This is a genomic window from Kocuria salina (genome assembly GCF_013368965.1).
GTDB classification, from domain to species: Bacteria; Actinomycetota; Actinomycetes; order Actinomycetales; family Micrococcaceae; genus Kocuria; species Kocuria rosea.
In genome coordinates this window covers 1-57671 of record NZ_SSSF01000006.1, presented here as the reverse complement: position 1 = coordinate 57671, position 57671 = coordinate 1, and the positions used below count along the sequence as shown (strand labels likewise).

Sequence of the window (57671 nt, the reverse complement as noted above, 5' to 3'; positions counted from 1 at the left end):
GCTCGCGGAGGGGCTGGACCGGCTCGGAGGGCGCCCGGTGCTGCTGGTCGACGACCTCGTGGACAGCCGCTGGACGCTCGCCGTGGCCGCCCGCGCGCTGCGCCGGGCCGGCTCCGGGCCCGTGCTGCCGTTCGTCCTGGCCTCCCAGGGCTGAGCCGCGGACCGCGCCGGGCGGGCCGCCCCGGCGCGGTCTTGTACGCTGGCCTGCGTGTCCTCTGCCCCCACGCCGCTCGTCGACGTCATCATCCCGGTGCACACCCCCGCCCGGCCCGTGGACCGGGCCGTCGGCTCCGTGCTGGCCGGGGGGCTCCCGGTCGGCGACCACGGCGGGGTGCACATCACGGTGGTGTGCCACAACGTCGAGGCGGCACTGATCCGCGACCGCCTCGCGGCGGAGCACCGGCCGCTCGTGGAGCTGGTGGAGTGCTTCGACGGCACCGGCAACCCGGCCGGGCCCCGCAACCTGGCCCTCGAGCGCTCCCGCGCCCGGTACGTGTCCTTCGTGGACAGTGACGACACCCTCGCCCCCGGGGCCCTCGCGGCCTGGACGGCGACCGCCGAACGCCACGGCTCGGCGGCGGTGCTCCCGCGGCTGGTCAAGGACTCCGGCCGGCCGGTGCGCACCCCCGTGCCGCGGCCCTTCCGCCGCGCGGACCTCGACCCGGTCAAGGACCGGCTCGCCTACCGGACCCACGTCTTCGGGCTGCTCCGCCGGGAGCTCCTGGTGGACCGCGGGGTCCGCTTCAACGGCCGGTACGCCACCGGGGAGGACCAGGAGCTGGTGGCCCGGGCCTGGTTCGGCGACGGGCGGGTCGACCTCGCGCCCCGCGGCGCCGGCTACCTCCTGCGGGAGGGGGCCGCCGACCGGATCAGTGCCGCGCCCCGGCCCCTGACGGACGACCTCGCCGCGGCGACCGACCTGCTCGGCGGCTCCTGGTACGCCGGGCTGTCCGTGGAGCAGCGGACGGCGATCGCCGCCAAGATCCTCCGGGTCCAGGTCTTCGGCGCCGTGCGCGCCCGGACGGCGGCCGGGCGCTGGACCCCGGAGGACGCGGACCAGGTGCGCGGCCTGCTCGCACTGGTCGGCACGCGCGCCCCCCGCGCGCTCACCGTGCTCTCCCGCGCGGACCGGGAGGTCCTGGACCTCGTCGTCCGGCGGGGGGCGACGGCGGAGGCCATCCTCCGGGTGGACAACGCCCGTCGCCGCTTCGGCTGGCCCAGCACCCTGCTCACCCGGGACCCGCGCAGGGTCCTGCACCGCGAGGCCCCCCTGCGGTTCATGGCCGCGTCCCTGCTGGTGTGACCGGGAGACGCCACCGTCCAGTGTGACAATGGTGCCGAGCCAGTCGTCCGACCCCCCGCCCGACGAGAGAACTCCATGAGCCGCCTCCTCCCCGCCGACCCTTCCCCCGGGGTCGCGAACAGCACCGCGCCCCCGGCGGGCGCCTCCGCCCCCGCCCACCGCTTCCGCCCCGAGGTCCAGGGGCTGCGCACCGTGGCCGTCCTCCTGGTCGCCGTCTACCACGTGTGGATCGGCGGGGTCTCGGGCGGGGTGGACGTCTTCCTGTTCATCTCGGCGTTCCTCATGACGCTCTCCTTCGTCCGGCGGCTCGAGGCCGGGAAGGGGCCTCAGCTGGGCCGCTACTGGACCAGGACGTTCTCGCGGCTGCTGCCCCCCGTCGTCGTCACGGTCCTGGGCACTCTCGTCGTGGTGCGGCTCCTGTTCCCGTCCGACCGCTGGTACGCCGCGATCGAGGAGGCGGCGGCCACGGTGCTGTACTCCCAGAACTGGGTGCTCGCCCTCAACGCGGTCGACTACTACGCCGCGGACACCTCCGGGGCCAGCCCGTTCCAGCACTTCTGGTCCCTGTCCGTGCAGGGCCAGGTGTTCCTGCTGTGGCCACTGCTCCTCGCGCTGTGCGGGCTGATCGCCGAGCGCACCCGGTGGACCGTCACCACGGTGGCCACCGGCGTGTTCAGCGCCGTCTTCCTCGCCTCCTTCGCCTTCTCGGTGGTCTCCACGAGCAGCGAGCAGGCCTTCGCCTACTTCGACACCCGCGCCCGGCTGTGGGAGTTCGCCCTCGGCTCCCTGCTGGCCCTGGCCGTGCTGCGCGGCGTCACCCTGCCGGGCGCGCTGCGCCTCCTCCTGGGCTGGACCGGGCTCGTGGCCATCGCCGTGTGCGGACTCGTCCTCGACGTCCAGGGCTCCTTCCCGGGCTGGGCGGCGCTCTGGCCGCTGACCGGGGCGGCCCTGGTGATCCTGGCCGGGCACACCGGCGACCCCCGCGGGGCCGACGCCCTGCTCAGCCGCCGGCCCCTGCTGGTCCTGGGCGAGGCGTCCTACGCCGTCTACCTGGTGCACTGGCCGGTGCTCGTCACCTACCTGGTGGTCACGGACCGCGCCAAGGCCACGCTGGGGCACGGGCTGCTCATCCTCCTGGGGAGCATCGTGCTGGGCGTGCTGGTGCACCGGCTCGTCGAGCGGCCCCTCCGGCCCCGCACCGGACCCCGCGCGAGCCTGCACCAGCTCGGCCTCGTGGTGCTGTGCGTGGCCCTCGTGCTGGTCCCCGCCTCCGGGGCGCGGCTGGTCCTCGACCGGCACGCCCAGGAGGCCGCGGAGCAGGCCGCGCTCGAGAACCCGGGGGCCGCGGTGCTGACCGGGGACCTCGCCTGGGAGCAGGACCCGCAGGTGCCCACGATCCCGAACCCGCTGGTCCGCGAGGGGCAGTGGTCCGAGCTGCCGGAGTCCTGCGACGCCGCGACGGAGGAGTGGTTCGACGGCTACAAGGTGGCCTGCTCGACCCTGCCGGTCGACCCGGACGCCGAGGTCGACGCCATGGTGATCGGCAACTCCCACGCCGAGCAGTGGCTGCCGGCGTTCCAGCGCGTCGCCGAGGACCGCGGCTGGAACCTGGTCTCCGTCATCCGCGGCGCCTGCCGGTTCCAGCCCGTGGAGACCACCGACAACACCGAGTGCCAGGAGCTGATCGGGCTCACCGACCGGTACATCGAGGACCACGGGATCGACGTCGTGCTCACCACGTCCACCGTGACCGCCGACGAGGGGCCCGGCGAGCAGATCGCCCCCGGGCTCGCCCAGGTCCTGGCGGACCTCGGCGAGCGGGGCATCACGGTGGTCGGGATCCGGGACAACCCGCGGTTCCCCTTCAACATGGTCACCTGCATCGACCAGGACGGCCCGGACGCCGAGCGGTGCAACCCGCCGCGGGCGCAGAAGCTGGCCCCGCAGAACCCGGCCGACGCGCTGACGGGGCGGCACGGGAACTTCGTCAGCCTCGACATGAGCGACTGGATCTGCCCCGACGGCACGTGCCCGTCCCGGATCGGCAACCGCTGGGTCTACATGGACGACAACCACATGCCCCGCGACTACGTGGTCACGATGGTCCCGGCCTTCGCGGAGCAGTTCGACCGGCAGTTCGGGCAGCGGGCCCGGCCCGCCGGGTGAGCGGGGGCCGGGTGGGCGGGGGCGTGCTCAGCGGCGGAGCCGGGCGCCCGCGGCGCGCAGGGCCGGCCGCAGGTCCCGGGCGCTGAGCCCGGCCCAGACCGCGAGGAACACGGCGGTCGCCCCGAGCGCCGGCAGCACCCGGAAGTCGGGGCCGAGCACCTGCAGCGCGACCAGGATCATCGCGTAGCCGGCCACGATCCGCAGCAGGACCGTGCCCCACCGCATCCGGTCGAGCCGCCAGACCACCAGCAGCGGCAGCACCGCGCTCAGCAGCGAGCCCACGAGGTATCCCACCGCGGAGGCGGTGATGCCGAGCTCCGGGCCCAGCAGGAGCATCGTCACCACGCCCACGACCAGACCCAGGCCGTTGGCGGCGGCGAGCACCTTGACCCCCCAGGGCTCGGTGCCGTTGAGCCGGGCGTTCGCGGCGTTGAAGCTGGTCGCCGAGACGGCCAGGAACAGCAGGACCAGCAGCGGCTCGGCCTCCGCGAACTCGGGGTCCCCGAAATAGACCACCCGGAGCACCGGCTCCGCCCACAGGGCGCCCACGCCGAAGACCGGCAGGAACACCGTGACCATCGTCCGCAGGATCGTGTCCACCTGCCGGGTCAGGCCCGCGGTGTCCCCGGCGGCGTACATCCGGGCCACGCTGGGGGACAGCGCGGTGAGCATCGCCCCGGACAGCATGCTGGCGGGGGTGGCCAGGGACACCGCGGCGGCGTAGAGGCCGACCTCCGCCTTCGTGGCGAAGCTGTCGCCGATCACCAGGGACAGCTGCATCAGACCGCTCGCCGCCAGCAGGTGGGCCGATCCCCACGCGGTGAAGACCAGGATCTCCCGGCGCACCGCCGGGTCGAGGCGCGCCCCGGTGCGGCGGGGCCAGGAGGGCAGCGCGTAGACCGTGTAGCCGAGGATCAGGGGCAGCAGCAGGACCCAGTGCCAGCCGGCGAGCAGGACCAGCAGCAGCAGGGTGAGGGTGAGGAACGAGCTGATGGTGTCCCACGCCGTCGTGGTCACGAACTGGTTGTTGCCCGTGCGGACACCGCGCACGAAGTTGTAGGCCGACAGGGAGAGCACGAGCAGGCCCGCCGAGACCGCGAAGCCCCAGGAGAGCTCGAGCGCGAACGCGGCGTAGAGCACCGCCGAGACGGACAGCAGCGCCATGCCCGCGGACGCGCTGCTCGCGGTGAAGGAGGCCGTCGCCGCCTGCCCCTCGGGGTCCTGGCGGCCCCGGGCCATCGCGATGAACTTGGCGGCCCCCGTGCCCGAGGCCTGGGGCCACAGCAGGACGAGGAACAGGGCCAGCGAGATCGTCAGGTTGACCTCGGCGAGCGCCTCCTGGCCCAGCAGGTTGCCCACCAGGACGCTGTAGCCGAAGCGGGACAGCCCCTGGACGAACACGGCCACCACGGTCAGCGCGAACGCCGACCCCAGGGGGTTGTCGGTGTTCGCGTGGTTGGGCGGCGGGAAGAGGATCGAGCGCAGCCGGGACATCAGGCGGCCGACCCGGGGGCTGGGCTGGTCATCGCGCCCGAGTCTACTCGCGCCCCGGCGCGGTGCCCGGAGCACCCCGGCCGTGGCCCCGCCGATAGGGTGGCACCATGATCGCCGCCCCCACCCCGTCCAGCACCGTGCCCGGCACCGCGTCCGGCCCCCCGTCCTGCACCGCGTCCGGCACCGCGTCCGACACCGTCCCCGGCCGCACCGGCGCGGGGAGGGGCTGAGCGCCGTGCGCGTGCTCGTCGTCAGCACCTGGTACCCGTCGGCGGAGCGGCCCGGGGAGACGCCGTTCGTCCCCCGGCACGTGCGCGCCGCCGCCCGCCACCACGACGTCCGGGTGCTGCACCTGCGGCTGCTGCGCACCGGGCCGGCCGTCCCGGAGGAGTGGGACGGGGTGCCGGTGCTCCGGCTGCCCTTCCACCCCCTGCGCCCGCTCACGCTGCTGCGGGCTTACGCCGCGCTCCGCCGCCACCTGACCGGGGCGGACGTCCTGCACACCATGCCTTTCTCGGCGGCGCTCGTCTGCCTGCCGCTCGCAGGACGCCGCCCGTGGGTGCACACGGAGCACTGGAACGGCGTGCTCACCCCCGAGCAGAACGGGCCCGTGTGGCGGCTCCTCGCCGGGAGCCGCCGGATCCTGCGCGTCCCGGACCGCGTCACCGGCGTGAGCACCATGATGTGCGACGTGCTGCGCCGCTTCGCGCCGGCCGAGCGGGTGGAGCGGATCGGCAACGTGGTCGACCACGCCGCGCACGTCACGGACCCGCCGCGGGGGCACACCCTGGAGCTCGTCGCGGTCGGCGCCCTGCGCGAGATCAAGGACCCTCTCCTGGCCGTGGACACCGTGGCGTGGCTGCGCGCCGCCGGCCACGACGTCCGCCTCACCTGGTGCGGCTCCGGCGGCCTCGAGCAGGAGGTCCGGGAGCGGGCGCGCCGGCTCGGGGTGGGGGAGCGCGTGCAGCTCCTCGGCAGCGTGGGGGCGGACGAGGTGCAGCGGCGCCTGGCCGCCGCCGACGTGTTCCTGCTGCCCAGCCGGTCCGAGACGTTCTGCGTGGCGGCGGCCGAGGCCCTCGCCGCGGGCCGGCCGGTGGTCATGGGCGCCCTCGGCGGGCAGGGTGACTTCGTGCACCCGGGCAACGGGCGCCTCGTGGCCGAGCGCACCCCTGAGGCCTTCGGCGGCGCCGTGCTCGACGTCGTGGCGGATCCCGGCCTGCTGGGCCCGGAGGCCATGGCGGCGGAGATCCGCTCCGTCTACGGGTCCGAGCGGATCGGGGCGGACCTCGACCGGCTCTACCGCTCGGTGCTCGCCGGGCGGCACGGACGCCGTCGGCTTTGACCCCGTGCCCGGTCCTCCCTTAAGCTGGCCCGTGTTGTCCACCCGCGTGGTGGGCCACGGATGGAGACGTGCCAGAGCGGCCGAATGGACTTCACTGCTAATGAAGGGTCGGGGTTAAACTCGACCGGGGGTTCAAATCCCCCCGTCTCCGCGCTCGTGACGTCCCAGGACGTCGGAAACACCCCGGACCCGCGGTCCGGGGTGTTTCGCGTTCCGAGCCCGCGCCCGGGCCCGTCATCTGCGGCCGCCCCGTGACCGGGGGCCGGCGGCTTCCTAGACTGGGGCTCAGCGCGCCGCCGGCGCCCGAGCCCAGGAGGCCACCATGCCGGAGCAGGACCGTCCGCAGACCACGCCCGCCGCACCCGGTGCGCCCCGCCCCGCCCCCGCCTGGCGCGCCGGGCTCACGGACCGCTCCGTCCTCGAGGAGGCCGTCGACGCCGTGACGGTGCGCCGGGTCTTCGGGGAGGCGTACGAGGCGTACGGCACCACGGTCGTGCCCGTGGCCCGCGTCAGGGGCTGGGGCGGCGGTGGCGGGGGCTCGGGCGAGGAGAAGGACAGCTCGGGCAGCGGATCGGGCGTGGGCTACGGCGTGCACGCCGAGCCGGCCGGGGTGTACGTGGTCCGGGGGGACAGCGTCACGTGGCGCCCCGCCGTGGACGCGGGGCGGATCGCCCTCACCCTGGGCCTGGCGCTGTGCGGCGCGGCCGCGCTGGTGGGCTGGGCCGCCGTCACCCGCCGTTCCTGACAGGATGGGGCCATGTCCTTCCTGCTCCGTGTCCTCGTCAACGCGCTCGCCATCTGGGTGGCCGCCTGGATCCTGCCCGGGATGGGCATCGCGGCGGACCCGTCCGTCGTCTCGGCCGTCGGGGGCGAGACCACGGCGTCGGTCCTGGCCTACCTGTTCGTCGGCCTGGTCTTCGGCGCCGTGAACGCGGTCGTGCGGCCCGTGCTGACGATCCTGTCCCTGCCGATCACCTGCCTCACGCTGGGCCTGTTCGCCATCGTGGTCAACGCGGCGATGCTGTGGCTGACGTCCTGGCTGAGCTCCTTCACGCCCCTGCGGCTCGAGATCGACTCCTTCCTCTGGACGGCGGTGCTCGCCACCCTGATCATCGGGGTGGTGTCCCTCCTGATGGGCTGGGCCGTCCCGGACCGCGAGCGCCGCTGACCCGCGCCGGGGCTCAGCCCCGGTGCAGCGCCGTCCAGAGGAACTCGTGGGACAGCGCGTGCAGGCGGGCGGCCTGCTTGTTGTCGCCCGCGCCCGCGTGCCCGCCCTCGGTGGCCTCGTAGAACCACACGTTCTCGTAGCCCATGCCGAGCATCCGCGCGGCGGCCTTGCGCGCCTGGACGGGGCCCACGCGGTCGTCGCTCGTGGCGGTCCAGAACAGGACGTCCGGGTAGTCCCGCCCCTCCTCCAGCAGGTGGTACGGCGAGAACGTGCGGACGGACTCCCACTGCTCCGGGTCGTCCGGGTCGCCGTACTCCGCGATCCAGGAGTAGCCCGCGGACAGCTTCGTGTAGCGGCGCATGTCCAGCAGCGGCACCCCGCAGGAGATCGCCCCGAACAATTCGGGGTGCCCGGTGAGCATGTTGCCCACGAGCAGCCCGCCGTTGGAGCCGCCCGAGCACGCGAGCGTTCCCCGGGTGCACACCCCGCGGTTCTGCAGGTCCGCGGCGACGGCCGCGAAGTCCTCGTACGCCCGGTGCCGGTTCCCCTGCAGGGCGGCCCGGTGCCACGCGGGGCCGTACTCGCCGCCGCCGCGGATGTTGGCGAGGACGTAGACCCCGGACCGCCCGGCGTCGTCGGTGCGGGTCAGCCAGGACCGCCCGAGGGCCCCGGAGTAGGCGGGGGTCCGGGAGACCTCGAAGCCGCCGTAGCCGGAGAGCAGCGTCGGGTTCCGCCCGTCGAGGACCGGGTCGGCGGGGCCCACCTGGAAGTAGGGCACCCGGGTGCCGTCCGCCGAGACCGCGAAGTGCTGCTCGACCGAGAGCCCGGTCGTGTCGAAGAACGCGGGGGCGGTCCTCGCCACCCGCGGCGGGGCCGTCACCCCGCCGCGGGCCGGGAGGGTGCCGCGGGACACGGTGGTCGGGGTGAGGAAGCCGGTCGCCACGAGCCAGTAGTCGTTGCCCGCCTCCGGGTCCTCGTCGTCGACGGCGTAGGCGTCCACGCTGTGCAGGGCCGGCGCCCCGGGCAGCTCGGACGAGGTCCAGGGGCCCGGCTCGGCGACGCGGACCACCGAGGAGACGTCCCGCAGCAGGTTGAGGATCAGCCGGTCGGCCGTCCAGGACCAGGACTGCAGCGACGTGCGCGCGTCCGGGACGAACACGGCGGTCACGGAGCGGTCCCCGGCCAGGAACGCCTCGAGCTCGGCCACGAGCAGGGACCCGGCCGGGTGCACGGTCCCGTCCAGCTCGAGCTCCTCCTGCGGGCGCAGCAGCAGCCACTGACGGTGCAGGTCCACCGTCACCGAGTCGGGGACGTCGACGTGCACGAGCTCCTCCTCCCGCACCAGGTAGGTCCGGGAGGCGAAGAAGTCGACCACGTCCACGGCCACGTCCCGGACGAAGCCCGGGGTGTGGTCCCGCACGAGCACCGCCTGCACGTGGTCCTCGGCCACCTCGAACACCTGCCGGGCCTCGGCGAGGTCCTGCCCGCGGCGCAGGACGCGCACGGTGCGGGGGTAGGAGGAGGTGGTCATCGAGCCGGGGCCGAAGTCGGTGCCCACGTGCAGGGTGTCGGCGTCCACCCACGTCACGGTGGACTTCGCCGTGGGGACGTCGAAGCCGCCGGGCACGAACCGGCGCTCGTCGAGGTCGAACTCGCGCACCCGCTTCGCGTCGCCGCCGTCGGGGGAGAGGCTGAGCAGCGCCCGCCGGTGCCGCCCGCCGGTGTACTGCGGGCGCAGCAGCCGGGCCCCGCCCCAGACCCAGTCGACGCCCTCCACGGCGGCCAGCGCGTCGACGTCGAGCAGGACCTCCCACTCGGTGTCCCCGCCGAGCCAGGACTCCCACGTGGTGCGGCGGAAGACGCCGCGGGGGTGCTCGGCGTCGCGCCAGAAGTTGTAGTAGTGCGGCCCGTGCTTGGCGACCATGGGGATCCGCTCGGTCGAGTCCATGACCGCGAGCACGTCGGCCTCGAGGCGGCGCAGCCGCGGGCTCTCGAGCGCCGCCAGGGTGCGGGCGTTCTGCCCGGCGACCCACTCCAGGGGCGCGTCCCCCGTGATCTCCTCCAGCCACAGGTTCTCGTCGTGCGGCTGCTCGGCGGTCGGGCGGGCGGCGGTCTGCGCGGTCTCGGTCATGTCCGCCATCGTAGGCGCAGCCCCGTGCCCGTGGCCCGGCGGGCGGGTCGATATCCTGAGGGCCATGAGCGCAACGGGCAGGCCAGGTTCCGAACGACGGGTCACGGTGATCGGGGCGGGCCCGCGCGGGCTCTCGGCCGTGGAGCGGCTCGCGGCCCGCGCCGCGGCCTCGGGCGCCCGGGTGCGCATCGACGTCGTCGACCCCTTCCCGCCCGGTCCGGGGCACGTGTGGCGGACGAACCAGTCCCCGCTGTACCTCATGAACACGCCCTCGGTGTTCCCCACGGTGATCGCCGACGACGGCGTGCTGCCCGTGGACCCGCTCGAGCCGCTGCGGAACATGAGCTTCGAGCACTGGCGGCTCGCCGCCGTGGCGGGGACCATCGCCGTGGACCCCGACGACGCCGCGCACCTGACCCGGATGACGCCCCAGTCCTATCCGTCCCGGCGGATGTACGGGGTCTACCTCTCCTGGATCTTCCGCACGCTGCAGGACGCCCTCCCCGCCACCGTGCAGCTCGCCGTGCACCGGGCCGAGGCCGTGGGCGTGCACGTGCGGGAGCACGCCCGGCACCGCTACGACGTGGAGATCAGCGGCGGGCAGAACCTCCCGGCGGACGCCGTGGTGCTCGCCCTGGGCCACCTCGACGCCGACCTGCGCCCCGACCAGCGGGAGCTCGTGGACGGCGCCGCCGAGCTCGGGCTGACCTACTGGCCGCCCGCCGTGCCCGCCGACGTGCACTGGGACGACCTGCCCGCCGGGCGCACCGTGCTGGTGCGCGGCATGGGCCTGAACTTCTGCGACGTCCTGGCCCAGGTCACCGAGGGCCGCGGCGGGATCTACACCCAGGACGGGGAGCGCTACGTCTACCACCCCTCGGGGCGGGAGCCCGTGATCGTGGCCGGCTCCCGCCGCGGCGCCCCGTACCGCTCCAAGGCGGTGCTCGAGGGCTACTACGCCGGCTCCCTCGTCACCCGGTTCTTCACCCTCGACGCCGTGCGGGCGCTCGCGGCGCGGGCGGAGGGACCGCTGTCCTTCGAGACGGACCTCTATCCGCTGATCCGCAAGGACGCCCAGTGGAACTACTACTCCGTCCTGGCGCGGACCGCCCCGGACGCCTTCGAGACCGACCCGCAGGAGTTCCTGGCGCGCTTCGACGCCGTGCTCGGCACCGGCGACGACCACCCCGAGGGGCCCTGGACCTCCCGGGCCGAGCGGCTCATCGCGTCCGCGGTGGTCCCGGGACGGCAGCTCAACGCCCTCCGGCTGGCCCGCCCCTTCGAGGGGCTCAGCTTCGGCTCCCACGACGAGTACGCGGCGGCCCTGGTCCACCACCTGGACCGGGACGTGCACGGCGCGCTGGCCGGCGAGGACGACCCGCTGCAGATGGCCGTCGCCTCGCTCAACGCCGCGCGCACCGTGCTCAAGGCCGTGCTGGCGGACCTCGGGATCAGCGACGCCTCCTGGACCGACGAGCTGCGGCGCACGTTCGAGCCCTTCGTGGAGGGGCTCGCCTCCGGGCCGCCGGTGCTGCGGAACCAGCAGCTGGCGGCGCTGGCCCGTGCCGGCGTGGTGCGCTTCCTGGGCCCGGACCCGCAGTTCCTCGTGGACGAGGAGGAGGGCCGGTTCGTGGCGAGCTCCCCCTGGGTCAAGGACGAGCCCTTCCGCGCCGAGCACCTCGTGGAGGCCATGTCCCCGCCCAACGACGTCCGGCGCAACATCTCCCCGCTGCTGTCCGCGATGCACCGGGAGGGCCTGGTGCGGGTCCGGGCCATGGAGACCCGGGACGGCGTCGCGACCGTGCCCGGCACCGGGCTGGACGTCACCCGGCCCCCGTACCGGGCCGTGCGCGTCGACGGCGGCGTGGAGCCCGGCGTCCTCGTGCTCGGCCTGCAGCTCTCGGCCGTCCAGTGGGGCGTGGCGATCGCCGCGGAGGCCGGGGCGTCCGCGGAGCTGGGTGCCCGGACCCTGGCGGACGCCGACCGCATCGCCGCGGCGGTGCTGGGCCCGGCCCCGGCACGCGACTGACCCCGGGGGCACCGGGGCCGGCCGGCGCGCCGCGGCCGGGTCAGCCGAGGCGGCGGTGCAGGACCTCGCGGGCCCGGTCGTCGGCGTGCTCCCGGAGGCCCTTGCCGGGGTGCTCACCGGAGTTGCCCCTGCCCGGCTTCTGCGGGCCGGCGGGCTCGGCGCCGGCGGGGGCCAGGCCGACGATCTCCGGGTTGTGGTCGGAGGCCCGGTACGGGTCGGCCGCGTAGAGGTCGACCACGTTGTGGTTGTGCCGGCTGTACTCCAGGCCCACCGACTCGTGGGCGTTGATCTCCCAGATGTCCGAGCCCGTGACGATCCCGGCCGCGGCCGGAGAGGCCAGGACGTGGTCGAGGGAGCCGACCATCCCGCCGAAGGCGTAGGAGTGCTCGCCCGCCGGCGCGAGGTTCGTGTAGCCGGCCTCGTGCAGGACCCGCATCGGGTCCTCCTGGTCGTAGGAGTTGAAGTCACCGGCCAGGAGGACCCGGTCTGTGCCCTGGGTGGACTCCAGCCGCTCGGCGAAGGCCACCAGGGCCCGGGCCTGGGCGGTGCGGTCGGCGTTCCAGGCCCCGGCGCCGTCCCCGGCGTCCGCATTGGGGCCGGTGGAGGGGGCGGAGCCCTTGGACTTGAAGTGGTTGACGACCACCGTGAAGTCGCCGCCCGCGTCCCCGCCGGCGGGGCGGAACGTCTGGGCCAGCGGCTCGCGGGCGTTGTCGAAGTTCTCCTCGTCGTCCAGGATCACGGACTCGCCCACGGTCTCGAGTGCGGCCGGCTGGTAGATGAACGCGGTGCGGATGACGTCCTCGTCCTCGACGGCGGGTCGCTCGGCCGGTGACGGCACGTACGCCCAGACCTCGGAGCCGGCGGCGGTGTTGAGGGCCTCGACCAGGTCGGACAGGGCCTGGTCCCGGTCCTTGCCGAACTTCGCGGAGTTCTCGATCTCCTCCAGGGAGACGACCTCGGCGTCCAGGGCGTTGATCGCGGCGACGATCTTGGCCTGCTGGCGCTGAAGGTCCTCCTGCTCGGCCGCCCCGCGGGCGTCGCAGCCTCCGCGCACCGAGACCGGGTCGCCGGCGCGGTCCGTGTAGTAGGTGCAGCCGGTCAGCTCGTCGCCGGTGGTGGTGAAGTAGTTCAGCACGTTGAACGTGGCCAGCTGCACGTCCCCGCCGACGTCCTCGGGGGCGGCGGTGCGGGTGTTCTCGGCGACCACGGGGGCGTCCTCGGCGTTGTCCCCGGTCAGCCGGGTCGTGGGCTGGAGGCGCCACTCGTCGAACGAGTAGCCGAGCACCACGGGCGCCACGAAGTCCACGGGCGCGCCGATCCGCATCGGGGTCGTGGGAGAGAGGTAGGGGAGGGGGACCGAAGCGTTGGCGAAGTGGCCGTAGTTGGTCGTGGCGCCGTCGTCGAGCAGGAGGCCCCGGGCCTCGTTGTCGGCGGCCTGCGCGGCGGCCTCGGGCGAGCCGGGCGCGCCCACGGCGGTGGGCTGCACGAGCGGGGTGGTGCCGGCCGCCAGGCCGATCTCGCCGTAGCCGTTCAGGGCGTAGTTGTCGGTGATCACGAACTCACCGGCCGGGTTGAGCAGCATGCCCTCGAGGTCCTCGCGCTCCGCCTCGTCCGTGGGCCAGCCGACGGCGGCGGGCTCGACCGCCTCGGCGGCCTCGTCGAGGACCGTGACCCCCTCCGGGTGCACGCTGATCTGGGTCTGTCCGTGGTACTCGGCGACCGTCCCGGTGACCTCGACGTACTGGCCGAGCTCCACGTTCGCCACGGCCGAGGGGGAGTACACGAAGACGCCGTCGGAGGCGTCGTGGGCGGCGGTGTCCAGGTCGCCACCGGTGCCAGGGGTCTGGAGGTACCAGCCGTTGAGCCCGCCGGTGGCGTAGACGGCGGTGACCACGCCGCGGGTGGTCACGGCCTGTCCGGCCCTGGGGGAGACGTCGCCGGTGCCCTGGATGTCCCGGATCGCCAGCTCCACCGGCGGGGCGGCGGGCTCCGGGCTCGGCTCGGGGACCGGTTCGGGGGCGGGCTCGCCCCCGCTGCCACCGGAGTTCTGCGGGGTCACCGCGGTCGTGGCGGTGAAATCGGCGGAGTTGTCGTCGGTGTCCACGCCGTCGGCGCGGGTCATGGACTTCGGGTCCGCATTCGCCGACGGGCCAGTGGCGGGCGCGGTCTCGTAGGTGTTGGAGGTGCCGTAGCCGAGCAGGTCCACGAGCCCGTCGGTACCGGTCACCGAGCCAGTGGGGGCGGCCAGGGGCTGCTCGCCGTCGGAGAGCACGATCGTCCCGGAGACGCCCGCCGGGTTGAACGAGGTGGCGAGGTCGGGGGCGGGCAACGCGGCACCGCTGCCCGCGTTGGACCCGCCCTGGACCAGGAAGTAGCCGCCCGGGGCGATGGTCCCGGACAGCGCCACCGTGCTGGTGACGGTTCCGGTGCCGGACGCGGAGCGGTACTGCAGGGTCCAGCCGGTGAGGTCCACCGGCTGGACCGTGGGGTTGTAGAGCTCGACGAACTTGTGGGTGTAGACGGCGTTGGCCGAGCCGCCGTTGGTGTAGGCCTCGTTGATGACCACGTTCGCCCCGTCCAGGGCGGCGTGCACGGGCACGGTCAGCGGCACGGCGAGCAGGGCCGCGGCCAGAGCCCCGCTCAGGGGCAGGGAGAACAGCTTGTTCACGGTGGGGAGTTCCTTCAGTGGGGGCAGGGGGAGAAGGGGAGAGAACGATCGGGGCTCAGCCGAAGAGACGGCTGAGGACCTGGTGGGCCCGCTCGGAGCCGTGCTTCCAGGCGCCGCGGCCGGGCTCGCCCTGGCCGGGGTGCTCGCCGGAGTGGCCCGTGCCGGGTTTCTGGGGCTGGGTCGGCCTGTCGGTGGGCTCCGGCTCGGTGGCGCAGTCGGTGGGCAGGTCCAGGACAGCCTCCGGCACGCGGACCTGCGTGCCGGACGGCTCGGCGACCAGCCACACGGCGGCGTCGTCGGCCAGGCCGGTCGTGTCGAGGCTGACCGAGGTCGTGCCGTCGGTGACCGGTGCCGTGCCGAGTTCAGTGCCGTCCGGGTCGCCCGCGCGCACGCTCAGCGAGGTGTTCTCCGGTGCGCCCAGGGAGGTCATGTCCAGGGAAGAGACGTCGAAGGTCACGGTGCAGCCGTCCGCGGCGGCCCCGGTCAGCGCCACGGACCGGCGGTCGAACTCGGGGGACAGCGGGCTGTTGGCGGAGAGGTACTCCATCCAGGCGTCGCGGTCGATCCGGCCGGTGTCGGTGACGTCGGTGCCCTCGGTCAGGGCGGTGAAGTTGTCGCCGCCCTCCACCAGGAAGGACACCGAGCCGATCACGTACTCGGCGGCCGGGTCGACGGGCTGCCCGTCGACCGTGATCGAGGTGATCCGGTCCCCGGCCGGGCGGGCGGCGTCGAAGGTGTAGGACACGTTCTCGGACAGCCCCAGCTGCAGGTACGGCCGGGACGATCCCTCGGGCTGCCACTGCTGCTCGAGGACCCGCTCGAACTGCTCGCCGGTGAGGGTCACGGTGGTGAGGTTGTTGGCGAAGGGCAGCACCTGGTTGGCCTCGGACTCCGTCACCACGCCGTCGCGCTCGCCGTCGATGGCCTGGCCGGGGTCGTCCGCCCAGAGGAGGTCGGCGCGCAGGCCGCCGGGGTTGATGAGGCCGATCTGCACGCCGTCCGACTCGTCCAGGCTGTCGCGGATGGACTCGGCGACCAGGTTGCCGAGGCTCGACTCGGCGCCGCGGTCGTCGCGGGCCTGCACGCCGTCCCGCAGACCGTAGGCGGTGGTGATGTCCCCGGTGATCTCGCCGACCGGGGTGCTGCCCCGCTCCAGGGCCACCGCCTCGGCGTCCGCGACGATCCCGGCGACCTCCGCGACGCGCGGATACCGGGCGACCAGCTCCTCCTCGGTCGCGGTGACGACCTCGTCGACGGCCAGCACGCCGGTGGTGAGGTCGACGTCGTCGGCGGCCTCGTCGTAGCTCAGGGAGATCCGCCCGAGGCTGCCGCCGTACGAGCCGGCCTGCAGGACCGCGCGGTCGAGGTCGCCGTCGCCGTCCACGTCGACGCCCTCGTCGTAGACCTGGTGGGTGTGCCCGTTGAGCACCACGTCCACGGTCGCGCTGGTGCCGGTCACCAGCCGGTCGCCGAGGGCGTCGGCCGCGTCGGCGGCGCCCTCGTGGTAGACGGCCACCACGACGTCGGCCCCGTCCGCCTCGAGCCGCTCGGCCTCGGCGTTGACGGCCTCGACGGGGTCGCCGAAGGTGATGCCCTCGATCGCGCCGGGCGAGACGAGCGTGGCGGTCTGCTGGGTGACGGCGCCGACCACGCCCACGCGCACGCCCTCGACGTCGAACGTCGCGGACGCCTCGGTGACGAGCTCGCCGTCCGGGCCGGTGACGTTGGCCGCCAGGTAGGGGAAGCCGGCGCGCTCGGTGATGCGGCCGGTCAGGTCGTCCGCACCCCGGTCGAACTCGTGGTTGCCCACGGCGGAGGCGTCGAGCTCGAGCGCGTCGAGCACGTCGAGCGTGGGGTCGTCCTGCTGCACGGCCGAGACGTATTCGGAGGCGCCCACGTTGTCCCCGCCGGACAGCAGCAGCGTGCCGTCCTCGTTCTCCGCGCGCAGCTGCTCGATCGCGCCCGCGAAGAGGAGGGGGTCGGAGGAGAGCCGGCCGTGGTAGTCGTTGAAGTAGAGCAGCTCGACGGCCGTCTCCCCGGCCGCGGTCGCCCCCGCGCCCGGTGCCGCCGGGGGCGCCGTCCCCTGGGCGGACGCCGCGGGGAGGACCAGACCGGTCGAGGTGACCACGGCGCCGGCGGCGAGCGCGGCGAGCAGGGCAGGACGGTGCTTCTGGGGCGCCATGGGGGTCCTCCGGGGGATGCGGCGGTGCGTTGTCCCCATTTCAGCACGCGGAGGTGAACGGCGGACCACGACACCGCGACATTTCTCCGGCCCCGGGACGGGACGGGGCCCCCACCGGCCGGTTCGCGGTGGGGGCCTCGTGCGGAGGCGGAAGGTAAGGGATTTGAACCCTTGGTACGGGGTCACCGCACACCGGTTTTCAAGACCGGCTCCTTAGGCCGCTCGGACAACCTTCCCCGCGCCCGCCCGGTCCCCGGCGGGGGCGGCGGAGCGCGCAGCCCATTCTTCCACGGCGCCCGGAACGCCGCCAAAGCCCCGGTAGGGTGAGCGCGTGGACGCACCCGAGAGCCCCGACCGCGGGACGACGACGATCGTGTGGTTCCGGGACGATCTGCGCGTCACGGACCACCCCGCCCTCGACGCCGCGTGCCGGCGCGGCGCGGTGGTCGCCCTCTGCGTCCTGGACGAGGAGTCCGAGGGGGTCCGGCCCCTCGGCGCGGCCGCGAAGTGGTGGCTGGACGGGTCGCTGCGGTCCCTGCGGGAGTCGCTCCGGGAGCTGGGCATCCCCCTGGTGCTGCGCCGCGGCCCCGCCGGGACCGTGCTCCCCGAGGTCCTCGAGCGCACGGGGGCGGGCGGCATCACGTGGAACCGCCGCTACGGCGGGCCCGAGCTCGCCGTGGACGCCGGAGTGAAGCAGTGGTGCGCCGAGCACGGGGTGGAGGCGCACTCGTTCCAGGCCGCGCTGCTGCACGAGCCGTGGACCCTGCGCACCGGCGCCGGCGGCCCGTACAAGGTGTTCACCCCCTTCTGGAAGGCGCTCCGGGCGCTGGAGATCCGGCAGCCGCTCCCCGTGCCCGGGCCGGGTCGGGGGGCCGCCGCGGAGGTGGCGGCGGCCGCCGGCACCGAGGACCAGGTCGACTGGGACCTGGTGCCGTCCCCGGAGCGCGCGGCCGGGCTGGCCGCGGTGTGGACGCCCGGGGAGGCGGCCGCGTGGGAGCGGCTGGACGACTTCCTGGACCGCGTCGAGGACTACGCCGAGGGCCACGACCGGCCCGACCGGGACGGCACCAGCCGGCTCTCCCCGCACCTGCGGTGGGGCGAGATCAGCCCGTTCGCGGTCTGGGACGCGGCCGTCCGGCACCGGTCCGAGCAGGGGAGCAGCCCGGGGCTGGAGAAGTTCCTGGCCGAGCTGGGCTGGCGGGAGTTCAACTGGCACCTGCTCCACCAGGTGCCGGACCTGCACGTGCGCCACGTCCGCCCGGCCTTCGACGCGTTCCCGTGGCGGGACGCGGCGGAGGCGGCCGGCGACGTCCGGGCCTGGCAGGAGGGGCGCACCGGCTTCCCGCTCGTGGACGCGGGCATGCGGCAGCTGCGGGCCACGGGGTGGATGCACAACCGGGTCCGGATGGTCGCCGGGTCCCTGCTCACCAAGAACCTGCTGGTCGACTGGCGGGTGGGGGAGCAGTGGTTCTGGGAGACGCTCGTGGACGCCGAACCGGCGAGCGGGCCCGGGAACTGGCAGTGGGTCGCGGGCTCCGGCGCGGACGCGAGCCCGTTCTTCCGGATCTTCAACCCGCTGACCCAGGGCCGGAAGTTCGACCCCGAGGCCCGCTACATCCGCCGCTGGATCCCCGAGCTGGCCGGCGACGAGGGCGTGGACCCGCACGAGCCCGGTCTGCTCGGACCGTCGGTCGGCTACCCGGAGCCGGTCGTGGACCTGCCGGCCAGCCGCGGACGCGCCCTCGACGCCTACGCCTCGATCCGCTGAGGGCGGCGCCGGCGTCCGCCTGTTCGCCACGGGCCGACGCCGGGTGACCGGGTGCCCGCCCCGCGACACAATGGGAGCGACCGTCGCCCCCGACCGGAAGGCCCCACCATGCGCGCAGTGCTCGAGACCACCCCCGGCGGACCGGAGGTCCTCGCCGTCGCCGAGGTCCCCGCCCCGGAGCTCACGCCCGACGGGGTGCGGATCCGGGTCCGGGCCGCCGGGATCAACCGGGCGGACGTCATGCAGCGCCTGGGCCGGTACCCGGTCCCGCCCGGGGCGTCGACCGTCTTCGGCCTCGAGGTCTCGGGCACGGTGCAGGAGCTCGGCCCCGAGGTGCCGGCCGTCTCCGGGTTCGCCCCCGGCGCCGAGGTCGTCGCCCTCCTGGACTCCGGGGGCTACGCCGAGGAGGTCGTCGTCCCGGCCGGCCAGGTCCTGCCCGCGCCCGCCGGGGTGGACCTCGTCGCCGCCGCCGGCCTGCCGGAGGTGTGCGCCACGGTGTTCTCCAACGTCTTCATGGCCGCCGCCGCCCGCGAGGGCGAGACGGTCCTGGTGCACGGCGGCACCGGCGGGATCGGCACCAACGCCCTCCAGATGTGCCGGGCCCTCGGCCTGCGCGTGCTCACCACGGTCGGCAGCCCGGAGAAGGCCGAGGCTGCACGGCGGCTCGGCGCCGAGGCGATCGACTACCGGCAGGAGGACTTCGTGGCGCGCGTGCGGGAGCTCACGGACGGGCACGGCGCCGACATCGTGCTCGACGTCGTGGGCGGCTCCTACCTGGGGCGCAACCTGGACGCGCTGGCCACCAACGGCCGGATCGCGGTCATCGCCACCCAGGGCGGGCGCACGGGGGAGCTGGACCTCGGCAAGCTCATGGCCAAGCGGGCCGCCGTGATCGGCACCACGCTGCGCCCGCGGCCCGTGGCGGAGAAGACCCGCATCATGGCCGCCGTGCGGGAGCACGTGTGGCCCCACGTCGAGTCCGGCGCCGTCCGCCCGGTCGTGGACCGCACCTTCCCCCTGGACGAGGTCGCGCGGGCCCACGAGTACTTCGACTCCGGCACGCACATCGGCAAGGTCCTGCTCGTCCCCTGAGCGCACCCCTCGGCACGGCCGCGGACGGCCCGGTCCCGGCCCGTCGCCGGGCCCGGCCCGCCCTCCGCGCGCACGGAGGGCGGGCCGGGCCGCCGTAGGATGGACTGTCTCCACTCGAAAGGACCGCCCGTGGCATTCCTGCGCGACTACCGCGCCGCTCGCCGTGACGAGGCCGAGCTCGGTCTGGGCGTGTGGCGCCGCGCCCACGACCGGTTCCGCCGGGGTCTGGACCGCTTCCACCAGATCCTCGAGAGCCTCCCGGACAAGACGCTCGCGCAGTCCGTGGTGCCCACCGCCAACGCGCTCGCCGATCTGCTGCCGGAGGTGCGGGCCGTGTGCGCGGCGGCGCAGCGCACGGCGCCGAGCAGCAGCCACGACATCCCTGCCTCCGCGGGCGGCTACCTCAACGACGTCCACCGTGAGCTCTCCCGGGCCGGCAACGCGATGGCCCAGGCGGCGGAGGCCCTCACCATGGCCCGGTTCGTGCGGGCCGACGAGGAGTCGTCCGCCCACCGGCTGGACGCGGTCGTCCGCCGGGCCGAGGCGGTGCGGGAGCACGTGGAGCGCGCCGAGGAGCTGCTGCGCCGCGGCTGAGCCCGTTCCCGGCGGCGACGGGGTGGACCCGACAGCCTGCTGATGGTTTGATGGGCGGCATGAACCCCTCCGGATACGACTACCGCGCGGCCGACGGCGAGTTCGACGCCCGCTGGTCCCGCTCGCCCCTCGGCCGACCCGGCCGCGGAGGCCCCGGCCGTTTCGGCCCGGGCTACGACCTGCCCAGCCGCCGGGGCGGGGGGTACGGTCGCCGTTCCGGCTTCCGCATGCTCCCCTTTCCCGGGTACTCCACCCGGACGCGCCGGGGCACGAACGTCACGGTGGGCGGTTGTTGCCTGCCCCTGCCGATCGGCTGCCTGACCACCACGGTCCTCGCGGGCGCGGCGGCCGTCCTCGTGGGCCGCACCGCCCGCGACTGAGCGTCCCGGCGGGCCGGGCGGCGGATCACGCGGCCGCCGGCTCCGCCCGCAGGATCTCGATCGGGACGGGCACGACGCGCTCGACCGGGGCGGGGACGGCGTGCTCCGCCGGGACGGGCGCGAGGTGCTCGACCGGGACGGGCCCGTCCTCCTCGGCCCCCAGCGGCGGGCTGAGGCGCCAGCCGACGGCCTCCAGGTCGAGGGCGAGACGCGTCTGGCCGGTCACGGCGCCCTCGTCGCAGTAGCGGCCGAACGACCGGTGGACGTCCTCGAGCGCCTGCCAGCGGATCAGCGCGGCCGGGCCGCCGACGGCGGTGGACCGGGCGGAGACGGCGCCCACGTTGCGGTCCCGGAGGGCGGCCAGGGCGCGGGCCAGGAAGCCCGGCGGCAGCTGGACGCCGGGGTCGAGGACCAGCACCAGGTCGTCCGGCTCCATCCGGACGGTGTCCAGGGCCTGGTTGAGCGCCCCGGCACAGTGCTGCCGGTTGTCGACGGTGAGCAGGACCTCGGCGCCGGCGTGCAGGGCGACCTCGACGGTGGCGTCGGTGGAGTCGTCCGACATGACGAGGATGCGCTCCGGCGGACGGGTCTGGCGGTGGAGGGAGACGACCGCGTGCTCGACGCGGGCCGCCTCGTCGTGGGCGGGAATGATCGCGGCGATCATGACGACTTCTCTCGGCGTGCCCGGCGTGCGTCCCGCCGCTGACGTCCCCCTGCGGCGGGGCGCCCGACCGGCCCCTGAACGAGTGTTCTCGGTGACAACGTGAGCCCCCTGACGTGTTGTCCTGGACCAAAGTCTAGGCACCGCGGCGGACACTTTACATCCGCAAATCAGGGGACGTCCGCCCCGGCCGGACGCGGGTCCGGCGCGTCCCCGGGGGGCGCTACACCTCGTCCCGGCCGCACAGCCGGCACAGCTTCCACACGTTCGTGTCCCCGTGCCGCTCGAACACCACCCGGCTGACCAGGGCCTGGATGAGGGCGAGCCCGCGGCCGGACTCGCGGTGCTCCTGCGCCATGGCCCCCGTGAGGTCGACCTGCGCCGGTGCGGCGCCGATCTCGTAGATCCTCGCCTCCAGCCGGTGGGGGTCCGCGACCAGGTCCACGGAGAGCTCGATCGGGTCCTCCGCCGCGGGCACCGCGTGCACCACCACGTTGCCGGCCGCCTCCACGACCGCGAGCGTGAAGGCCATCCGGTCGGTCTCGGGCACGAACGCGGCCTCCCCCCACAGCGCGTCCAGGTCCTCGTGCAGGGCGTCCACCGTCAGGGCGGTGGCCGGGCCCCGGCGCGAGCGGCGGGCCGTGGGCTCAGTCATCGGCGAAGGCCGCGTCGGCGGTGTCGTAGGGGGTCAGGACGCGGTGCATGCTGGTGAGCTCGAGGACCATGCGGACCTGGGGGCGGACGTTCGCGATCCGCAGGTCGCCGCCGGCCTGACGGGCCAGCTTGAGGCACCCGATGAGGGCGCCCAGGCCGGACGAGTCCATGAACTCGGTGCCGCCGAGGTCGACCACCACGTGGTTGCTGCCCTCGTCGACGACCTTCGCCACGACCTCCCGGAGCTTGGGCGCTCCCACCATGTTGAGCCGTCCGGTGCCCGTGATGTGGGCGAACCTCGGCTTCTGCTCAATCGTGAACTGCATCGGCACTCCTCTCCTCGGGCTCGAAGCCCGTGTATCTCGCGGCGGTGACGAGCACGCTCAGCACCACCAGGTCGAAGGCGACCCAGGCCACGTTGACCAGGGTTCCCACCGGTTCGTTCAGCCCCACCGCCAGCCGGGCGGTCCCCACCAGGAGGGCCGCGGCCAGCAGCCCCATCACCACCAGCTGCGGGCGGATGAGGTGCCAGGCCGGGCCGGCGTCCTGCCGCACCTTGGGCGTGACGGCGAAGCCGAGGGGGCGGCCGAACCAGACGTTGCGGGCGGCCGTGGTGCACGCCCTGATCCAGATGGGGAACAGCGCCAGGCTGTACTGCTGGCCGCGCCAGGTGGGGATGCCCCGGCCCACCACGAGGAACAGCAGCTGGTTCACCACCATGAAGGGGATGAAGCGGACGAAGAAGTCCCAGCTGAGGCTCGTGACGGGGAGGATGCCCAGCACCAGGTACACGATGGGCGCGGCGAAGTAGACGACGGCCGCGAAGCCGGACAGGTAGCTCCACATCGTGGCGAAGTACATGAGCCGCTGGCCCCACCCCAGCCGGCGCTGCAGCAGCGGGTTCTCCCGGAGCAGCACCTGCACCGTGCCCTGTGCCCAGCGCAGGCGCTGGGTGAGCATGGTCTTCAGGTCCTCGGGGGCCAGGCCGTGGGCGAGGACCTCGTGGTGGTAGACGCTGCGCCAGCCCAGGCCGTGCAGGCGCATCGCGGTGGCCATGTCCTCGGTGACCGAGATCGTCGCCAGCGGCATCACCGGCTGGGCCTCGCCGGGCCGGTCCACGGAGACCGCCTCGAGCACCTCCCGGACCGGTTCCACGGCGGCCAGCGGGGACAGGTCGCGGCGGGACATCCGGTCCACGGCGGAGGCGAGCTCGTCCGGCCAGACCATGCCGTCCTCGGGGGGCAGGTCCAGGGCGGCGATCGAGGCGAGGTCCGCCTCGATCTGGGAGAAGTCCTGCGTGACGGTGCGCCGGGCCGCCGCGTCCACCTCGCGCTGCAGGCGGTAGGTCAGCTCGGTCAGGGGGGCGCCGGCCTTCAGCTCGGCGCGGGCCCGCTCGGTGGCGGCCTCGACGTCGTCGAGCATGCCTGCGACGACGGGGTTCGCGGCCTCCGGGGACCGTCGCGCCCTCCGCAGGGCGGTCCGGGTGCGGGCGAGGGACTCCTTCACGTCCTGCTCGACCTCCTGGACGTAGCCGGAGAGGCCGAGCTGCATGAGCGCCTCGCGGCGCAGGATCGCGTTGGAGCCGCAGAAGAAGGCGGCGTTCCAGCCGTCCTTGCCCTGCTGGATGGGGCCGTAGAACAGGGGGGCCTGGCTGCCGAGCGGATCGTGGTCCGGCACGTTGACGAACCACTGCGGCGTCTGCACGAGCGCCACCCTGCGGTCGTTGAACCAGCCCAGGGTCCGGTCCAGGATCTCCGGGGCCGGGACCTGGTCGGCGTCGAGGATCAGCAGGAACTCGCCCTGGGTGAGCATCAGGGCGTTGTTGAGGTTGCCGGCCTTGGCGTGGCGCGGCCGGTCGGTCCAGTCCTCGCTGCGCGTCAGGTAGCCCAGCCCGTGCTCGGCGGCGAGCGCCTCGAGCTCGGGGCGGGCCCCGTCGTCGAGGATCCACGTGCTGTGCGGGTGCCGGATCGCCTGCGCCGCCAGGGCGGTGCCCATCACGAGGTCGAGGGGCTCGTCGTAGGTCGTGATGAACACGTCCACGGTGGCGCCCGCGGGCGGGGCGCCGGCCTCCCCGCGCCGCCGGAGCCGCCAGACGGTGAGCCCGAACAGCGAGACGTCGATCAGGCTGTACGTCTCGGCGAGCAACAGGGGAACGGCGATCCACCACGCCGACCAGTTCAGCGACTCGAGCCAGCGCCAGGCGATGTAGTTGACGCCCAGCAGGAGGGTCAGGACGACCAGGAGCCGGACGAGGAAGCGGTTCACGGGGCGGACCGGCGGCGGACGACCACGGCGGTGACGTCGTCGGTGCGGGTCTCCTCGCCGGCGAGGTCGAGGACCGCGGTGCAGGCGGACGCGGCGTCCTCGTGGCGGGAGACCACGTCCGCGACCGCCTGCACGGCGTCGTCGACGTCCTCGTACGCGTCGAGGAGGCCGTCGCTGACGACGACGAGGGCGTCGCCGGGCGCGAGCACTATCCGGCCGGGCACCCACTGCGTCCCGGGCACCGCCCCCACCGGGGGGCCGCCCGGGCGCAGCCGGTCGATCCCGTCCGCGCGCACGTGCAGTCCCAGCCCGTGGCCCGCGTCGACGTACTCCACGACCCCGTCGGCCGTGTCCAGGCGGGCGTGGAAGAGCGTGACGAAGGAGTCGGAGTGGGCGAGGTCGTGCTCGAGGTGCCGGCAGGTGTCGCCGAAGGCCTGCGCCATGTCCGGCTGCCCGGCCGCGGAGCGCAGCACGGCGCGCACGGTGGCGGCGATGAGCGCGGCCCCCATGCCCTTGCCCATGGCGTCGGCCAGCGAGACCTGGAGCCCGCCCTCGGTCGTGTACCAGTCGAAGAAGTCCCCGCCCACGCTGCGGGACGGCCGGCACGCCCCGGCCACGTCGTAGCCGGGCACGGCCGGGGCGGCGGCGGGCAGCAGGCTGCGCTGGACCTCGGCCGCGCGGCGCAGCTCCTCGGCGTCGGCCTGCTCCGCTCGGGCGCGCGGCCGGCGGAACATCGCCTCGATCCTGGCCTGCAGCTCCCGGGGGCTGAACGGCTTGCTGATGTAGTCGTCCGCCCCGCGCTCGAGGCCCTCCAGCCGGTCGATCTCGCCCGGGCGGGCCGTGACCATGAGCAGGTAGGCGTCCGAGAACTGCCGGACCCGCCGGCAGACCTCCAGCCCGTCGAGGTCCGGGAGGCTGAGGTCCAGGGTGATGAGATCGGCGCCGTCGCGGCGCACGGCCTCGATGCCCTCGAGGCCGGTCGCGGCGGTCGTCACGGTGAAGCCGCGCATGCCGATGGTCTGGGCGAGGAGGTTGCGGATGTCGTCGTGGTCTTCGATCACGACGGCACGGCGACCCTGGGGGGAGGGGGTCATGGACCCATTAAGCCGCTATTCTTTGCAATTGTCATCCCGACCCCCCGAGGGTGACGCTCCCTGTCGGAAGAGTTTCCCGTGGACCGCTTGCTCACCGTCCTCTCCCTCGACCGGATCAGCTTCCACGAGCTGTCGATGCGCCGGCGCGTGCTACTCAGCCAGCTGCCGCTGTTCGTCACGACCGTCGCCCTCGTCGCCGGGATCTGGGTGGTCCACGAGCCGCTGCGGGGCGACCTGCGGGTCCAGCTGGCCCTGGCGCTCACGGTGGCGCTGACGGGGCTGTGCGTGCTCGTGCCGTGGGACCGGCTGCCCGACGGGGCGTTCCTGGCCGTCCCGGTCCTGGACTTCGTCCCCATCACCCTGCTGCGGGAGGGCACGCTGAGCACGGTGACGGGGGTGGGCATCATGGCCGCGTTCCCCGTCATCTGGCTCACCGGCTCGGGGCGGCTGCCCCGGGCGTCCGCCCCGCTGGGGTTCGTCCTGACCCTCGCCATGGTGTGGGTCCCGCTCCTGGTCCCGCCCCGGCCGCTGAGCGCGCAGCTGCTGACGGCCCCGCTGCTGATCCCGGTCATGCTGCTGGGCATCGGGATCACCGTCCAGGTGCTGTCGAACAGCATGGAGCGCCAGAACGCCGAGCTGGAGGCCAAGGACGCCGAGCTGCGCCGGCTGCTGGGCGTGACCGCGCGGCGGGAACGGCTGCTGAACGCCGTCCTGGACACGGTGGACGTGGGCGTGCTGGCGATCGACGAGCACGGCCACGACATCCTCATGAACCGCCGCCAGCACCGGATCCACGAGCTCTCGCTGCCCGAGGGGGTGCGGGACGGCGCCGAGGCGGACCTGCGGGTCTACGCTGACGGGGACGGGACGCCGCTGCCCGTGGACCGGCGTCCCGCCCGCCGCGCGATCCGCGGCGAGTCCTTCTCCGACGCCCTGGTCTGGGCGGGGGAGCCGCCCCTGCAGCGGGTGCTCTCCGTGTCCGCCCGCGTGCTCCGGGACGAGGACGGCGGGGTCGAGGGCTCCGTCCTGTCGTTCAACGACGTGACCGAGCTGGTGGCGGCGCTGCAGGCCAAGGACGACTTCGTGGCCGGCGTCTCCCACGAGCTGCGCACGCCCCTGACGTCCATCCGCGGCTACACCGAGCTCCTGGCCATGGACGAGCGGCTCCCCGGGCACGTCCGCTCCGGGCTGGAGGTCGTCGAGCGCAACGCCGACCAGCTGCTCGTCCTGGTCGAGGACCTCCTCCGCACCGCGGGCCCCGTCCTGGCGCTGCAGACGGCGGAGGCCGACCTCGTCCAGGTGGTCCAGCAGTCCGTCGCGGCGGCCGGGCTCCGGGCCGCGGAGGCGGGGGTGGACCTGCGGGTCGACGCCCCGCCCCGCCTCGTGCTGGCCTGCGACCCCGTGCGCCTGGGGCAGGTGCTCGACAACCTGCTCTCGAACGCCATCAAGTACTCCCCGGGCGGCGGGCCGGTGACGGTCCGGGTGGACCGGGCCGGGGCGACCGTGCAGGTGCAGGTGGCGGACCGCGGCATGGGGATGCGCCCGGAGGACGCCGAGCACGTGTTCGGCCGGTTCTTCCGCAGCAGCAACGCCCGGATGAGCGCCATCCCGGGTCTGGGTCTGGGCCTGGCGGTCGTGCACGAGATCGTCGAGCGCCACGGCGGCACCATCCGCTGCGAGAGCGCACCGGGGGAGGGGACGGTCTTCACCCTGACCCTCCCCGCGGCCGGACCGGCGGGTGCGGCGGACCCCGACCAGGCGGAGCAGGACGGATCAGCGGCTGTACTCCAGGCGGACCGAGTCGTCGTCGGGCAGCACCAGGACCGTGCTGCGCTCGACGGTCCAGTCCTCGGGCAGTAGGAAGTACCGGCCACCGCGCACCGTGAGCAGCCGTAGGCCGTCATAGCGGTGGAGGGGGTCGTCCGGCGTGCCCACCTGCTCCGTGCCGACCCCGGGGAGACCCACGTGCAGCGGCTCCGGGCTGTAGACGACCGCCTGTGGCAGATCCTTCCGGTTCTTCTGCAGCGCGTGCGCCATGAGCTGCCCCGTCTCCTCGGCCGCGGCGGTCGTGCCCCAGAAGATCAGGAGGCCGACCACCGACACCAGCGCGGCGGCGCCCAAGAGCTGGCCGCGCGGCGCGGTGGGCGGCTGGTCCCGCGCCGTGACGCGCCGCCGGAGCCCGGCGGCCCACGCGGCGCCCAGGACGCACAGCGCCATGGCGAAGGGGAGGATCCAGGTCTCCCTGCTGTCCCGAACGGTGCGCTCCAAGAGCCACCCGGCGACGGCCAGCCCGATGAAGAGCCACGTCCCTCGGTGCGCCCACCGCGCCACCTGCGCGCTCCCGGACGCCCGGACGCGGGCATCGACGCGCTCGCGGACCAGGCGGTCCGCCCACAGCCCGGCGAGGAGGGCCACGGCGATCCAGAAAAGGATTCCGTACAGGGAGCTGATGCTCAGCAGCAGGTAGTCCTGGGTGGTGTAGCCGAAGAGGTGCACGTCCAGGCCCATGGCCCGGGCCTGGGCGCCGGCGCGGACCCAGCCGTAGTAGACGAGTAGGGCCGTGAGCAGGCCGACCGAGATGCCCAGCTCCGAGACCGCCTGGACCAGGCGCGTCCAGAGCGGGGGCGTGGCCGGACTCTCCTCCGCCACCGTGGCTGCTACGGGGTGGGTGGAGCGGTGGGCGCGGGCGTCGGGGCGGGCACCGGCGGGGGGTCGGGGCAGGCGGTCGCCGGCACCTCGTAGACGAGGTGGGCCAGGCCGCCGACGGGCCAGTCCGCGTCCGTGACGGACACCGGGACGTGGCCGGTCACGTCGGACGGAGGGGCGCGGAAGAACAGGCTCCCGTTGCCCTGCTGCACCGGCACCTCCGTGGCGCCCACCGTCACGGCGCGGATGCCCTCGGGCGGCATCCACTCGAGATTGCCCTGCAGGAAGACCGGGGCGCCCCCGCAGGTGGAGACGGAAATCTCCAGGCCCTCCAGCCCGGGGGCCAGGGGGGAGACGAGGCTCTCCAGGACGAGGGGGCAGGCCGTGCCGTCGGGGACCCGGAGCTCGGGGACCGCCTCCGGCGCCCGGCGGTGGAACTCGACCAGCCTCTGCAGGCCCGCCACGGTCTCCTCCTCCCAGCAGCTGCCGGGTGCGGGAGTGGTGGCCAGGGCCTCCTCGCCCTGCCGCCACAGCTCGGGGTCGTTGGTCGTGGCGGCCTCGCAAAGGAGGGCGCCGGCCCGCGGGATGGGCTGGCCCCGGGACGCGAGCAGCTGCTCGTCGCCGCAGTCCCCGTCCTTCAGGGGGTCGTACCACAGCGGCGTGCCCTCCCCGTTGGGTCCGATCCGCAGCCACGTCAGGATGCGCGAGACCGGGGGGTCGCCGGACTCGCTCGGGGAGGGGACCGCGGAGCCGGACGGAGCCGCAAAGCCCGACGGGTTCGCGGCCCCGGACGGGTCCGAGGCGGGCGGGCTCGGGGACGAGCCGGGAGAGCCACCGCAGGCCGGCGCGGTCAGCGCTGCTCCGGCCAGGACGAGTGCGCAGACCAGCTGTCGGGAACGGAGTTGCATGGTGCACCGCCAAAGTCGTCCGTGGTGGCCGGTCGCCCGGAACAGATTCAGCGTACGGCGGGTCCTACCCGCCGAACACGACTGTGACCAGGGGTGACGTGACTGTGACGGCCGGTCCGCGCCGCCCGCCGCCGTCGCCCGGGGGTGGCTGCCGGCGGGCCCGGGGCGGGACGACGAAGGCTCCGGACCCTGGGGGTCCGGAGCCTGCTCCGCTCGGAGCCTCCTGTCGGAATCGAACCGACGACCTTTTCATTACGAGTGAAACGCTCTACCGACTGAGCTAAGGAGGCGTGCACGCGGCCGTCCGGAACGGCCTCAGTGCAGGTGAAACTGTAGCAGAGAGCGCGGGGGCGCCCCCAATCGGCGGGACCGGGCGCGGTGCGGGCGTTCCCCGGGAGTTCACCGGCTCTTCGACTCCCCGGCCTTACCGGCCCGCGGGGCCGGGGCGAAGCATGGACGGACACGACGACGGGGCCGGCCGCTGCGGTCCGCCCGGAACAGGAGCAGCCCAGTGCGCACACCGGACGGCGGCATCGCGCCGGATCTCGAGCTGGCCTTCCTGGACATGTCCGGGACCGTGTTCCACGACAACGGGATCATGGAGCGGGCCTTCGAGCGCACCGTGACCGGTCTCGGCGTCGACCCCGGCTCGGAGCGGTTCCGGCAGATGCTCCGCCACGTCCGGGACACGCTGGGCCAGTCGAAGGCCGGCGTGCTCGAGCAGCTGTTCGCGAGCGACCCCCACCGGGCGCGGCAGGCCGTCCGGGACTTCGAGCGCCACCTGGACGAGCTGCTGGCCACCGAGGGCGTCACCCCCGTGGAGGGCGCGGAGCAGGCCGTCACGGCGCTGCGCGAGGCGGGCCTGCGGGTCTGCCTGGCCACCGGCTACAACCGGCACAGCCTGAACACGCTCCTCGAGCAGCTCGGCTGGACGGGTCTCGCCGATCTCAGCCTGTGCCCCTCCGACGCGGGGCGCGGACGGCCCTGGCCGGACATGGTGCTCACCGCCGTGCTGGCGCTCGACCTCGGCGACGTCCGCCGGGTCATGGTCGTGGGGGACACGGCGGCGGACGTGCAGGCCGGTCTGCGAGCCGGTTCCGCCGCGGTCGTCGGCGTCCGCACGGGCGCGCACGACACGGCGTCCCTGCGCGCGGCCGGCGCCCACGTGGTGGTCGACTCGGTCCGGGACCTCCCCGGACTCGTCCGCACGCCGGGGCCCGGCGCGCGCTGACGCCCACCGCGCCGGCACCGGGCGCGGAGGGTCAGGAGCAGGTCGTCCCCTCCGCGGGGAGCTCGCCCTCCAGCAGGTAGGCGTCCACGGCGTCCTGCACGCAGCGGTTGCCGGCCGTGTAGGCGGTGTGGCCGTAGCTGTCGTAGGTCAGCAGCCGGGCGCTGTCGAGCTGCTCCACGAGGGCCTCGGACCAGTGGTAGGGGGTCGCGGGGTCGTGGGTGGTGCCCACCACGAGGACGGGGTCGGCGCCGGTGGCGTCGAGCGGCTCCGCGAGGCCCGCGGGGTCGACCGGCCATCCCTGGCACGCGGCGTCGCCGTAGCCGAGGTACGGGCCGAAGGTCGGGGCGACCCGCTCCAGCTCCTCCTGGTGCCGGGCCATCTGCTCCGCCGTGACCGTCCCGTCGGGCCGGTCGAGGCAGTTGACGGCCGTGAACGCCATGGTGGTGTTGCTCGTGTACCGGCCCTCGGCGTCGCGCCCGTGCGTGGCGTCCGACTGGGCGAGCAGCGCGGAGAAGTCGCCGTCGAAGGCGGCGCGCAGGGAGTCGTTGAGCGTCTCGTAGGAGGTGGTCGCGTAGAGGGGGCCCAGGACGCCCTCGACCACGTTGGTGGCGGTGACCCGCCGGCCGTCGGCGGCGGTCACGGTCCCCTCCTCGACCGAGGCGATGAGCTCCTGGATCCGGGTCATGGCCTCGTCCGTGGAGACGCCTGCCACCACGCAGTCCCGGATCTCGGACTGGCACTGCTGCACCCAGTGGCGCAGGTTGTCCTCGAAGCCCTCGGCCTGGTCGGCGGTGGCCTCCATGTCGCTCAGGGTGGGGTCCACGCCGCCGTCCAGCACGAGCCGGCCGACCCGGTCGGGGAACAGGTCGGCGTACACCGCGCCCAGGTGGGTGCCGTAGGAGAAGCCCAGGTAGGTCGTCCGCTCGTCGCCGAGGACGGCCCGGAGCACGTCCATGTCCCGGGCGGCGCTCACGGTGTCCATCTGCGCCACGAGCTCGCCGGAGTCCTGCACGCACGCGGCGCCGAGCTGCTCGTACTCCTCCTGGATCTGCTCGGCCGGCTGCTCCTCGGGGTCGAACATCGGCTCGGCGCGCCACGCGTCCAGCTCCGCGTCGTCGAGGCACTCGATGCCCTCGGAGCGGCTCACCCCGCGCGGGTCGAAGCCCACGACGTCGTAGGCCTCGCGCACGTCGCCGGTGACCGTGTACTGCGCGTAGAGCATCGCGTCCACCCCGGAGGCGCCGGGCCCGCCGGGGTTGAGGAGCAGGCTGCCGCGGGCGTCCCCCTCGGCGGGCAGGCGGGACATCACCACGGTGGTGGTCCCCCCGCCGGGGTCGGCGTAGTCGAGGGGCACCTCGACGTCGGCGCACCGGAGGTCGTCCTGCGCGCCGTTGGTCTCCACCTCGAACGTGCAGTCCTCCCACGCGACGGTCTGCGTGTAGAAGCGCTCGAGCTCCTCGGGGGCGCCTTCGACGACGGCGCCGGTGGCGCCCCCGGAGGTCGGCTCGCCCGTGGCGCCGGCCCCGAGGGACGAGCAGCCGCCCAGGAGCAGGCCGGTCGCGGTCAGGGCGGCCGTGACGGGCAGGAGGGCGCGGCGGGCGGGGGCGGCGCGGCGGGTCATGGGGCTCCTCGAGGGGTGGGGGGATGGGAGTCGGGGGCGGGTCAGAGCAGGGAGACGGCCATGGCCTCGAAGGCCAGCTGCGCGCTGACGTTGGTGCGGATCCGGTCCCGGGTCCGGCTGATCACGTCGATGCGGTGCAGCGTCCGCTCGGGGGTCGAGTTGGACGCGTGGTCCCGCAGCTGCTGGGCCAGGTGCTCGTTGACCAGGGCGGAGCCCGTGCGCAGCTGGAGGGTCAGGACGTCGCGGTAGAAGGTGGTGAGGTCGATGAGGAAGCGGTCGAGGGTGTCCGTCTGGATCCGCCGGGACCGGCGCTTCTGGTCGGCCTCGAGCCGGTTGAGGGCGCCGCGGATGGCCGGCGGCACCCGTCCGGACTCCGGCGCGCCCAGGGCCACGAGCAGCTGCTTGCGCTCCGCCTCGTTGCGGGACTCGGCGTCCGCCTGGGACTCCTCCACGGCGATCTTGTGCAGCCGGTCCGCGGCGCGCACGGCGTCCGGCACCCCGGAGAGCTTCAGCGGCATGGACACGACCTCCTGCCGCCGGGTGCGGGCGTCGTCGTAGAGGGCGAGCCGCTTCGCGATCCCCACGTGGGACTGCGCCAGCCGGGCGCTCTCCTCCGCGCGCTGCCGGGGCACCCCGTGCCGGCGGATCAGCAGCTCGGCCACGTCCGCCACGGCGGGCACCTTCAGCGTGGCCGGGCGGCAGCGGGAGCGGATGGTCACGAGCACGTCCATCGGGCTCGGGGCGCACAGCAGCCAGATGGTGTTGGGCGGGGGCTCCTCGATGGCCTTGAGCATCACGTTCGAGGTGCGCTCCGCCATGCGGTCGGCGTCCTCGACCACCATGACGCGCCAGCGGCCCACCGAGGGCCGGTCCTGGGCGCGGACCACGAGCTCGCGGGCCTCCTCGATGGTGATCTGCGGGTTCTCCGTGACGAAGTGGGTGAGGTCCGCGTGCGAGCTGGCCAGGACCGTGCGGCACGCGTGGCACTGCCCGCACCCGCGCTCGACGGGGTCCTCCTGCTCGCACAGCAGGGCCGCGGCGAACGCGAGCGCCGCGTTGGAGCGCCCCGAGCCGGGCGGACCGGTGAACAGCCAGGCGTGGGTGGGCCGGTCCTCCTGGGCGGCGCGCCGCAGCTGCGCCACCACGGCGTCCTGGCCCAGCAGCTGGTCCCACACGCTCACGCGCTCACCTCCGCGGCCCGGGCGGAGCGGGCGAGCCCGGTGAGGCGCTCGCGCACGGCGGCCGAGAGCTCCCCTGCCGGCCGGGTGGCGTCGAGCACCAGGTAGCGCTCCGGAGCCCGGCCGGCGAGCTCGAGGAACGCCGCCCGGTTCGCGTCGTGGAAGGCGTCGGGCTCTGTCTCCAGGCGGTCGCCCGCGGTGCCGTCCCGGGCCTCCCGGCGGGTCCGTCCCGTGCCGGCCGGGACGTCGAGCAGCACGGTGAGGTCCGGGACGAGCCCGGCCGTGGCCCACGCGTTGAGCTCCGCGACGCGGTCCAGGCCGAGGCCGCGCCCGGCGCCCTGGTAGGCGGCGGAGGAGTCGGCGAAGCGGTCGCAGACCACGGTCCGGCCGGCGGCGAGCGCGGGGCGGATGAGCTGGGCGACGTGGGCGGCGCGGGCCGCGGCGAAGAGCAGGGCCTCGGCGCGGGCGTCGACGGGCCCGTGCGCCGGGTCCAGCACGAGCTCGCGCACCCTCTCGCCCAGCGGGGTCCCCCCGGGCTCCCGGGTGCGCAGGGTGTCGTGCCCCTCGGCGCGCAGGGCGTCCACGAGCAGGCCGACCTGGGTGGACTTCCCGGCGCCGTCCCCGCCCTCGAACACCACGAAGAGCCCGCGCCCGGACGGCGCGGGGGAGGACGCCGCGGCGGAGGCGGGCGGCGGGGCGGGGGTCGGTCGGGAGGTCACGGTCCCAGCCTATCCACCCGCGCGGACAGCGCCGCCGGTGCGCGCGCGGCTGGGGACGCCGCGGGCCGATAGCCTGGGGCCATGACTGCGCGCCCCGAGACCCCGCCCGCCCACGGCTCCGCCGACCTCCGCCCGGACACCGTGCTGGTCGCGGGCGGGCGGCCCGCACCGGAGCACGACGCGCCGGTCGGCCCGTCCATCGTCCTCACCTCCACCTACCGGGGCTCCGCCGGGCTCGACGCCGAGGACCGCACCTACGGGCGGTTCAGCAACCCCACGTGGGAGGACCTCGAGGACGTGCTGGCGCGGCTCGAGCGGGCGGAGCTCCCCGCACTGGCCTACGCCTCGGGACTGGCCGCCGTCGCGTCGGTGCTCTCGCTCGTCCCGGCGGGCGGCCGCCTGGTGCTGCCCCGGCACAGCTACCAGGGCTCCCTGGCCCTGGCCGCGGACCTCGAGGCCCGCGGGCTGCTCACCGTGCGGACCGTGGACGTCACGGACACCGAGGACGTGGTGGCCGCGCTCGACGCCGCCGACCTGCTCTGGCTCGAGAGCCCCACCAACCCCATGCTGGAGGTCGCCGACCTCCCCGCGCTGCTCGCGGCGGCCCGCGAGCGCGGCGTGCTCACGTGCGTGGACAACACCTTCGCCACCCCGCTGCTGCAGCGACCGCTCGAGCACGGCGCCGACATCGTGGTGCACTCCGTGACCAAGTACCTGGCGGGGCACTCCGACGTCGTCCTGGGGGCCGCCGTCACCTCCGACCCTGCCCTGCGGACCCGGCTGAAGGGGCACCGCTCCCTGCACGGCGCGGTCCCGGGCCCGTTCGAGGCGTGGCTCGCGCTGCGGGGGATGCGCACCCTGGCGGTGCGGGTCGAACGCTCCGCGGCCACCGCCGGAGAGCTCGCCCGCCGCCTCCAGCAGCACCCGGCCGTGCGCGAGGTCCGCTACCCGGGCCTGCCCGGGGACCCCGGGCACGCCCGTGCCGCCGCGCAGATGGACGGCTTCGGCTCGATCGTGGCGATCGTGCCCGCGGGGGACGTCGCCGCCGTCGAGGCGGCCGTGGACGCCCTGCGCGTGTGGACCCCCGCGACCTCGCTCGGCGGGGTGGAGTCGCTGATCGAGCGGCGGCGGCGGCACCACGAGGAGCCGCCCAGCGTCCCGGAGACGCTGCTGCGCCTGTCGGTGGGCATCGAGAACGTCGAGGACCTCTGGGAGGACCTCGACCGCGTCCTGTGCGCGATCGACCGGTAGGCTGGGCGGCGTGGACATTCCCTGGGTCTTCTTACTCGTGCGCTTCATCGACATCGCGCTGGCACTGGTCGTCGCCGGTCTGGCCGTGTGGGCCTTCGTGGACTGCCTGACCAAGGCGCCGGTGCAGTTCCAGCGCGCCTTCAAGCGCACGAAGGGCTTCTGGCTCGCGCTCACGGGCGGCTCCCTCGCGTTCACGGTCTTCACGCTGATGCTGCTGCGGCCCAGCCTGTTCGTCCTGCTCATCGCGGGCACGGCCGTGGGGGTCTACCTGGCCGACGTCCGCCCGGCCGTGGGCCTGGAGTCCAAGGGCCCCAACAACTGGTGACCGCCGGGCGCGCGGCGCCCGGCCCCGCGACACGGGGCGCCCGTGACGCCGGCTTGTCCCGCGCCGCCGCCCGGGTGGAAGAATGGCCCCATGGCTACCGAATCAGCACCGCACAAGCTCGTCCTGCTCCGGCACGGACAGTCCGACTGGAACGAGAAGAACCTGTTCACCGGGTGGGTGGACGTGGACCTGACCGAGAAGGGGCGGGAGGAGGCCGTCCGCGGCGGTGAGCTGCTCGTCGAGAAGGGGATCGCCCCGGACGTCCTGCACACCTCGCTCCTGCGCCGGGCCATCACCACCGCCCACCTCGCGCTGGACCGGGCGGACCGGCACTGGATCCCCGTGAAGCGGTCGTGGCGGCTCAACGAGCGCCACTACGGTGCGCTGCAGGGCAAGGACAAGACCCAGGTCCGCGACGAGTACGGCGACGAGCAGTTCATGACCTGGCGCCGCTCCTACGACGTCCCGCCGCCCGAGCTGGAGGACTCGTCCGAGTTCTCGCAGGCCGGCGACCCCCGCTACGCGGACGTGCCGGACGCGCCCCGCACCGAGTGCCTCAAGGACGTCCTGGACCGCTTCATGCCGTACTGGGAGCAGGAGATCGTCCCCGATCTGCAGGCCGGCCGGACCGTCATCGTCGCGGCCCACGGCAACTCCCTGCGCGCCCTGGTGAAGCACCTCGACGGCATCTCGGACGAGGACATCGCGGCGCTGAACATCCCCACGGGCATCCCGCTCTACTACGAGCTCGACGAGAACCTCCGCCCGCTCGTGGCCGGCGGCGAGTACCTCGACCCCGAGGCCGCCGCGAGCTCGATCCAGGCGGTCGCCAACCAGGGCAAGAAGTAGCCCCGGCGGGCTCCCGCCCACGGACAGGGGCCGGGTCCACCGTGCTGGTGGACCCGGCCCCTGTCCGTGCCCGGGCGCGGCTCGGCCGGCGCCCGGGCGGGGTCTCACTCGCCCCCGTCGCGGCCCACGTGGCCGTGGCCGGTGGGGCGGTCGGAGCTCGCCGGGACCCAGTCCCCGGTCACCAGGTAGGAGACCTTGCGGGTCACCGAGACCCCGTGGTCCCCGATGCGCTCGAGGTACCGGGAGCACAGGGTGACGTCCACGGCGGTGGGCACCGACGAGTCCCAGCTCGGCGCGGCGAGCGCGTCGAAGACGGACTGGTGCAGCTGGTTGACCTCGCCCTTGAGCGAGTAGATGTCGTCGGCGAGGGAGAGGTCCCGGGTCTGGAGCACCTGGATGACCCGGTCCAGGATCTGCAGGTCGAGGTCGAACATCCGGGTGAACGTCTCCACGAGCGGCTCGGGGATGACCGGCTCGGGATAGCGGATGCGCACCGCCTGGGCCAGGTGCCGGGCGAGGTCGCCGGCACGCTCCAGGGAGGCGCTCATCCGCAGCGCGCCCACGATCATCCGCAGGTCCGAGGCCACGGGGCTCTGCAGCGCGAGGATGTCGATCGAGCGCTCGTCGAGGTCGTTCTGCAGGAAGTCGATCCGGGCGTCGTTGGAGATGACCTCCTCGGCGAGCTGGATGTCCGCGTCGAGGAGCGCGTCCTTGGCGCGGGCGAGGGCCTCGCGCACCAGGGTCGCGATCTGGATGAGCTCCTCGCCGACCTGGTGGAGTTCTGCCTGGAAAACCTTGCGCACGGATGCGTCCTTTCGAGATGCGGCGGCGTCCGCGGCAGCCGCGGCCGGGGTGCGGCGCGGAGCGGGACGGATGACGTGGGGGCCGGGTGCGAGCACACCCGCCGCCACCGTCACAGCCAGGAGTGAACTTTCGCTCATCTTAGGATGAACGTTGGTTGAACCTGTAGCTCGTGACGCCCGGCACGGGGTCCCCGCGCCCCCGAGTGCCTAAGCTGGTTCCGTGAGTCCAACTGCCATCGCCGTCGCCGCGGGTCTGCTCGGCTTCGCCCTCGGGGTGAGCGGTCTGATCGCCCTCCGGGTGAGCGGACGGGGCCGCCGCGCCCGCGCCGACGTCCAGGAGCCCACGCTGCCCGACGGCACCGCGGACGTGCTCGCGGTGATCGGCCGCGCCTACGTGGTGGTGGACGGGGTCGACGGCGTGGTGCGCGCCTCCCCGGCCGCCTACGCCTTCGGACTGGTCCGCGGGCACACCGTGGTGCACGAGCAGATGCTCGAGATGATCCGCCGGGCCCGGCGCAGCGGCGTGATCGAGGAGCGGCGGGTCGAGCTGTCCCGCGGACCGTTCCAGACGGGCGCGGTGGTGCTCGACGTCCGGGTGGCCCCCATCGCGGAGGAGTACATCCTGCTGCTCGCCGACGACCAGACGGAGATCGTCCGGGCGCAGTCGATCCGCAACGACTTCGTCGCCAACGTCTCGCACGAGCTGAAGACCCCCGTGGGGGCGATCGGGCTGCTCGCCGAGGCGATCGAGGACGCGGCCGAGGACGAGGAGGCCGTGCGCCGCTTCGCCCAGCGCCTGCACAAGGAGTCAGCCCGGCTGACCGCCCTCGTCCAGGACATCATCGAGCTCTCCCGCCTGCAGGGCGCGGACGTGGTCACCGAGGGCCGGCCCGTGGACCTCAACCGGGTGATCGCCGACGCCGTGGACCGCAACCGGTTCCCGGCCGAGAACAAGGGCATCGAGATCGCGGTGGGCGGGCGCGTCACCCGGCCCGTGTTCGGCGACCCCGACCTGCTCGTCACCGCGCTGCGCAACCTCATCGACAACGCGGTGCACTACTCCCCGGAGGGCACCCGCGTGGGCGTCGGCTTCCGGGAGCGGGACGGGATGGCCCAGATCTCGGTGACCGACCAGGGCCCGGGCATCCCCGAGGACGAGCAGGACCGGATCTTCGAGCGCTTCTACCGCGTGGACGCGGCCCGCTCCCGCCGGACGGGCGGCACCGGGCTCGGACTGAGCATCGTCAAGCACGTCATGTCCCAGCACGGCGGCGAGGCCACCCTGTGGTCGCAGCCGGGCCGCGGCTCCACGTTCACCCTCAGCATCCCCCAGATCGAGGGCGCCGACGACCCCGGGGGGACCGCGCAGCCCGCCCCCGGCGCGACCGCCCGCCCGGTGCCGCAGCAGGCACCACCCCGCCCAGACGCATCGACCCCACGGCCCGCCGCCCCCGCGGCGCGCGCCGGGAGCACGGAGGACCGACAGTGACCCGCATCCTGATCGTCGAGGACGAGGAGTCCCTCAGCGACCCGCTCTCCTACCTGCTGGGGAAGGAGGGGTTCGAGGTGGCGGTCGTCGACAACGGCGTGGACGCCGTGGCCGAGTTCGACCGGTCCGGCGCCGACCTGATGCTGCTGGACCTCATGCTCCCCGGGCTGTCCGGCACCGAGGTGTGCCGCCAGGTGCGGCAGCGCTCCTCCGTGCCGATCATCATGCTCACGGCCAAGGACGCCGAGATCGACAAGGTGGTCGGGCTCGAGCTCGGCGCCGACGACTACGTCACCAAGCCCTACTCGTCCCGGGAGCTCGTGGCCCGGATCCGCGCGGTCCTGCGCCGGCAGGGGGAGCCCGAGGAGCTCGTCTCGGCGACCGTGCAGGCCGGCCCCGTGCGGATGGACATCGAACGGCACGTGGTCAGCGTGCACGGGGAGCGGGTGGCCATGCCGCTCAAGGAGTTCGAGCTGCTGGAGATGCTGCTGCGCAACGCCGGGCGCGTGCTGACCCGCGGGCAGCTCATCGACCGGGTCTGGGGCTCGGACTACGTGGGGGACACCAAGACCCTCGACGTCCACGTCAAGCGCCTGCGCGCCAAGATCGAGCCCGATCCCTCCGCCCCGCGGCACCTCGTGACGGTGCGGGGCCTCGGCTACAAGTTCGAGGGCTGAGCCGGCGGCGCCGCAGACGGAGGAGCCCGCAGACGGAAGGGCCCGGAACCCCGAGGGGTTCCGGGCCCTTCCGCTCGTGCGCGCCGGTGGGAGTCGTCAGTGGCCGCTCTCCTGGCCCACCATCTCCTCGACGGGCACGGGCGTGTTGGAGGGGTTCGCCGGGGTGCTCGGCGCGCCGCCGGGGATGAACTCGGCGTAGCGGGAGAAGGTGTGGTCCAGGACCGGGACCCGCTCGGTGAGGGACTCGCCGCCGGCGGTGAACTCGGTCTCGACCATGAGACCCGGCTCGGCGCCGGCACGGTCCACGGTCACGACCGGGTCGTCCTGGTCGAGGTCCACGGTGCCGCCGGCGGGGATCTGCACCTCGGCGGTGGCGCCGTCGACGTCCATCGACAGCGTGACGTCCTGGTCGCCGTCGTTCACCAGGGTGCCCAGCACGCGACCCTCCTGGTCGGCGCCGGTGGCCACGATCAGCACGTTGGCCAGCTTGACGTCCCCGACCTGCTCCACGATGCCGTCCGCGGCCGAGTACACCATGGTCGTGGCCGGCGGGTTGATGTAGGCGCATCCGGCGGTGGTCAGCAGGGCGGCCGCGGCGGCGGCACTCAGGCCTGCGCGACGCAGCTTCTGGCGGGCGGCGATCTTCACGGCGCGTACTCCTCGGGAGCTCAGGACGATGTCCCGACCAGCTTATCCGTTTGCCGACGGATCGTCCGCATCGACGGGCCCCCGGTCCCCGCCCGCCCCGGATCGGCGAATCCTACACCGTGTTAGAATGGAAGTTCTGAAAGGGGTATTTCCATATGGTTTTTGAGGTTGGCGAGACGGTTGTCTACCCGCACCACGGCGCGGCGACCATCGAGGAGATCAAGACCCGCACCGTCAAGGGCGAAGAGAAGATGTATCTCAAGCTCAAGGTGACCCAGGGGGATCTGGTGATCGAGGTACCCGCGGAGAACGTCGACCTGGTGGGCGTGCGCGACGTCGTCGACGAGGACGGGCTCAAGAAGGTCATCTCGGTCCTGCAGGCGAAGGACACCGAGGAGGCCAGCAACTGGTCCCGGCGCTACAAGGCCAACCTCGAGAAGCTCGCCTCCGGCGACGTGCTCAAGGTCGCCGAGGTCGTGCGCGACCTCTGGCGCCGCGACCGCGACCGCGGGCTCTCGGCGGGGGAGAAGCGGATGCTGACGAAGGCCCGCCAGATCCTCACCTCCGAGCTTGCGCTCGCCAAGAAGATCGACGAGGAAGAGGCCGAGAAGCGCCTCGACGACATCCTGGCGTCCTGACCGACCCGTGAGCGGGAACGCACCACGGTCCACCACGGCGAACCCGCCCTCCCCGGAGGGCGGGTTCGCCGTCGTCGTCGTGGCGGCGGGCTCCGGCACACGACTCGGGCACGGCATCCCCAAGGCCCTGGTGGCCCTCGGCGGCCGCCCCCTCCTGGAGCACGCGCTGCGGGGCATCCGGTGCGCCGGGCTGACCGGGCCCGTGCTGGTGACCGTCCCGGCCGGGGACGTCGAGCTCTCCGCGACCGCCCGGGCGCACGGCGCGCGACCCGTGACCGGCGGCGCCTCCCGCGCGGAGTCCGTGCGCGAGGCGCTGACCGAGCTCGCGCGGTCCGAGCCCGCCTGCACCGCGGTGCTCGTCCACGACGCCGCCCGCTGCCTCACCCCGCCCGAGGTCTTCCGCACCGTCGTGGACCGGCTGCGCGCCGGGGAGCGCGCCGTGGTCCCCGTGCTGCCTGTGGCGGACACGATGCGCCGGGTGGACGACGCCGGACGGTCGCTCGGCACCGTGGACCGCACGGTGCTGCGCGCGGTCCAGACCCCGCAGGGCTTCGACCTCGCCCTGCTCCGGTCGGTGCACCGCGCCGCCGCGGAGGCCGGGACGGACCCCGGGTCCGTCACCGACGACGCCTCCCTCGTGGAGGCGCACGCCCCGGGGACCACCGTGCTGACGGTGCCCGGCCACGAGCACGCCTTCAAGATCACCCGCCCGCTCGACCTGGTGCTGGCCGAGGCCGTCCTGCGCGGCCGCGCACCGGGCACGGACGCGGCGGTGCCCGTCACCGCCGCTCCTACCCCCGGCCCTCACCCCGATCTGCTCGACCCCGAGGAGCCCTGACCCGTGATCCTGCCCCGCACCGGCATCGCCGTCGACGTCCACGCCTTCGGGCCCGAGGGCACCCCGCTGTGGGTCGCGGGCCTCGAGTGGCCGGGGGAGCGCGGTCTCGCCGGGCACTCGGACGGGGACGTCGTGGCCCACGCCGCCGCCGACGCCCTGTTCTCGGCCTCCGGCACGGGCGACCTGGGCGCCAACTTCGGCGTGGACCGCCCCGAGCTGGAGGGCGCGTCCGGGGTGCGGATCCTCACGGAGGCGGCCCGCATCGTGCGGGAGGCCGGCTTCGAGATCGGCAACGTGGCCGTGCAGCTGATCGGGAACCGGCCGCGGTTCGCGCCGCGACGGGCCGAGGCCGAGGCCGTGCTCACTGCCGCGGCCGGCGCGCCCGTCACGGTCAGCGCCACGACCTCCGACCGGCTCGGGCTCACGGGCCGCGGGGAGGGCCTCGCGGCCGTGGCCACCGCGCTGGTCGTGCCCGCGGACGCGCGCCGGGCCTGACCGGGGCGCCACCGCCCGCCCTTATGATGGGCCGTGTGACTCTGCGCTTCTACGACACCGCCACCGCGACCGTGCGGGACTTCGCGCCCGCCCACCCCGGCGAGGCCCGTCTGTACTACTGCGGCGCCACCGTCCAGGGCATGCCGCACATCGGCCACGTCCGCTCGGCCCTGGTCTTCGACCAGCTCGCCCGGTGGCTCGCCCACCGCGGCTACCGGGTCACCACCGTGCGCAACGTCACCGACATCGACGACAAGATCCTCGCGAACTCGGCCGCGTCCTTCGCCCCCGACTACGCCGGCGACCACCCCCGCGAGCCGTGGTGGGCGCTGGCCTACCGGTTCGAGCAGGCGTTCAACGCCGCCTACGACGCCATCGGCGTCGGCCGGCCCACCTACGAGCCGCGCGCCACGGGCCACGTCCCCGAGATGCACGCCCTGATCCGCACCCTCGTCGACGCCGGGCACGCCTACCCGGCGCCGGACGGCTCCGGGGACGTCTACTTCGACGTCCGCTCCTGGGAGCGCTACGGCGAGCTCACCCACCAATCGGTCGACGACATGCAGGACGCCCCCGACGCCGACCCCCGCGGCAAGCGGGACCCCCGCGACTTCGCCCTGTGGAAGGGGCACAAGGCGGGCGAGCCCGAGACCGCCCGCTGGGACTCGCCCTGGGGCGCCGGCCGGCCCGGCTGGCACCTCGAGTGCTCGGCCATGGCCGCGAAGTACCTCGGCGAGCACTTCGACATCCACGGCGGCGGACTGGACCTGCGCTTCCCCCACCACGAGAACGAGCTGGCCCAGTCGGCGGCGGCCGGGCAGCGGTTCGCGACGCTCTGGCTGCACAACGGGCTGGTCACCTACGCGGGCGAGAAGATGTCCAAGTCGATCGGCAACACCGTCTCCCCGGCGGAGATGCTCGCCGAGGCCCGGCCGCTGGCCGTGCGCTACTACCTCGGCCAGGCCCACTACCGCTCCGTGCTGGACTACCGGCCCACCTCCCTCGCCGAGGCCACGGCCGCGGTCGAACGGGTCGAGTCGTTCCTGCGCGCGGCCCTGGAGGCCGGCGCCGACCTCGACGGGGCGGCCGGGGACGTGCCGCCGGCCTTCGGCGACGCCATGGACGACGACCTCAACGTGCCCCAAGCCCTCGCCGTCCTGCACGAGACCGTCCGCGCCGGCAACTCCGCGCTCGCCGACGGCCTGGACGCCGCCGCGCCCGCCCGGGCGGTGCGCGCCATGACCGACGTCCTCGGCCTGACCGCGCTCATGGACCTCGGGGACGCCGCCGGGAACGCCGCCGAGCACGCGGCCCTCGACGCCCTCGTGCGCTCGCTGCTGGCTCAGCGCGACCAGGCCCGCGCCGCCAAGGACTGGGCCCGGGCCGACGCCCTCCGGGACGAGCTCGCCGCCGCCGGCGTCGCGGTGCGCGACGCCGCCGGCGGATCCACCTGGTCCGTGGCCTGACCGGGCCGCACCACACCGACCGAACAGAGGAACCCATGCCAACCCCCAAGCAACGTCCCGGCGCGATCCGCAAGAACAAGAAGGGCCCGCTGGTCGGCACCGGCGGCCACGGACGCAAGGCCCTCGAGGGCCGGGGCCCCACCCCCAAGGCCGAGGACCGCCCGTACCACAAGGCGCACAAGATGAAGAAGGCCGCCGACCGGCGGCAGGGCCAGGGCGGCCGCTCCCCGGCCCGCACCCGCGGCAAGGTCCAGGAGGACCTCGTCACCGGGCGGAACTCCGTGGTCGAGGCGCTGCGCGCGGACATCCCCGCCAAGGCCCTGTACGCGGCGAGCAAGATCGACGTCGACGACCGCGTGCGCGAGATCCTGCAGCTCTGCGCCGAACGCGGGATCACGATCCTCGAGGCCTCCAAGGGCGAGCTCGACCGGCTCACCAGCGACGCCGTGCACCAGGGCGTGGCCCTGCAGGTGCCGGCCTACGAGTACCAGGACGCCGTGGAGGCGGCCCGGAAGTTCATGACCCAGTGGGAGAAGCGGCACATCCGCCGCCCCCCGCTGATGGTCGCCCTCGACGGGATCACCGACCCCCGCAACCTCGGCGCCATCATCCGCAGCGTCTCCGCGTTCTCCGGCAACGCCGTGATCGTGCCCGAGCGCCGGTCCGTGGGCGTCACGGCCTCCGCCTGGAAGACCAGCGCCGGCGCCGCGGCCCGCGTGCCCGTCACCAAGGCGGCCAACCTCAACCGCACCCTCGAGGAGCTCAAGGCCATGGGCTACTTCGTGGTCGGCCTCGACGGCGGCGGCGACGTCGAGCTGCCCGGCCTCGAGCTGGCCACCGAGCCGCTCGTCATCGTGGTCGGCTCGGAGGGCAAGGGCCTGTCCCGGCTGGTCACCGAGAACTGCGACCAGGTCGTCTCCATCCCCATCGACTCCACGATGGAGTCGCTCAACGCCTCGATGGCCGTGGGTATCACCCTGTACGAGGTGTCGCGACGCCGTGCTGGTTCCTGAGCCCCGGCGGCAGGACACCGGTCGGCCGTACGTCTCCCACCCCTACCCCCTCGGGGTCCACCCCTCTCCCGAGCGCGACGGTAGCGCGAACGTGGCGGTCTACGCCCCGGGGATCCCCGACCTGGACATCGTCTTCCGGCTGCCCGGCGGCCGCTGGCAGCGGCGGCGGCTCACCGGCCGCACCGGCGGCGTGCACCACGGGACGATCCCGCCGGCCGAGCAGCAGCGGCTCTCGGAGACGGGCTTCGACTACCTGCGGCACCGGGACGAGGCCCCGGCCCTGCCCGCCGGCACGGAGTACGGGTTCGTGCCCGCCGACTCGCCGGTCGCCTCCCACCACCGCTCCCCGGACCCGGCCGCCCAGCAGATCCTGCTCGACCCCTACGGCAAGGGGCTGCGCCGCGTCGCCCCGCCGCCCGGCGTCGTCGATCCCGGCCCCGACGCCTACGGGGGCCGCTACGTCTCCGTGGTCGTCCAGCAGGACTTCGACTGGGACGAGGACCGCCGCCCGGCCACCCCGTGGCGGGACACCGTCGTCTACGAGGCGCACGTCAAGGGCCTGACCGCCCTGCACCCGGACGTCCCGGAGGAGCTGCGGGGCACGTACGCCGGGCTCGCGCACCCCGCGATGACCGGGTACCTCACGTCCCTGGGCGTCACGGCCGTCGAGCTCCTGCCGGTGCACGCCCACCTGGACGAGCCGCACCTCACGTCCCTCGGGCTGAGCAACTACTGGGGCTACAACACCCTGGGCTTCTTCGCCCCGCACGCCGGCTACGCGACCGAGGCCGCCCGCGCCCGGGGGCCGCAGGGCGTGCTGGACGAGTTCAAGGCGATGGTCCGGGAGCTGCACCGCGCCGGGCTCGAGGTCTACCTCGACGTCGTCTACAACCACACGGCGGAGGCCGGCCAGGAGGAGCCCGCCTACTGCTGGCGGGGACTCGGCGACGAGGCCTACTACCGCCACGGCGAGGACGGCCGCTACGTGGACGTCACGGGGTGCGGCAACTCCGTGAACTTCGGCAACCCGCGGGTGGTGCAGATGGCGCTGGACTCCCTGCGCTACTGGGTGGAGCGCTGCCACGTGGACGGCTTCCGCTTCGACCTCGCCCCCGAGCTGGCCCGGGACGAGCGCCACCGCTTCACCCGCAACCACCCCTTCCTCGTGGCCGTCGGCGCGGACCCCGCCCTGTTCGGGACGAAGCTCATCGCCGAGCCCTGGGACGTGGGCATGGGCGGCTGGCAGACCGGTCACTTCCCCGAGGGGTGGGCCGACTGGAACGACCGCTTCCGGGACACCGTCCGCGACTTCTGGCTCACCGGCCCGCGCAGCATGAGCCTGGGCGGGGACGGGGGCAACGCCGCCCGGCTCGCCGGGGCGCTCGCCGGCTCCTCGGACATGTTCGCCGCGTCCGGGCGCAGCGCCCTGGCGTCCGTGAACTTCGTGACCGCCCACGACGGCTTCACCCTGGCGGACCTCGTCTCCTACGACAACAAGCACAACCAGGACAACCTGGAGAAGAACCGGGACGGGACCAACGACAACCACTCGTGGAACCACGGGGTGGAGGGCCCGGCGCGCGACGTGCGGATCCGGGCCGACCGGGCCCAGACCATGCGCAACGTCATGGCCACCCTGCTCTTCTCCCAGGGCGTGCCCATGATCACGGCCGGGGACGAGTTCGGCCGCACCCAGCGCGGCAACAACAACGCCTACTGCCAGGACAACGAGCTGTCCTGGGTGGACTGGCGGCTCACGCCGGCGGACCGCGCCATGCTCGCGGCCACCCGATCCCTGATCGGCGTGCGCGGGGAGTTCCTGGCCGGACAGCCGTCCCACTTCCCGACGCGCCCCGACGAGGTGATGATGCACTGGTTCGGCCCCGACGGGTCGGCCATGACCGCCGCCGGCTGGCAGACCCCCGGGGCCCGGACCATCCAGGTGCTGATCGGGTCCCGCGGCGGCCGGGTGGCGGGGCTCATGGTGATCAACGGCGCGAGCGCCGACATGGCGATCACCTTCCCGAACCTCGCGGAGCTCCTGCGGCCGGACGAGCAGGGGCACCCCCTCGCGAAGGCCGACGGCGTCTACTCCCTGGTGCACAGCACGGCCTCCGTGCTGCACGGACGCTACGGGACGCGCTACCGGGCGGGCCAGGCGCAGGGCGTGCCCGCCGGCTCGGTGACGCTCTTCCGGGTGCTCTGAGCACCCGGGTGCGCTGAGGGGCCCGGTGCGCCGAGCTTTCCGGTGCGCCGAGCTTTCCGGTGCGCCGAGCTTTCCGGTGCGCCGAGCTGCGGCGGCCCGCGCGCAGGAGGGGCCGCACCCGTGGATCACGGGTGCGGCCCCTCCTGCGCGCCGCGCGGCGGCTGCTCAGGCGTTGGTCACCAGTCCCAGCTCGGCCTTGTCGGCGAGCTCGGGGTGGGCGGGCAGCAACCGGACGGTGTAGCCGAACGGGCCCGAGCGGTCCACGGTGATCGTGCCGCAGAACTTGTGCCGCCCCCCGCCGAGGTCGCCGACGGGGCTCAGGCCCGCGTACTTGCGCTCGTGGATGTGGTCCGTCTCCGAGACCCGGCCGTACCCGATCTCCGCGCACACGTCCTCCGGGCTCAGCGAGCCGAGGGACACGTAGGCGCACACCGTGAGCTCGTCCCCGATCTGGGGCTCCTGGGCCACGCCCTCGGCGTCCACGTGCTCGACCGCCACCTGGCCCCACGCCTGGCGCACGCGCCCGACCCACCGGGACTTCGCCCGGGCGGCCGCGTGGCCGTCCAGCGCCGCCCGGCGGCCCGAGACGGCGGCCGGGACGTAGAGGTGCTGCACGTAGTCCTCGAGCATGCGCTTGGCGGAGACCTGCGGGCCCAGCGTCGCCAGGGTGTGCTTGACCATGGCCAGCCACTGGTGGGGCACGCCGTCGGTGTTCGGGTCCGAGCCCTCCGCCGTCTCGCCGTAGAACCGCGGGGCCACGTGGTTCTCGATGAGCTCGTAGAGGGCGGCGGCCTCGATGTCGTCGCGCTCGTCCGGGTGCGCGCCCTCGTCGGCGGTCGGGATGGCCCAGCCGTTCTGGCCGTCGTACATCTCGTCCCACCAGCCGTCGAGCACCGAGAGGTTCAGCCCGCCGTTGAGGGCGGCCTTCATCCCGGACGTGCCGCACGCCTCGAGCGGGCGCAGCGGGTTGTTCAGCCACACGTCGCAGCCCGGGAAGAGGGTCCGGGCCATCGCGATGTCGTAGTTGGGGAGGAACACGATCCGGTGGCGCACCTCCGGGTCGTCCGTGAAGCGCACGAGGTCCTGGATCAGGCGCTTGCCCTGCTCGTCGGCAGGGTGGGACTTCCCGGCGACCACGAGCTGGACGGGGTGCTCCGGGTCCAGCAGGATCCGCTTGAGCCGCTGCGGGTCCCGCAGCATGAGCGTGAGCCGCTTGTAGGTGGGCACCCGGCGGGCGAAGCCGATCGTGAGCACGCCCGGGTCGAGGACCGAGTCGGTCCAGCCCAGCTCGGCGTCCGCGAGACCGCGCTTCTTCCACGACGCCCGCAGCCGGGCCCGGACGTCCTCCACCAGGCGGGTGCGCAGCTCCCGGCGGACGGCCCACAGCTCGGCGTCGTCGGCGCCGTAGATCCGGCGCCACCGCGCGGCCCGGTTCAGGTCCGAGCCCATCGGGTCGAGGGCCAGCTCCGCCATGCGCGGATCGATCCAGGTCATGACGTGCACGCCGTTGGTGATCGAGCCGATCGGCACCTCGTCGGCGTCGAAGCCCGGCCACAGCCCCTGGAACATGCCCCGGGAGACCACGCCGTGCAGCTTGGCCACCCCGTTGGCCCGCTGCGCCAGGCGCAGGCCCATGACCGCCATGTTGAACTTGGCGGGGTCGCCGCCGTCGTAGTCCTCGGCGCCCAGGGACAGGACCTTGGCCGTGGGCACGGACGGGGCGAGACCCGCGTTGAGGAAGTGCTCGATCTGCGCCTGCTCGAACCGGTCGATGCCCGCGGGCACCGGGGTGTGGGTCGTGAACACGGTGGCCGAGCGCACCGCGGTCAGGGCCTCGTCCCACGTCATCGGCTCGGTCCCGTCCGCCGGGTCCATGAGCTCCGCGATCCGCTCGACGCCCAGGAACCCGGCGTGGCCCTCGTTGCAGTGGAAGACCTCCGGGGCGGGCGCCCCGGTCAGCCGGGAGAAGGCCCGCAGCGCCCGGATCCCGCCCATCCCGAGGAGCAGCTCCTGCTGGAGCCGGTGGTCGCCGCCGCCGCCGTAGAGGCGGTCCGTGACGTTGCGGGCGTGGTCGTCGTTGTCCGGGATGTCGGAGTCGAGCAGCAGCAGGGGGACGCGGCCGACGTCGGCCCGCCAGACGTGGGCGGACAGGGAGCGGCCGTTGGGCAGGGGCAGGGTGATCCGGACCGGGTTCCCGTCCTCCTCCCGCAGCAGCGTCAGGGGCATGCCGTCCGGGTCGAGGACAGGGTAGGACTCCTGCTGCCACGCGTCGCGGGACAGGGACTGCTTGAAGTAGCCGTGCTGGTAGAACAGGCCGACGCCCACCACCGGCACGCCGAGGTCCGAGGCGCTCTTGAGGTGGTCGCCGGCGAGGATCCCCAGCCCGCCCGAGTACTGGGGGAGCACGGAGGTGACACCGTACTCGGCGGAGAAGTAGGCGATGGACCGCGGGGCGTCCTCCGCCTGCGTCTTCTGGTACCACAGGTCGTCGGTGAGGTAGCGCTCGAGATCGGCGTCCAGCTCCTCGATCCGGCGCACCGTGGCCGGGTCCTGGGCGATCTGCTGGATCTCCTCCCGGGTGAGGGAGCCGAGGAGCTTGACGGGGTCCCCGTGGACCGCGTCCCAGGCCTGCGGGTTCAGCTCGGCGAACAGCTGTTCGGTGGGCCGGTGCCAGGACCAGCGGAGGTTCCTCGCGAGTCGGCTCAGAGGGGCGATGGACTCCGGCAGCACGGTGCGCACGGTGAATCTACGGATTGCCTTCACGCCGTCAGACTACCGGTGCGGCGGCGCCGGACGGCGGTGCCGCCGCCCATCCGTCCCCCGGCGCGCCGCACCGCCCGACCGGGGCCGTGACACTGGGACGGCGACACCGTCCCACGGTTCGACAGCGGGCTTAACGATCGCCGGGTTTGTCGCTAACGTGGTCCAGGTGAGCCAAGCCAACACGCCGCCCCCGTCCGACCCGGCCTCGAGCCCGGCCGGCGCGCCCGCCCCCGACCCCTCGACGACGACGCCCGCCCTTCCCGGTGCCGGGACCGGTGCCGCCGCGGCGCCGGCCGAGCAGCCCGCGAAGAAGGCACCGGCGCGGCGCAGAGCGTCCACCGCCCGGAAGGCCCCGGAGCCCGAGGTCACGGCGCCCGTGGCCGACGAGCCCGGCATCGCCGTCGTCCCCGCGGCGGAGCCCAAGCCGCGTGCCAAGCGGACGTCCACGGCCAGGACGGCCGCGGCGAAGTCAGCCGCAGGGACGCCTGCGGCCAAGGCCGCCGGCACGAGGACGGCCACCGCCAAGAAGGCCACCACGCCGCGGAAGTCGACGACCACGCGCCGGAAGGCCGCCGGCTCGGCGTTCTCCCGCGAGGACCTGGTCTACGGCCGGATCCCGGTCGTCGGCGTGAGCCCCGTGGTCGAGGACGGCCGCTTCCCGGCGAAGGCCGTGCCGGGCGAGTCGATCCGCGTGGGCGCCACCGTGTTCCGTGAGGGCCACGACGCCCTGGGCGTGACCGCGGTGCTCTACGACCCGCAGGGCGCGGAGGCCGAGCGCGTGCCGATGCGCCTCACCACCCCCGGCACCGACCGCTACGAGGCGTGGCTGACGCCGTCGTCCGAGGGCGCCTGGACCTTCGCCGTGGAGGGCTGGGGCGACCTGTTCGAGACGTGGCGCCACGCCGCGGAGATCAAGGTGGGGGTCGGCCAGGACGTCGACCTCATGATGGCCGAGGGTGTCGTGCTCTTCGACCGCGCCGCCGCGGAGCCGGGCCGCCCGGACTCCGACGCCGAGCTGTTCCGCGCGGTCTCCCGCACGCTCGGCAACGGGGAGCTGCCCGCCGAGCACCGGCTCGAGGCCGGCACCTCCGCCGAGGTCCTGGCCGTGGTCGCCGAGCGGCCGCTGCGGGACCTCGTGACCGAGAGCCGCCGCTACCCGCTGAAGGTCGAGCGCGCCGCCGCCGGCCGCGGGTCCTGGTACGAGTTCTTCCCCCGCTCCGAGGGCGCCGTCTTCGACGCCGAGTCCGGCACGTGGGCCTCCGGCACCTTCCGGACCGCCGCCGAAAGCCTCGACCGTGTCGCGGCCATGGGCTTCGACGTCATCTACCTGCCCCCGATCCACCCGATCGGCACGGCGCACCGCAAGGGCCCGAACAACACCCTGGTGGCCGGTCCGCAGGACCCGGGGTCCCCGTGGGCCATCGGCGCCCCCGAAGGCGGGCACGACGCGATCCACCCGGACCTCGGCTCGTTCGAGGACTTCGACGGCTTCGTGGCCCGCGCCGGGGACCTGGGCCTCGAGGTGGCCCTGGACCTCGCTCTGCAGGCCTCCCCGGACCACCCGTGGGTCACCGCGCACCCGGAGTGGTTCACGACCCGCGCCGACGGCTCCATCGCGTACGCGGAGAACCCGCCGAAGAAGTACCAGGACATCTACCCGATCAACTTCGACAACGACCCCGAGGGCCTGTCCCTCGAGGTGCTGCGGATCGTGGAGCTGTGGATCTCCCACGGGGTGAAGATCTTCCGGGTCGACAACCCGCACACCAAGCCCCTGTGGTTCTGGGAGTGGCTGATCGGCACCGTCAACGCCAAGCACCCCGACGTCGTGTTCCTGGCCGAGGCGTTCACCCGCCCGGCCATGATGCAGGGCCTCGCCCGGGTCGGCTTCCAGCAGTCCTACTCGTACTTCACCTGGCGCAACACCAAGAAGGAGATCGAGGAGTACCTCGAGGAGATCAGCCACGAGACCTCGGCGGTGTACCGGCCGAACTTCTTCGTCAACACCCCCGACATCCTCACCGAGTACCTGCAGTTCGGCGGGCCCGCGGCCTTCAAGATCCGTGCCGTCCTGGCCGCCACTGGCTCGCCCCTCTGGGGCGTCTACGCCGGCTACGAGCTCTACGAGCACGTGGCCCGGGCCGGCGCCGAGGAGTACGTCGACAACGAGAAGTACGAGTACCGGCCCCGTGACTTCGCCGGCGCCGAGGAGCGCGGCGAGTCCCTCGCCCCGTACCTCACGCGGCTCAACGAGATCCGGCGCCGGCACGCCGCGTTCGGCGACCTGCAGAACCTGACGGTGCAGTCCACGTCCGACGACGCCCTGGTCGCCTTCTCGAGGACGAAGACCGTCCGGCACGGGGGCTCGAGCTACAAGGACACGGTGATCGTGGTCGTGAACGTGGACCCGCACGCGACCCGGGAGGGCACCGTGTGGCTGGACCTGGAGACCCTGGACCTGGACGACGCGGACTTCAACGAGGACGGCAGCTTCTGGGTGGACGACCTGCTCAGCGGGAACTCCTGGAAGTGGGGCACGCACAACTACGTGCGCCTGGACCCGCACTACGACCCCGCGCACGTCCTGCACGTCCGCCGCAACGTCAAGTAGGGGCTCGACCGCACCCCGTCGGGGCCCTCCCGGGCGACGTCCCCGGGAGGGCCCCCTCCGCAAGCTCCGATGGCCTCCGACCCACCTGTCCGAAAGGCGGCACCCCCGCATGAGCATCTCGCCGTACTCGCTCAACGCCCCCGGCATCTCCCACGACCCCGACTGGTTCCGCAAAGCGGTGTTCTACGAGGTGCTCGTCCGGGCGTTCTCCGACGCCAACGGTGACGGCTCCGGCGACTTCTCCGGCCTGATCGACAAGCTCGACTACCTGCAGTGGCTCGGCATCGACTGCCTCTGGCTGCCGCCGTTCTTCGAGTCCCCGCTGCGCGACGGCGGCTACGACATCTCGGACTACTACTCGGTGCTCGACGAGTTCGGCACGATCAGCGACTTCAAGCGCCTCGTGGCCGAGGCGCACGCCCGCGGCCTGCGGGTGATCATCGACCTCCCGCTCAACCACACGAGCGACCAGCACCCGTGGTTCCAGGCCTCCCGCGAGGACCCCGAGGGGCCCTACGGCGACTTCTACGTCTGGTCGGACACGGACGAGCTGTACCAGGACGCCCGGATCATCTTCGTGGACACCGAGGAGTCGAACTGGACGTTCGACCCGATCCGCCGGCAGTTCTTCTGGCACCGTTTCTTCTCCCACCAGCCGGACCTCAACTTCGAGAACCCCGCCGTGGTGGAGGCCGTCCACGACGTGGTGAAGTTCTGGCTCGACATGGGCATCGACGGCTTCCGGGCCGACGCGATCCCGTACCTGATCGAGGAGGAGGGGACCAACTGCGAGAACCTCCCCGGCACCCACGACTTCCTGGTCGAGCTGCGGCGCATGATCGACGACCAGTACCCGGGGCGCGTGGTGATCGCCGAGGCGAACCAGATGCCGCACGAGGTGGTGGAGTACTTCGGGAGCGAGCAGGACCCCGAGTGCCACATGTGCTTCCACTTCCCGATCATGCCGCGGATCTTCTACGCGCTGCGGGACCAGAAGGCCGCCCCGATCGTGGAGACCATGCGGGAGACGCCGGACATCCCGCGCGGCACCCAGTGGGGCACGTTCCTGCGCAACCACGACGAGCTGACCCTCGAGATGGTGACCACCGAGGAGCGCCAGGCGATGCTCGGCTGGTACGCCCCCGACTCGCGCATGCGCGCCAACGTGGGCATCCGCCGCCGCCTGGCCCCCCTGCTGGACAACTCGCGGGCCGAGATCGAGCTGATCCACGCCCTGCTCCTGTCCCTGCCGGGCAGCCCGTTCCTGTACTACGGGGACGAGATCGGGATGGGCGACAACATCTGGCTCGACGACCGCGACGCGTCCCGCACCCCCATGCAGTGGACCCCGGACCGCAACGCCGGGTTCTCCAAGGCGGACCCGGGCAAGCTGTACCTGCCCGTGGTGCAGTCGCTGGTCTACCACTACAACCAGGTCAACGTGGAGGCGCAGCTGGCGTCGTCGTCGTCCCTGCTGCACTGGATGCGCCAGATGCTCGCGGTGCGCAAGGCGCACCCGGCGTTCGGCCTCGGCTCGTACGTCGGCGTGGAGACGGACCACGACTCCGTGCTCGCGTTCCTGCGCGTGCTCCCCGACGAGGAGGCCGACGACGGGCGCGGCGAGACCGTCCTGTGCCTGTTCAACCTCGCGCACACCCCGGCGTGCGCCCGGATCCGGCTCCCCCAGTTCGCGGGCCGCGGGCTGCGCGAGCTCTTCGGCGGCGACCTGTTCGGCGAGGTGGACGAGGCCGGGGAGTACCGCATCACCCTCGGCAGCCAGGACTTCTTCTGGCTGCGCCTCCGGGCCGCTCCCCGCGACGACGGCACGTCCCCCCAGACCACGGCCATGCCGATCATCACCGCCACCAAGTCCTGAGCGCGTCCGTGCGTCCGGCCACCTCCTCGCCCGTCCCGGAAGGACCCGATCCCATGACCGACCAGCACCCCCACGAGCTCCTCGACCTCCTGCGCCGGTGGCTGCCGCGGCAGCGGTGGTTCCCCTTCGCGGACGGCGGTGCGGGCACGGAGCTGCGGGTCGTCGCCCAGCTGGCCCTCCCGGACCAGGAGGGCGCCGGCGCCCGGCTCCTGCTGGTCGAGGCCTCCGAGGGGGCGCGCACCGAGCTGCTCCAGGTGCCGCTGAGCTTCCGCGCCGCGCCCCTGGAGGGCGCCGAGCGCTTCCTCGTCGGCGAGCTGGCGCCCGCCGCGGCCGAGGACGCCGGGACGGGCGTCCCGGCGGAGGAGACCGCCACCCCGCGCCGGGCCGCGCGCTTCCTCCGGGACCGGGCCGCCCGCGCCGGCCGTGCCGTGGCCCACCGCACCGGGCTGCCGCTGCCCGGTGCGGAGGACGCCGTGGCCGGCCCCTGGGTCTACGACGGGGTCGGCGACCCGGCGTTCGTCGGGCCGGTCCTGGGGCTCATGCAGCGCGCGGAGCAGCTCAGCTCGGGCCCGCTGGGGCTGACCGTGACGGGCGCGCACGCCGACGTGCTGCGCGTCCCCTACGCGGTCGAGACGCCCGCGCAGGTCCGCGTGATCTCGAGCGAGCAGTCGAACTCCTCGGTGATCCTCACCCCGCCCGCGGGCCGGGCGGACGCCGACGCCGTGATCGTGAAGTTCTTCCGCGTGCTGGGGGAGGGCGACAACCCGGACGTGGAGGTGGGTCGCGAGCTCACCGCGCTCGGCTGCCCCGCGGTGCCGAGCACCTTCGGGTGGCTCGACGCCCGTTGGCGCACCGGGCTGAGCACCGTGCAGGGCCAGCTGGCCGTGGCCACCGAGTTCCTCGCCGGCTCCGCCGACGCGTGGGGCCGGGCCGTCGAGGCCGCGGAGCAGGGCACGGACTTCACCGAGGAGGCCCGCGAACTGGGCCGCACCACCGCGCGCGTGCACCGCGACCTGGGCCGCGCGTTCGGCGCGGACGTCCCCGACGACGCCGCCCGCGCCCGCCTCCTGAACGACCTCGGCGGACGCCTGCGCTGGGCCCGCACGGAGACCGGCTCCCTGTTCTCGGAGCACTCGGCCGCCCTCGACCAGCTGATCACCTCCCTCGGTGACGTGCCGGAGCTGCCCCCGCTGCAGCGCATCCACGGCGACTACCACCTGGGCCAGGTCCTGCAGACCGAGGACGGGCAGTTCAAGGTGCTCGACTTCGAGGGGGAGCCCCTGCGCGCCATCGAGGAGCGCACCCGGCCGGACGTCGCCCTGCGCGACGTGGTCGGCATGCTGCGCTCCTTAGACTACGCCGCCGCCTTCGGCGCCCGTGCCGGCGCGGCGGACGCCGAGGCGTGGGGCCGGCGCGCCGGCGACGCGTTCCTGGCGGGCTACGAGCAGGGCGCCGGGCACCCGGTGGACCGCGGTTCCCCGCTGTTCCAGGCGCTGTGGCTGGACAAGGCCCTGTACGAGGTCGTCTACGAGCAGCGCAACCGCCCCGACTGGGTGGACGTCCCGGCAGCGGCGGTTCGCCGTTCACTGGAGAGCCTCCGGTCGCGTAGCGTGAACCCTGATACCGCCGGTGCGGACCCCGCCCCCGGCACCGACCACGACGACGACAGCTCCCGCTCCGCGCGGCTCATCCCTGCGGCAGCGGGAACGGAAATCGAGGACGCAGTGAGCGCCAGCACTCCGCAGGACCGATCCGACCCCGTCCAGAAGTCCCGCGCCGTCCCGGCCGGCCACGACGTGGCCCCTGCGGGACCGGTGCACGTGGCCGAGCACGTGCTGGCCGCCGTGTCCGAGGGCCGCCACCACGACCCGCACAGCGTCCTGGGCGCGCACCTGAACCCGGACGGCAGCGTCACCGTGCGCACGCTGCGCCGGTTCGCGACCGCGGTCGCGGTCGTGACGCAGGACGGCACCTTCGAGCTCGAGCACGAGTGGGGCGGCATCTTCACGGGCGTGGTCCCCGCGCACGAGCCGGGCCGGATCCCCGACTACCGCGTGGACGTGACCTACCGGGACCTGGAGCCGCAGCGGCTGGACGACCCGTACCGCTTCGGGCCGACCCTCGGCGAGCTGGACCTCCACCTCATCGGCGAGGGCCGCCACGAGACGCTGTGGACCGTTCTCGGCGCGCACGTGCGCCGCTACCCCTCCGCGATGGGCGACATCACCGGCGTGGCCTTCGCCGTGTGGGCGCCCAACGCCCAGGCGGTGCGGGTCATCGGCGACTTCAACGGCTGGGACGGCAGCGAGCACGCCATGCGCTCCCTCGGCTCCTCGGGCGTGTGGGAGATCTTCGTCCCGGGCCTGGGCTCCGGCGCCACCTACAAGTTCCGCATCCTCGGCCGGGACGGCGGCTGGCGCGAGAAGGCGGACCCCATGGCCTTCGGCACCGAGGTGCCGCCGTCCACCGCGTCCCGCGTCTTCGAGTCCGACTACGAGTTCCAGGACGACGCCTGGATGGCGCGCCGGGCGGCGACCGATCCGCACAACGCGCCCATGAGCGTCTACGAGCTGCACATCGGCTCGTGGCGCAAGGGCCTCGGCTACAAGGACCTCGCGAAGGAGCTCGTCGAGTACCTCACCTGGCAGGGCTTCACCCACGTGGAGTTCATGCCCGTGGCCGAGCACCCGTTCGGCGGGTCCTGGGGCTACCAGGTGACGTCCTACTACGCGCCGTCCTCCCGCTTCGGCAGCCCGGACGAGTTCCGCTACCTCGTGGACAAGCTGCACCAGGCCGGCATCGGCGTGATCGTGGACTGGGTCCCGGGCCACTTCCCGAAGGACGAGTGGGCACTGGCCCGCTTCGACGGCGAGCCCCTGTACGAGCACGCCGACCCCCGCCGCGGCGAGCACAAGGACTGGGGGACGCTGATCCCCGACTACGGCCGCAACGAGGTCCGGAACTTCCTGGTGGCCAACGCCTCCTACTGGCTCGAGGAGTTCCACGTGGACGGCCTGCGCGTGGACGCGGTCGCATCCATGCTCTACCTGGACTACTCGCGCAACGAGGGGGAGTGGGAGCCCAACGTCTTCGGCGGCCGCGAGAACCTCGAGGCGATCGCGTTCCTCAAGGAGGCCAACGCCACCGCGTACAAGCGCACCCCGGGGATCGTCATGATCGCCGAGGAGTCGACGTCCTACCCGGGCGTGACCCGGCCGACCGACGCCGACGGGCTGGGCTTCGGGCTCAAGTGGAACATGGGGTGGATGAACGACACCCTCGAGTACATGGCGGAGGACCCGGTCAACCGGTACTACCACCACAACAAGCTCACGTTCTCGCTGGTCTACGCGTTCTCGGAGAACTTCCTGCTCCCGATCTCCCACGACGAGGTCGTCTACGGCAAGGGCTCCCTCCTGCGCAAGATGCCGGGCGACCGGTGGCAGCAGCTCGCCAACGTCCGCGCCTACCTGGCGTTCATGTGGGCCCACCCCGGCAAGCAGCTGATCTTCATGGGCACGGAGTACGCCCAGGAGTCCGAGTGGTCCCAGGAGCACGGCCTCGACTGGTGGCTCTCGGAGACCCCGCCGCACAAGGGCGTCCAGGAGCTGGTCCGCACCCTCAACGGGATCTACCGGGAGACCCCCGCGCTGTACGAGCGGGACAACAACCCCGCGGGGTTCGAGTGGATCGACGCGGCCGACGCCGGGCGCAACACGCTGTCCTTCACACGCTGGGACGAGCAGGGCAACCCGCTCGTGTGCGTGGCCAACTTCGCCGGCAACCCGCACGAGAACTTCCGGCTGGGCCTCCCGTGGGCGGGGGAGTGGGTCGAGGCGCTCAACACGGACTCCGAGCTCTTCGGCGGTTCGGGCGTGGGCAACCTCGGCAAGGTCACCGCCACCGAGGGCGCCCACAACGGTAACCCCGCCTCGGTCGAGCTGACCGTCCCGCCGCTCGCCGTCCTGTACCTCAAGCCGGCCGAGCACTGAGCCGGCCCCGGCCGTTCCCGCGGGAGCCGGCCGGAGTCACGGGAAGGGCCCGGATCCTCGGATCCGGGCCCTTCCGCCGTCCCGGGAGCGGGACGGAGGGCGCCCGGAGAAACCGCCGGCGGGCGGCGGCGGCGGGTCCGGGAGGCCGGTTTGCACGGGCCGCGGAAACCGAGTAACTTCATCCAAGTCGTCGCGGCGAGGAACTCCTCCGGGAGATCCACGGGGCGGCATCCCCCACCGAACGGTCCCGACCGAGCAGCCAGCGAGTTGCACGGGAGCGGAAGAGTGTTAGGATGGGAGATTGTGAGCTTCGCCGGAAGGCGGCGCCGTCACGATCAGGTAACCAAGAGTTCACCTGAGATTGACCGGGGTCGACCGGAAGGGCTAAGGTTGCAGAGCACTCCGGCAGCAAGGTGTCAAGCGAGACACGGCTGATC

The 57671-nt window shown here is 73.8% G+C and carries 45 protein-coding genes and 3 tRNA genes (1 of these 48 running past the window's edge); 29 read left to right on the top strand and 19 right to left on the bottom strand.

Annotated features, from left to right (window positions below):
• The 3 genes from E7Z53_RS12640 to E7Z53_RS12630 all read left to right on the top strand — a co-directional run.
• Positions 1-154, top strand: partial view of a RecQ family ATP-dependent DNA helicase gene (locus tag E7Z53_RS12640; protein WP_126346517.1) — the end only. It extends 2033 nt beyond the left edge of the window; only the last 154 of its 2187 coding nucleotides appear in the window; its start codon lies off the left edge, out of view; it ends in the stop codon at positions 152-154.
• Between the two features lie 54 nt (positions 155-208).
• Positions 209-1303, top strand: a complete 1095-nt coding sequence (locus E7Z53_RS12635) for a glycosyltransferase (RefSeq protein WP_176337912.1) — start codon at positions 209-211, stop codon at positions 1301-1303.
• Between the two features lie 75 nt (positions 1304-1378).
• On the top strand, positions 1379-3469 hold the full coding sequence (locus E7Z53_RS12630) for an acyltransferase family protein (protein ID WP_052132877.1): 2091 nt from the start codon (positions 1379-1381) through the stop codon (positions 3467-3469).
• Between the two features lie 27 nt (positions 3470-3496).
• Here E7Z53_RS12630 and E7Z53_RS12625 read toward each other — a convergent pair whose 3' ends face one another.
• A complete protein-coding gene (locus E7Z53_RS12625) occupies positions 3497-4963 on the bottom strand; it encodes a lipopolysaccharide biosynthesis protein (protein ID WP_035926099.1) in 1467 nt (488 codons plus the stop codon).
• 107 nt (positions 4964-5070) lie between these two features.
• Here E7Z53_RS12625 and E7Z53_RS20375 point away from each other — a divergent pair, with 107 nt between their 5' ends.
• The 5 genes from E7Z53_RS20375 (at position 5071) to E7Z53_RS12605 (ending at position 7473) form a co-directional block, all read left to right on the top strand.
• Complete coding sequence (locus E7Z53_RS20375; protein WP_255219562.1) at positions 5071-5193, top strand: hypothetical protein; 123 nt, start codon at positions 5071-5073, stop codon at positions 5191-5193.
• 5 nt (positions 5194-5198) lie between these two features.
• Positions 5199-6305 carry a glycosyltransferase gene (locus tag E7Z53_RS20805; protein ID WP_176337911.1) on the top strand — a complete coding sequence of 369 codons (1107 nt, stop codon included), beginning with the start codon at positions 5199-5201 and terminating at the stop codon, positions 6303-6305.
• A gap of 62 nt (positions 6306-6367) precedes the next feature.
• A tRNA-Ser gene (locus tag E7Z53_RS12615) sits at positions 6368-6456 on the top strand.
• A gap of 171 nt (positions 6457-6627) precedes the next feature.
• Positions 6628-7050, top strand: a complete 423-nt coding sequence (locus tag E7Z53_RS12610) for a spore germination protein GerW family protein (protein ID WP_017831992.1) — start codon at positions 6628-6630, stop codon at positions 7048-7050.
• 12 nt (positions 7051-7062) lie between these two features.
• Positions 7063-7473, top strand: coding sequence for a phage holin family protein (locus E7Z53_RS12605; protein ID WP_017831991.1), 411 nt, complete (start codon positions 7063-7065; stop codon positions 7471-7473).
• Between the two features lie 13 nt (positions 7474-7486).
• On the opposite strand, the gene E7Z53_RS12600 is transcribed toward E7Z53_RS12605, so the two are convergent.
• Complete coding sequence (locus E7Z53_RS12600; RefSeq protein ID WP_126349858.1) at positions 7487-9604, bottom strand: prolyl oligopeptidase family serine peptidase; 2118 nt, start codon at positions 9602-9604, stop codon at positions 7487-7489.
• 64 nt (positions 9605-9668) lie between these two features.
• Between E7Z53_RS12600 and E7Z53_RS12595 the strand changes: the two genes are divergently transcribed.
• On the top strand, positions 9669-11633 hold the full coding sequence (locus tag E7Z53_RS12595; protein WP_170122823.1) for an FAD/NAD(P)-binding protein: 1965 nt from the start codon (positions 9669-9671) through the stop codon (positions 11631-11633).
• A gap of 40 nt (positions 11634-11673) precedes the next feature.
• On the opposite strand, the gene E7Z53_RS12590 is transcribed toward E7Z53_RS12595, so the two are convergent.
• The 3 genes from E7Z53_RS12590 to E7Z53_RS12580 all read right to left on the bottom strand — a co-directional run bounded on the left by E7Z53_RS12590 (position 11674) and on the right by E7Z53_RS12580 (position 16719).
• The gene (locus E7Z53_RS12590) at positions 11674-14301 is read right to left on the bottom strand and encodes an ExeM/NucH family extracellular endonuclease (protein WP_176337910.1); all 2628 of its coding nucleotides are present in this window, start codon (positions 14299-14301) and stop codon (positions 11674-11676) included.
• 55 nt (positions 14302-14356) lie between these two features.
• A complete protein-coding gene (locus tag E7Z53_RS12585; protein ID WP_052132880.1) occupies positions 14357-16483 on the bottom strand; it encodes a bifunctional metallophosphatase/5'-nucleotidase in 2127 nt (708 codons plus the stop codon).
• Between the two features lie 148 nt (positions 16484-16631).
• Positions 16632-16719 (bottom strand) — tRNA-Ser (locus E7Z53_RS12580).
• A gap of 95 nt (positions 16720-16814) precedes the next feature.
• On the opposite strand from E7Z53_RS12580, the gene E7Z53_RS12575 reads away from it, so the two are divergent.
• From E7Z53_RS12575 to E7Z53_RS12560, 4 genes are all read left to right on the top strand, one after another.
• Positions 16815-18251 (top strand): cryptochrome/photolyase family protein, encoded by a 1437-nt coding sequence (locus E7Z53_RS12575; protein ID WP_167590874.1) that lies wholly within the window; start codon positions 16815-16817, stop codon positions 18249-18251.
• Between the two features lie 108 nt (positions 18252-18359).
• A complete protein-coding gene (locus E7Z53_RS12570; RefSeq protein WP_035926114.1) occupies positions 18360-19343 on the top strand; it encodes an NAD(P)H-quinone oxidoreductase in 984 nt (327 codons plus the stop codon).
• Positions 19344-19472: 129 nt separating this feature from the next.
• Positions 19473-19937 carry a hypothetical protein gene (locus tag E7Z53_RS12565; protein ID WP_035926120.1) on the top strand — a complete coding sequence of 155 codons (465 nt, stop codon included), beginning with the start codon at positions 19473-19475 and terminating at the stop codon, positions 19935-19937.
• Between the two features lie 59 nt (positions 19938-19996).
• Positions 19997-20317, top strand: coding sequence for a hypothetical protein (locus tag E7Z53_RS12560; protein WP_146200253.1), 321 nt, complete (start codon positions 19997-19999; stop codon positions 20315-20317).
• A gap of 25 nt (positions 20318-20342) precedes the next feature.
• On the opposite strand, the gene E7Z53_RS12555 is transcribed toward E7Z53_RS12560, so the two are convergent.
• From E7Z53_RS12555 to E7Z53_RS12535, 5 genes are all read right to left on the bottom strand, one after another.
• Positions 20343-20981: a glycosyltransferase gene (locus E7Z53_RS12555; RefSeq protein ID WP_176337909.1), complete on the bottom strand. Its 639-nt coding sequence runs from the start codon at positions 20979-20981 to the stop codon at positions 20343-20345.
• A gap of 220 nt (positions 20982-21201) precedes the next feature.
• A complete protein-coding gene (locus tag E7Z53_RS12550; protein ID WP_017831981.1) occupies positions 21202-21633 on the bottom strand; it encodes an ATP-binding protein in 432 nt (143 codons plus the stop codon).
• A complete protein-coding gene (locus E7Z53_RS12545; RefSeq protein ID WP_017831980.1) occupies positions 21626-21958 on the bottom strand; it encodes an STAS domain-containing protein in 333 nt (110 codons plus the stop codon). The genes E7Z53_RS12550 and E7Z53_RS12545 overlap by 8 nt, the downstream gene beginning before the upstream one ends.
• Complete coding sequence (locus E7Z53_RS12540) at positions 21942-23897, bottom strand: glycosyltransferase family 2 protein (RefSeq protein ID WP_176337908.1); 1956 nt, start codon at positions 23895-23897, stop codon at positions 21942-21944. Before E7Z53_RS12540 ends, E7Z53_RS12545 begins: the two co-directional genes overlap by 17 nt.
• On the bottom strand, positions 23894-24991 hold the full coding sequence (locus E7Z53_RS12535; RefSeq protein WP_017831978.1) for a PP2C family protein-serine/threonine phosphatase: 1098 nt from the start codon (positions 24989-24991) through the stop codon (positions 23894-23896). Before E7Z53_RS12535 ends, E7Z53_RS12540 begins: the two co-directional genes overlap by 4 nt.
• A gap of 78 nt (positions 24992-25069) precedes the next feature.
• On the opposite strand from E7Z53_RS12535, the gene E7Z53_RS12530 reads away from it, so the two are divergent.
• Entirely contained in the window at positions 25070-26851 is a 1782-nt protein-coding gene (locus E7Z53_RS12530) for a sensor histidine kinase (RefSeq protein WP_369597985.1), read from the top strand.
• Here E7Z53_RS12530 and E7Z53_RS12525 read toward each other — a convergent pair.
• The 3 genes from E7Z53_RS12525 to E7Z53_RS12515 all read right to left on the bottom strand — a co-directional run bounded on the left by E7Z53_RS12525 (position 26765) and on the right by E7Z53_RS12515 (position 28835).
• Positions 26765-27640 (bottom strand): hypothetical protein, encoded by an 876-nt coding sequence (locus E7Z53_RS12525; protein WP_176337907.1) that lies wholly within the window; start codon positions 27638-27640, stop codon positions 26765-26767. The two genes, E7Z53_RS12530 and E7Z53_RS12525, sit on opposite strands and share 87 nt — an antisense overlap.
• A gap of 8 nt (positions 27641-27648) precedes the next feature.
• Positions 27649-28545 (bottom strand): hypothetical protein, encoded by an 897-nt coding sequence (locus tag E7Z53_RS12520; RefSeq protein WP_176337906.1) that lies wholly within the window; start codon positions 28543-28545, stop codon positions 27649-27651.
• 217 nt (positions 28546-28762) lie between these two features.
• Positions 28763-28835, bottom strand: a tRNA-Thr gene (locus E7Z53_RS12515).
• Positions 28836-29056: 221 nt separating this feature from the next.
• Between E7Z53_RS12515 and E7Z53_RS12510 the strand changes: the two genes are divergently transcribed.
• Positions 29057-29776, top strand: a complete 720-nt coding sequence (locus E7Z53_RS12510) for an HAD-IA family hydrolase (protein WP_176337905.1) — start codon at positions 29057-29059, stop codon at positions 29774-29776.
• A 31-nt stretch (positions 29777-29807) separates the two neighbouring features.
• Here the strand turns inward: E7Z53_RS12510 and E7Z53_RS12505 are convergent, their stop codons facing one another.
• From E7Z53_RS12505 to tmk, 3 genes are read right to left on the bottom strand one after another with little or no spacing between them, the layout of a single operon-like run.
• Positions 29808-31397, bottom strand: a complete 1590-nt coding sequence (locus tag E7Z53_RS12505; protein WP_176337904.1) for an alpha/beta hydrolase — start codon at positions 31395-31397, stop codon at positions 29808-29810.
• A 41-nt stretch (positions 31398-31438) separates the two neighbouring features.
• Complete coding sequence (locus tag E7Z53_RS12500; RefSeq protein ID WP_109222196.1) at positions 31439-32578, bottom strand: DNA polymerase III subunit delta'; 1140 nt, start codon at positions 32576-32578, stop codon at positions 31439-31441.
• Positions 32575-33294 carry a dTMP kinase gene (tmk, locus tag E7Z53_RS12495; RefSeq protein WP_109222195.1) on the bottom strand — a complete coding sequence of 240 codons (720 nt, stop codon included), beginning with the start codon at positions 33292-33294 and terminating at the stop codon, positions 32575-32577. The genes E7Z53_RS12500 and tmk overlap by 4 nt, the downstream gene beginning before the upstream one ends.
• An 81-nt stretch (positions 33295-33375) precedes the next feature.
• Here tmk and E7Z53_RS12490 point away from each other — a divergent pair, with 81 nt between their 5' ends.
• The 3 genes from E7Z53_RS12490 (at position 33376) to E7Z53_RS12480 (ending at position 35719) form a co-directional block, all read left to right on the top strand.
• Positions 33376-34545: a trans-sulfuration enzyme family protein gene (locus E7Z53_RS12490; RefSeq protein ID WP_109222194.1), complete on the top strand. Its 1170-nt coding sequence runs from the start codon at positions 33376-33378 to the stop codon at positions 34543-34545.
• Positions 34546-34555: 10 nt separating this feature from the next.
• Entirely contained in the window at positions 34556-34870 is a 315-nt protein-coding gene (locus E7Z53_RS12485) for a DUF2516 family protein (protein WP_229587767.1), read from the top strand.
• A gap of 90 nt (positions 34871-34960) precedes the next feature.
• Complete coding sequence (locus E7Z53_RS12480) at positions 34961-35719, top strand: phosphoglyceromutase (RefSeq protein ID WP_017831968.1); 759 nt, start codon at positions 34961-34963, stop codon at positions 35717-35719.
• Positions 35720-35823: 104 nt separating this feature from the next.
• Here E7Z53_RS12480 and phoU read toward each other — a convergent pair whose 3' ends face one another.
• Positions 35824-36522, bottom strand: coding sequence for a phosphate signaling complex protein PhoU (gene phoU, locus E7Z53_RS12475; protein WP_017831967.1), 699 nt, complete (start codon positions 36520-36522; stop codon positions 35824-35826).
• Positions 36523-36742: 220 nt separating this feature from the next.
• Between phoU and E7Z53_RS12470 the strand changes: the two genes are divergently transcribed.
• Entirely contained in the window at positions 36743-38011 is a 1269-nt protein-coding gene (locus tag E7Z53_RS12470; RefSeq protein WP_176337903.1) for a sensor histidine kinase, read from the top strand.
• A complete protein-coding gene (locus E7Z53_RS12465) occupies positions 38008-38688 on the top strand; it encodes a response regulator transcription factor (protein WP_017831965.1) in 681 nt (226 codons plus the stop codon). The genes E7Z53_RS12470 and E7Z53_RS12465 overlap by 4 nt, the downstream gene beginning before the upstream one ends.
• A gap of 96 nt (positions 38689-38784) precedes the next feature.
• On the opposite strand, the gene E7Z53_RS12460 is transcribed toward E7Z53_RS12465, so the two are convergent.
• Complete coding sequence (locus E7Z53_RS12460) at positions 38785-39336, bottom strand: hypothetical protein (RefSeq protein WP_017831964.1); 552 nt, start codon at positions 39334-39336, stop codon at positions 38785-38787.
• 155 nt (positions 39337-39491) lie between these two features.
• On the opposite strand from E7Z53_RS12460, the gene E7Z53_RS12455 reads away from it, so the two are divergent.
• Genes E7Z53_RS12455 through glgX form a run of 6 tightly spaced genes read left to right on the top strand, consistent with a single transcriptional unit; the run spans position 39492 to position 45992 of the window.
• Positions 39492-39974 (top strand): CarD family transcriptional regulator, encoded by a 483-nt coding sequence (locus tag E7Z53_RS12455; protein WP_017831963.1) that lies wholly within the window; start codon positions 39492-39494, stop codon positions 39972-39974.
• Between the two features lie 7 nt (positions 39975-39981).
• Positions 39982-40812, top strand: a complete 831-nt coding sequence (ispD, locus tag E7Z53_RS20010) for a 2-C-methyl-D-erythritol 4-phosphate cytidylyltransferase (protein WP_369597984.1) — start codon at positions 39982-39984, stop codon at positions 40810-40812.
• Positions 40813-40815: 3 nt separating this feature from the next.
• The gene (ispF, locus tag E7Z53_RS20005; RefSeq protein WP_017831961.1) at positions 40816-41307 is read left to right on the top strand and encodes a 2-C-methyl-D-erythritol 2,4-cyclodiphosphate synthase; all 492 of its coding nucleotides are present in this window, start codon (positions 40816-40818) and stop codon (positions 41305-41307) included.
• 35 nt (positions 41308-41342) lie between these two features.
• Complete coding sequence (gene cysS / locus E7Z53_RS12445; RefSeq protein ID WP_035926168.1) at positions 41343-42773, top strand: cysteine--tRNA ligase; 1431 nt, start codon at positions 41343-41345, stop codon at positions 42771-42773.
• 35 nt (positions 42774-42808) lie between these two features.
• A complete protein-coding gene (rlmB, locus tag E7Z53_RS12440) occupies positions 42809-43786 on the top strand; it encodes a 23S rRNA (guanosine(2251)-2'-O)-methyltransferase RlmB (RefSeq protein ID WP_095650907.1) in 978 nt (325 codons plus the stop codon).
• Positions 43773-45992, top strand: a complete 2220-nt coding sequence (gene glgX, locus E7Z53_RS12435; RefSeq protein WP_035926171.1) for a glycogen debranching protein GlgX — start codon at positions 43773-43775, stop codon at positions 45990-45992. Before rlmB ends, glgX begins: the two co-directional genes overlap by 14 nt.
• Before the next feature lie 165 nt (positions 45993-46157).
• Here the strand turns inward: glgX and glgP are convergent, their stop codons facing one another.
• Entirely contained in the window at positions 46158-48755 is a 2598-nt protein-coding gene (gene glgP, locus E7Z53_RS12430) for an alpha-glucan family phosphorylase (RefSeq protein WP_176337902.1), read from the bottom strand.
• A gap of 157 nt (positions 48756-48912) precedes the next feature.
• Here glgP and E7Z53_RS12425 point away from each other — a divergent pair, with 157 nt between their 5' ends.
• The 3 genes from E7Z53_RS12425 (at position 48913) to glgB (ending at position 57234) form a co-directional block, all read left to right on the top strand.
• Entirely contained in the window at positions 48913-51366 is a 2454-nt protein-coding gene (locus E7Z53_RS12425) for an alpha-1,4-glucan--maltose-1-phosphate maltosyltransferase (protein ID WP_369597983.1), read from the top strand.
• Between the two features lie 109 nt (positions 51367-51475).
• Positions 51476-53242 (top strand): maltose alpha-D-glucosyltransferase, encoded by a 1767-nt coding sequence (treS, locus tag E7Z53_RS12420; RefSeq protein ID WP_017831955.1) that lies wholly within the window; start codon positions 51476-51478, stop codon positions 53240-53242.
• 53 nt (positions 53243-53295) lie between these two features.
• Positions 53296-57234: a 1,4-alpha-glucan branching protein GlgB gene (glgB, locus tag E7Z53_RS12415; RefSeq protein WP_035926180.1), complete on the top strand. Its 3939-nt coding sequence runs from the start codon at positions 53296-53298 to the stop codon at positions 57232-57234.
• The last annotated feature ends 437 nt before the right edge of the window (positions 57235-57671 follow it).

What these genes read in the sequence shown, in the direction of transcription:
- E7Z53_RS12595 (WP_170122823.1), top strand. Translation starts at nt 9,669, where the DNA reads ATGAGCGCAACGGGCAGGCCAGGTTCCGAACGACGGGTCACGGTGATC.
- E7Z53_RS12555 (WP_176337909.1), bottom strand. Translation starts at nt 20,981, where the DNA reads ATGATCGCCGCGATCATTCCCGCCCACGACGAGGCGGCCCGCGTCGAG.
- E7Z53_RS12600 (WP_126349858.1), bottom strand. Translation starts at nt 9,604, where the DNA reads ATGACCGAGACCGCGCAGACCGCCGCCCGCCCGACCGCCGAGCAGCCG.
- E7Z53_RS20375 (WP_255219562.1), top strand. Translation starts at nt 5,071, where the DNA reads ATGATCGCCGCCCCCACCCCGTCCAGCACCGTGCCCGGCACCGCGTCC.
- glgB (WP_035926180.1), top strand. Translation starts at nt 53,296, where the DNA reads ATGACCGACCAGCACCCCCACGAGCTCCTCGACCTCCTGCGCCGGTGG.
- E7Z53_RS12585 (WP_052132880.1), bottom strand. Translation starts at nt 16,483, where the DNA reads ATGGCGCCCCAGAAGCACCGTCCTGCCCTGCTCGCCGCGCTCGCCGCC.
- E7Z53_RS12455 (WP_017831963.1), top strand. Translation starts at nt 39,492, where the DNA reads ATGGTTTTTGAGGTTGGCGAGACGGTTGTCTACCCGCACCACGGCGCG.
- rlmB (WP_095650907.1), top strand. Translation starts at nt 42,809, where the DNA reads ATGCCAACCCCCAAGCAACGTCCCGGCGCGATCCGCAAGAACAAGAAG.
- E7Z53_RS12610 (WP_017831992.1), top strand. Translation starts at nt 6,628, where the DNA reads ATGCCGGAGCAGGACCGTCCGCAGACCACGCCCGCCGCACCCGGTGCG.
- E7Z53_RS12550 (WP_017831981.1), bottom strand. Translation starts at nt 21,633, where the DNA reads ATGACTGAGCCCACGGCCCGCCGCTCGCGCCGGGGCCCGGCCACCGCC.
- E7Z53_RS12625 (WP_035926099.1), bottom strand. Translation starts at nt 4,963, where the DNA reads ATGTCCCGGCTGCGCTCGATCCTCTTCCCGCCGCCCAACCACGCGAAC.
- E7Z53_RS12560 (WP_146200253.1), top strand. Translation starts at nt 19,997, where the DNA reads ATGAACCCCTCCGGATACGACTACCGCGCGGCCGACGGCGAGTTCGAC.
- E7Z53_RS12570 (WP_035926114.1), top strand. Translation starts at nt 18,360, where the DNA reads ATGCGCGCAGTGCTCGAGACCACCCCCGGCGGACCGGAGGTCCTCGCC.
- E7Z53_RS12490 (WP_109222194.1), top strand. Translation starts at nt 33,376, where the DNA reads ATGACTGCGCGCCCCGAGACCCCGCCCGCCCACGGCTCCGCCGACCTC.
- E7Z53_RS12505 (WP_176337904.1), bottom strand. Translation starts at nt 31,397, where the DNA reads ATGACCCGCCGCGCCGCCCCCGCCCGCCGCGCCCTCCTGCCCGTCACG.
- E7Z53_RS12545 (WP_017831980.1), bottom strand. Translation starts at nt 21,958, where the DNA reads ATGCAGTTCACGATTGAGCAGAAGCCGAGGTTCGCCCACATCACGGGC.
- E7Z53_RS12480 (WP_017831968.1), top strand. Translation starts at nt 34,961, where the DNA reads ATGGCTACCGAATCAGCACCGCACAAGCTCGTCCTGCTCCGGCACGGA.
- treS (WP_017831955.1), top strand. Translation starts at nt 51,476, where the DNA reads ATGAGCATCTCGCCGTACTCGCTCAACGCCCCCGGCATCTCCCACGAC.
- E7Z53_RS12630 (WP_052132877.1), top strand. Translation starts at nt 1,379, where the DNA reads ATGAGCCGCCTCCTCCCCGCCGACCCTTCCCCCGGGGTCGCGAACAGC.
- E7Z53_RS12605 (WP_017831991.1), top strand. Translation starts at nt 7,063, where the DNA reads ATGTCCTTCCTGCTCCGTGTCCTCGTCAACGCGCTCGCCATCTGGGTG.
- E7Z53_RS12535 (WP_017831978.1), bottom strand. Translation starts at nt 24,991, where the DNA reads ATGACCCCCTCCCCCCAGGGTCGCCGTGCCGTCGTGATCGAAGACCAC.
- E7Z53_RS12520 (WP_176337906.1), bottom strand. Translation starts at nt 28,545, where the DNA reads ATGCAACTCCGTTCCCGACAGCTGGTCTGCGCACTCGTCCTGGCCGGA.